This is a genomic window from Granulicatella elegans ATCC 700633, from assembly GCF_000162475.2.
GTDB lineage: Bacteria > Bacillota > Bacilli > Lactobacillales > Aerococcaceae > Granulicatella > Granulicatella elegans.
This window is the reverse complement of sequence record NZ_KI391971.1, coordinates 954,029-1,011,699: the sequence shown is the minus strand read 5'-3', so window position 1 is coordinate 1,011,699 and position 57,671 is coordinate 954,029. Positions and strand designations below refer to the sequence as shown.

Below are 57,671 nucleotides of genomic sequence, written 5' to 3'. Positions count from 1 at the left end.
TCATAATTTATACTTCTTATTAAACTTAATGAAACAAGTACGTCAAGCTATTATGGATGATAATTTACTAGAATTTAGAGAAGCATTTTTCGAAGAATATGGATTTAATAAAGAAAATGCTCGTAATTTCTAGTATTCTTAGGAAAAATTTGATACAGTAGTAATACATTAAATGAAGGAGTGTTGTAAATGAGTCAATTAGCATTAATGTTACTTTATATTGTTGCACTAGGAGGAGCTTGGTGGTTCTTTGGTCGTAAAAATCGTGAGCGTACTAAAAAATTACAAGAGCAAATGAATGCTTTGAAAGCTGGGGATCATGTTGTTACCATTGGGGGCTTACATGGAGTAGTCCATTATATTGATACAGTAGATCAAACAGTTGAAATTGACTGTGATGGTGTTTATTTAACATTTGAACGTCGTGCGATTCATCATGTTGTTCCAACAGCTGGAGAAAATAATGTTCCTGTTGTTGATGGAGAATAGTAAAAACTCTTAGTCATGATGGATAAACAAGAAGAATTTTTAGAACAATTTCGTCCTTGGTTAGGATATAAAACGATTGAGTTTATTACACAAGGATATGAATCAATTTCCAGTTATGATATTGCAAGTTATTTTGTGACGTATCGATGGAAGAAGAGTAAACCTGATAATTTATTTGAACAAATTTATCAGTTGAACCAATTAACGATTAATGATTATTTTGATTATGAATCGATTATGGCTCAAACTTCAACGGAAATGACATTAGATTCCATTGATTTGAGTGCTTTGTTAGATTAATATTTTATGAAAATTTCTTGAAATTGACTTTTTTAAGTAGTAAAGGACGTCAGCAGCTTCGCTATGCGAATCTCATGGCTAAACTACTACTAGAAAAAGTCAATTTTTTTTTGTTGAAATATGAAGGTTCATGTATAATAGATTCAGTAAGAAAGGTTGTGGAGTATGAAACATCGATTTAAAGTTTTAGAAGAATTTATGGAAGTTTTTAAACTAAAATGGAATCAATTATTGAATCAAAGAACAAATGAAGAAATACATCATCATGAAGAACATTCTCATGAACACAGTGGACATCATAGTCACGATCATGAATCACATCATCATTCTCATGAACATAGTGGACATCATAGTTACAATCATGATTCACATCATCATTCTCATGAACACAGTAGACATCATAGTCACGATCATGAATCACATCATCATTCTCATGAACACAGTGAACATCATAGTCACGATCATGAATCACATCATCATTCTCATGAACACAGTGGATATCATAGTCACAATCATGATTCTCACCATCATTCTCATGATCATTGTGGTCATTGTTCTGGTCACCATCATCATGAAATTTCTTGGCAGCGTTGGGTTCTTGCGATTGGTATGTTTGTATTAGCATTGTTTTTAGAAAGTAGTGTAGCTTGGATAGCAAATGCCTTATTCCTTTTAACAATTGCTTGTATTGGGAAAGAAGTCATTACTGAAGGAATTATGGATACTATTGAGGAAACAAAGCATTTTAAAAAGTTCCGTCCAAATGTTCATTTACTCATGACACTTGCTGCACTTGGTGCGATTTTTATTGGGAAATTTGAAGAAGCAGCAATGCTAATTGTTATTTTTACGATTGCTCATTCACTTGAAGAATATGTCGAAAAGAAAAGTCGTAAAGATATGACTCAATTATTACAATTACAACCAAAATTAGCGTTGAAAAAAATGAATCATGGACACTTTGAAGAAGTAGATGCTTCTTCTTTAGAAATTGGAGATATTATCCAAGTATTGAATGGAAGTCAAATTTCAGCAGATGGAATAATTATTGAAGGAATGTCCTCTATTAATCAAGCTTCTGTAACTGGAGAATCAATTCCAGTTGAAAAAGAAGTAGGAAGTGAAGTGTTTGCTGGAACTTTAAATTTAACCCAAACATTGCTCGTTAAGGTTACTAAAAAACAACAAGACAGTGTACTTGGAAAGATTATTACTTTAGTACAAGAAGCTGGTCAATCATTAACTCGTACAGGTAGTTTCTTAAAGAAATGGGAACCAGTCTATGTCACAATTGTATTGGCTTCATTCCCAGTTGTGTTAGTAATCGGAATTCTATTTTTAAACTGGGATTTCTTAACAGCTTTTTATCGTGGAATGGTTTATTTAATTGCTGTTTCTCCATGTGCACTAGCCGCTAGTGCTACACCCGTAACAGTAGCTGCTATTTCAACTTTATCTAGAAAAGGAATCTTTATTAAATCTGGAGCTTCTTTAGAAAAAATGTCTGAAGTTGAAGCGATTGCTTTTGATAAAACTGGTACACTAACAAATGGTACACCTAAAGTTGTGGCAAAAGTGATGGATAAAGATCGTGAATTTGAATTATATTCCATTCTTGTATCGATGGAGAAAAAAGTAAATCATCCATTAGCCTTTGCAATCGTAGAATCTGGATTAGCTTATCGTACTTACTCATTATCTGTTACACCAAAAGTAGGAATTGGATTAGAAGCAACTTACAGAAATCACACATATCGTATTGGAAAACCTTCTAGTTTTGCTACATTAGGAAAATATACAGCAATTGTTGAGCAGTGGATGAATGAAGGAAAAACAGTTGTAGTTTTAAGTGAGGATCATTTAGTAGTTGGAGCAGTAGCCCTTTTAGATACTCCGAAAGAAGAGGCTAAACAAGTGATTGATTATTTCAAAGAAGAAAATATTCAAACGATGCTTTTAACGGGAGATTCTATTCAAACAGCTGAGGCAATTGCTAACGAATTAGAAGTGGATGAAGTAAGAGCTAATGTATTACCAGAAGAAAAAGCAAATACCTTAAAAGAGTGGTCTATGAAATATCCGACAATTGCAATGGTTGGAGACGGTATTAATGATGCACCAGCGTTAGTGAATGCAGAAGTTGGGATTGCGATGGGAAAAGGAACTGATGTTGCAATGGAATCAAGTGATATTGTATTAATGAATAGTCAATTAGATTCTTTAAAAACATTACATAAAGTTTCAAAATTAATGATGACTGTTACAAAGCAAAATTTAATTTTTTCTTTATTCATTGTGATTGTATTAGTGCTATTAAATTTCCTTGGGTGGAGTGATTTAACACTTGGAGTCGTTCTTCATGAAGGAAGTACAGTAGTAGTGCTATTACATGCATTAAGATTAATAGTTACACCAATTGAATAATGATGAAAATTTCTCTTTTGAATTCATAGAATTGAAAGAGAAATTTTTTTTGCAAAAAATGTTTGACATTCAAAATATTATTTAGTATAGTTTGAATATCAAATGATTTGATATTCAAACTAATTAGGAGAAAGTAATGGAAACAACTCTAGAGAAAATTAATGAGTATTTGGTAGACGTCTTTAACCAAATGCTTGATATTGAAGAATCTTCATTGGCACAAAGTCAATTCAAAGATTTATCGATTAAAGAAATGCATGCAATTGAAGCAATCGGCATGTACCGTGAACTCACGACAACAGAAGTTGCCAATACATTAAATGTAACGGTTGGGACGCTAACAGTGGCAGTTAATGCATTAGTGAAAAAAGGATATGTTGAACGCTTAAAAGATACAAAAGATCGACGAATTGTTAGATTAGGTTTAACAAGTAAAGGACGTCTCTTGTATCGATTACATCGTAAGTTTCATGAAAAATTAGTGAAACGTACGATTGAAGGAATGAACGAGGAAGAAATGGCTATTTTAGTAAAAGGTCTTCATAATTTATATAACTTTTTACATGAAGCCAAAGCTGAAGTTCAAAAAGGAGAGATTTGATGTCCACTGTAAAAGTGATTCATACAAGTTCTTACCTACCAATTCATGAAATAAAAAATGCTGATTGGGAGCTTCAATTAGATACTACAGATGAATGGATTCGAAAAAGAACTGGAATTCAATCAAGACGTTATGCTAGAGAGTTAACAACAAGTGATTTAGCGATAAAAGCTGCTCAAAAGCTTTTAGAAGAGTCTGCAATACATCCAGAAGAAATTGAATTTGTCATCGTAGCAACAATGACTCCTGATTCTATGAGTCCTTCTTGTGCAGCAAAAGTTCAAGGAGCAATTGGCGCCACTAATGCATTTGCATTTGATATAAGTGCAGCTTGTGCAGGATTTGTATTTGCTTTATCCACAGCTATAAAGATGCTTTCAGCCGGAAATCAAAAATATGGTATTGTGATTGGTGCTGAAACTATGTTATCTGTTTTAGATTGGAAAGATCGTTCTACCGCTATTTTATTCGGCGATGGAGCAGGCGCAGTTTTATTAGAAAAAACAGATGATACAACATTATTTGTTGAAACTTTGCGTTCTGATGGCCAAAAAGGAGAAGCATTAGTTTGTGGAGAAAGATTGGAGCAACATACAATTTCCACGATGAGAATGGATGGTAGAGGAGTTTTTGAACTCGTTTCGAGGAAAGTTCCAAAAAATATTTCAGAAACTCTAGAAAAAGCTCAAATGAGTGCTGATGATGTAGATTTATATGTACTTCATCAAGCAAATGTTCGATTAATCGAACAAGTTGCAAAAAAATTAAAACAACCAATTGAAAAATTCCCAACAAATCTAGCTAGTGTAGGAAATACTTCAGCAGCAAGTATTCCAATTCTTCTAGATGAATTAGTTCGAAATCAATTGATTACGATTGGTAGTGGTCAAAAATTACTACTAAGTGGCTTTGGTGGCGGATTATCTTGGGGAAGTATGATAATAACAATTTAACTATTTGGAGGAAACAAACATGACATTCGAAAAAATTCAAGAAATTATTACAGAACAATTAGGAAAAGAAAAAGAAGAAGTACAATTATCAACTAGCTTAAAAGATGAATTAGAAGCAGATAGCTTAGATTTATTCCAAATCATCAATGATATTGAAGATGAATTTGATGTAAAAATCGATACAGAAGATGGATTAGAAACTGTAGAAGATTTAGTAAAATACGTTGATAACCAATTAGCAGAAAAATAATAAAGGATGAGTTTTATGGAATCAAAAATTAGTCAATTACTTGGTATCCAGTATCCTATTATTCAAGGTGGAATGGCATGGGTTGCGAATCCATCTTTAGCAAGTGCGGTATCCAATGCAGGTGGGCTAGGAATTATTGCTTGTGGTCATGCTCCTGGTCCAGTTGTACAAGGATTTATTGATGAAATGAAGCAATTAACGGATAAACCTTTCGGAGTTAATATCATGCTATTAAGCCCTTTCGTAGATGAAGTAGTAGATGTGGTTTGCCAAGCGGGTGTAAAAGTTGTTTGTACTGGTGCTGGAAATCCAGGAAAATATATGGATAAATTTAAAGCTGCTGGTATTATTGTCATCCCAGTAGTAGCTTCTGTAGCTTTAGCAAAACGTATGGAAAAAGCTGGGGCTGACGCTGTTGTCATTGAAGGTATGGAAGCAGGAGGACATATTGGTAAAACAACTACCATTGCTTTATTGCCTCAAGTAGTCGATGCTGTAAATATCCCTGTTATCGCAGCTGGTGGTATTGGTGATGGTCGTGGAATGGCAGCTGCATTGATGTTAGGTGCTGAAGCTGTTCAATTAGGAACTAGATTTTTAGTTGCAAAAGAATCTACTGCCCATGATAACTTTAAGCAAGCAGTGATTAAAGCAAAAGATATTGATACAGTAATTACTGGACAAATTACAGGACATCCAGTACGTGTATTAAGAAACAAATTAACAAAAATTTATTTACAAGCAGAAAAAGAAGAAACAAGTAAAGAAAATCCTGATTTTGAACGATTAGAAGCTATTGGAAAAGGAGCTCTTAGACGAATTGTTGTTGAAGGGGATACTCAAATGGGATCGATGATGGCAGGACAAATTGCTGGTTTAATTCAAAAAGAAGAAACTTGTAAAGAAATTATTGAAGAATTAATGAGAGATTCAATTAAAACGATTCAAGAACAAATGAAACGTTTTGAAGATTAATTTTTTTTACGCAAAATTTATTTTGAAATTCAAAGTATAAGGAGTGCTTATGAAAACGGCTTTTATTTTCCCAGGACAAGGAAGTCAAAAACCTCAAATGGGGTTAGAGTTTCTAAATAATCCTATGGGTCAAAATTTATTAGAACAAACACAAAAAGTATTAGATTTTTCAGTATTAGAACTATTAGAAGATGAACATTCTACGAAGCTTCATGAAACAAAATATACACAGCCTTTATTATTATTTGTTTCAAAACTTATTTTACAGTTTCTTGAGGAAGAAGGATTTCATCCAGATTTCGTTGCCGGTCTATCTCTGGGGGAATATAGTGCATTAATGGCAAGTGGTGCATTAAGTTATGAATCAGCATTGACGCTTGTTTCAAAACGAGGAGAATGGATGCAAGAGGCAGCTAATCAAAATGCTGGTACAATGGCTGCTATTTTGGGATTAGAAGATGAAGTCATTGAAAAGGTATGTAAAGAATTACAAGAACAAGGATTATTAGTATCTCCTGCCAACTATAATACACCAGGACAATTAGTAATCGGTGGGAAAAAGGATGCTGTTGAAATAGCAGTAGAAAAATTAAAAGAACAAGGAGCAAAACGTGCGATTGTTCTTCCCGTAAGTGGAGCTTTTCATACAGAATTAATGACTCCAGCAGCAGAAAAATTTAATGACTTTATAGAAACAATTTCGTTTCAAACACCAAGTATTCCAGTATTAAGTAATGTGACTGGAGTACAACATTCTATTCCGATTAAAGCAGAAATATTGACACAACAAATCACTCATTCTGTTAAATGGAAACAAAATGTTGAATGGATGTTAGAACAAGGTGTACGAGTGTTTGTAGAAATTGGACCTGGAAAAAGTTTATCTCAAATGATTAAACAAATTGCCAAAAGTCATTCAATCGAAGTAACTGTCCTTCAAACAGAATCAATGAAGTTGTTGGATCAAACAGTACAAGAATTACGAAGAATGAAAGAGGGAAATAGATGAAATTTATTGATAAGACAGTCGTTGTAACGGGAAGTAGAAGAGGAATTGGATTAGGCATTGCATTAGCCTTTGCAAAAGAAGGAGCTAATATTGTTCTAAATGCAACTTCAGAAATTGACCAAGAAGTATTAGAATTATTTACTCCATATCAAGGAGAAGTTCTAAGTGTTGTTGGTGATATTTCAAAATTTGATGTTGCTGAAAGTTTAGTGGAACAAACGATTGAGAAGTTTTCAAAAATAGATGTTTTAATTAATAATGCTGGAATTACTCGTGATGGATTAGTGTTAAAAATGAAAGAAAAAGATTTTGATGATGTCATTGATATTAATTTAAAAGGTTGTTTCAACTTAATTCGTTTTGCTAGTCCATACATGGTACGTCAAAAATCGGGAAGTATTATTAATATGACAAGTATTGTTGGTGTATCTGGTAATGCTGGTCAAGTCAATTATGCTGCAAGTAAAGCAGGAATTATTGGTTTAACAAAATCAGTAGCAAAAGAAATTGGTTCAAGAGGAATTACCGTTAATGCTATCGCACCTGGATATATTGATACTGAAATGACACAGGCCCTTCCAGAAAAAATTCGCAAAGAATGGGAAAAACAAATTCCAATGCGTAAATTTGGAACAGTTGAAGATATTGCTGAAGCTTGTTTATATTTAGCCGAACAAAAATATATGACAGGACAAGTATTACAAATTAACGGTGGTTTATATATGTAAAGGAGGAAAAACATGAATCGAGTAGTTATTACAGGAATGGGTGCTATTACACCATTAGGAAATGATCTTGCCAGTTTTTGGGATGGATTGAAAAATGGTAAAAATGGTATAGATTTCATTACAAAATTTGATACGAAAGATATTGATGTTCATGTAGCTGCAGAAGTAAAAGGATTTGATCCTACTTTATATATGGACCGAAAAGAAGCAAAGCGAATGGATTTATTTTGCCAATATGGAATTGCAGCAGCGTTACAAGCAGTTGAACATAGTGGAATTACTCATGAAAATACGGATTTTGACCGTTTTGGTGTCATTGTAAGTTCTGGTATCGGTGGGTTACCAACGATGGAACAACAAATCATCAAAATGCATGACAAAGGTCCAACAAGAGTTGCTCCATTATTTGTTCCGATGACAATTGGGAATATGATTGCTGGAAATATTTCAATGAAAACAGGAGCTAGAGGAATTTGTACTTCGATTGTAACAGCTTGTGCAAGTGGAACTCATGCGATTGGTGAAGCTTTCAGAAATATTAAGCACGGTTATTCTGATGTCATTTTAGCTGGTGGTTCAGAAGCAACGATTTGTGAAATTGGGATTGCAGGATTTGCTGCTTTAACAGCATTAAGTAATAGTAAAGACCCAAATGCAGCTTCTATCCCATTTGATAAAAACCGTAATGGTTTTGTGATGGGGGAAGGAGCAGGAGTTGTTGTTTTAGAAAGTTTAGAACATGCTCAAAAAAGAGGAGCAACGATTTATGCTGAAATCGTTGGTTATGGAGCAACAGCTGATGCTTATCATATGACGGCTCCTACACCAGATGGTAGTGGTGCAGGAAAAGCAATTTTACAGGCTTTAAATGAAGCGCAATTATCTCCAAATGATGTAGATTATATTAATGCTCATGGAACAAGTACTCCTGCAAATGATTCTTCTGAAGTAACAGCAATTCGCTACGCTTTAAAAGAAGCTGCAGATAACGTACATGTTTCAAGTACAAAATCAATGACAGGACATTTATTAGGTGCTGCAGGAGCTATTGAAGCAATTGCCTGTATTAAAGCAGTTGGAGAGGATTTTATTCCACCGACGATTAATGTAAAAGAACAAGATGAAGCATGTTCTGTAAATGTAACAGCACTAACAGGTGTTGCAAAAGAAGTAAATGTTGCCATTAGTAATTCATTAGGATTTGGTGGACATAATGCAGTTTTATGCTTCAAGAAGTGGAAAGGATAATGTATGAATATAGAGGATTTAAAAGCTATTGTTTCGTTATTCGATCATTCAAGTTTAATGGAATTACATTTACAACAAGAGGGAGTAGATCTTCAACTTTCTAAACGAGAAAATTATCCAGTAAGTGGTTCTAAACAAGTTGTTGAAACGATTGAAGAAAAGCCAGTGGCACTTGTACCTACAAAAGAAATCATTGCTGAAACGGTAGCTACTAAAGCTCCTGAAGTTCAAGAAATAGTTGTAAAAGAAGATTTACAATATATTAAAAGTCCAATTGTAGGGATTGTGTATTTAGCACCATCTCCAGATGATCCTACTTTTGTTCAAGTTCAGGATAAAGTTCAAGTTGGACAACCAGTATGTATTATTGAAGCAATGAAAATTATGAATGAAATCAATACAGAAATTTCTGGTGAAGTAGTTGAAATACTTGTTGAAAATGGACAAATGGTAGATTACGGGCAAGAATTATTTGCTATTAAGAAAAATTAGGAGGCTTATCATGAGTGTAATGACAGTAACAGATGTAATGAAATTAATTCCAAATCGTTTTCCAATTTTATATATTGACCGAGTAGAAGAATTAATTCCAGGTGAGCACGTAGTGGCTACTAAAAATGTAACATATAATGAACATGTTTTCCAAGGACATTTTCCTGGAGAACCAGTATTGCCAGGAGTTTTAATTGTAGAAGCTTTAGCACAAGCTGGCTCAATTCCATTATTATCATTAGAAAGTTTTAAAGGAAAAACTGCTTATTTAGGTGGTTTAAATCATGTGAAATTTAGAAAAAAAGTAACACCAGGTGACGTTTTAACACTTCAAGTGGATATTCTTAAATTAAAAGAATATGCAGGAATTGGTAAAGCAAAGGCCTTTGTAGATGGTAAAGTTGTTTGTGAAGCGGAGTTAACCTTTATTATTGGTAGGTAGGATATGTTTAAAAGAATTTTAATTGCGAATCGAGGAGAAATTGCTTGTCGATTGATTCGTGCATGTAGAGAGCTTCAAATTGAAACCGTAGCAGTTTATTCTCAGGCTGATTCTGAAGCATTACATGTACAATTAGCAGATTATGCCGTTTGCATAGGTAAAAATATTAGTAAAGAATCTTATTTGAATGTTGAAAATATTTTAAGTGCAGCTGTATTAACTGGATCACAGGCGATTCATCCAGGTTTTGGTTTTTTATCAGAAAATCCTAAATTTGCAAAAATGTGTGAAGAATGTCAGGTGAAATTCATTGGACCTAGCGCACATGTCATTCAAATGATGGGAGATAAAGCACAAGCTCGTAAACAAATGATGAAAGCAGGAGTTCCCGTTATACCAGGTAGTGACGGGGTTGTTCCGACCGTTGAAGAAGGATTAAAAATTGCAGAAAAGATTGGATTTCCTCTTTTAATTAAAGCTGTAGCAGGTGGCGGTGGAAAAGGAATTCGTAAAGTTCAAAGTTTAGATGAGTTTGAAAAACAATTTTTAGCAGCTCAACAAGAAGCGCTTCAAGCATTTGGGAATGAAGAAGTGTATATTGAGCGAATTATTTATCCAGCTAAACATATTGAGTTTCAAATTTTAGCAGATTCGTATGGAAATGTTGTTCATTTAGGGGAACGTGATTGTTCTTTACAAAGAAAAAATCAAAAAATTATTGAAGAAGCTCCAAGTCCTTATTTAGATGACAATTTACGTAAGGACATGGGGCAAGCAGCTGTATTAGCTGCAACATCAGTAGGCTATGAAAATGCTGGAACGATTGAATTTTTAGTGGATCAGGATAAAAATTTCTATTTTATGGAGATGAATACTCGTATTCAAGTAGAACATCCAATTACAGAAATGATAACAGGCATTGATTTAGTAGAATGGCAATTAAAAGTAGCATTTGGCGAAAGATTAAACTTTACTCAAGATGACATTCAAATTAAAGGGCACTCGATCGAATGTCGTTTAAATGCAGAATGTCCAAGAGAAAACTTTAGACCAGCGCCTGGAACGATTGAAGTCTTACATCAACCAAATGGAGGTTTGGGAGTAAGAATTGAATCAGCTTTATATTCTGGATATAAAATTCCACCATTTTATGATTCTATGTTATCAAAATTAATTGTCCATGCACAAAGTAGAAGTCAAGCCATTTCAAAAATGGAACGAGTTCTGCAAGAATTAGTAGTTGAAGGCGTTGAGACGAATAAGGAATTTTTACAAGATTTATTGCAATCAACTTTTTTTGAAAGAGGAGATTATACGACAAATGTTGTAGAAGAAAAATTTTTACCAGAATGGTTTAATGAGTCTCGTCCATAAAGGAGTGATTAAATGGGTTTATTTAAAAAACGTCCTTATATTTCATTAAAACAGAATCCTGTTGATGTAGAAGAATCTGAAAAAACTCCAATGATACCAGATGGGAAATGGATTCAATGCCCACATTGTCAAAAAACGGTTTATTTAGAGGATATTGGAGAGTTTCAAATTTGTCCAAACTGTGATTATCATTTTAGATTAACTCCAAAACAAAGAATTTCCATTATGACAGATGAATTTGAAGAGTGGTTTAATGATGAACAAATGAAAGTAGCAGTCGATTTCCCAGGGTATGACTTAAAACAAAAAAAAGCACGACAAACAACAGGGGAAGAAGAAGCTGTAACGGTTGGGCTTGCAAAAATTAGTCACTTACCATTTGTTTTAGCGATTATGAATCCCTATTTTATGATGGGTTCAATGGGACAAGTAGTTGGTGAGAAACTGACTTTAGCCTTTGAAGAAGCAACCAAGAGAAAGCTTCCAATTATAGTTTGCACAGCTTCTGGTGGAGCTAGAATGCAAGAAGGAATTTTTTCATTAATGCAAATGGCAAAAATTAGTGGAGCAGTACAAGCGCATCACTTAGAAGGATTATTATACATCACAGTATTAACAGATCCTACAACAGGTGGTGTGACTGCAAGTTTTGCGATGCAAGGGGATATTATTATTAGTGAAGCAAGAGCAATTGTTGGATTTGCGGGTAAACGTGTCATTGAGCAAACGATGAAAGAAAAGTTACCAGATGATTTCCAACAAGCCGAAACTGTACAGGCAAATGGATTTATTGATGCCATTATTCATCGTACTCAGCTAAAGGAAACATTAAAAACTATTCTAAGTCTACATTCTTTAGAGGAGGAATTCAGATGAAACCAATGAAAATCGTCCAAAAAGCACGTGATATTAATCGTGCAACTACTAAAGAATGGATTGACGAAATTTTCGATGACTTTATCGAATTAAAAGGAGATCGTTTTTTTGCAGATGATGCTGCCATTATTGGAGGAATTGCTCGTTTAAAAGAGATTCCAGTTACAGTCATTGGAATGCAAAAAGGCCATACTTTAAAAGAAAATATTGAGCGTAACTTTGGACAAGTTCATCCAGAAGGCTATCGAAAAAGTTTAAGACTGATGAAACAGGCTGAAAAATTCAATCGACCAATTATTACGATGATTAATACTGCTGGAGCTTTTTGTGGTAAAAGCGCTGAAGATAGAGGGATTGGCGAAGCTATTGCTAAAAATCTTCAAGAGATGAGTCATTTAACCGTTCCGGTTATTGCTATTTTAATGGGTGAAGGGGGAAGTGGCGGAGCCATTGCATTAGCCGTTGCTAATGAAGTTTGGATGATGGAATATGCCATTTATTCAATCTTATCTCCAGAAGGTTTTGCTTCGATTTTGTGGAAGGATAGTACCAAAGCAGAACAAGCAAGTGAATTAATGAAGTTTACAAGTAAGGAATTACTTGAAGAAGGAATTGTCGATAAAATTATTTTAGAGAAAAATCGTTCGTTTAAAAAAATTGCGAAAGATCTTCAATCTTCTTTATTGGAATCTTTAAAAGAATGGCGTACCAAATCAAAGGAAGAACTAGTAAGCCAACGCTTAGAAAAATTTAGAAAATTTTAAGTGAATGCAGGACAACTATGACATTTTGTTGTAGTTGTTTTTGTGTATTTAAAGAATATCTAAACAATTGATTTACACGTGTAACACGTGTTATAATATTTGTGTCAGGAGGTAGAGCGCTATGCCGATGACACAAAATGAGATGGTCAAACTTCTTATCACTCATGGTTGGTTAAAAACAAAGGGTGGTAAAGGTTCCCATGTAAAAATGGAGAAACAAGGAGAAAGACCTATCATAATTCCCCATGGTGAGTTAAATAAATTCACTGAAAAAGGGATAAGAAAGCAAGCTGGGTTATAATACTCAGCCTCTGCTTTTCTAATTGGAGGTATGAAAATGTTAGTGACTTATCCAGCGTTATTTTATTATGATGATTCAGATGATACAGGTGCACCTTACTTTGTACATTTTCCAGATTTTTCAGATATGTCTGGTACTCAAGGAAAAGATATTAGTGATGCATTGGAAATGGCAAGTGAATGGTTAGGTATGAATGCTGCGGATTGTATTGAAAATGATATAGATTTACCTAAACCATCAGATATAAATTCTTTATCTTTAGTTGAGCAAAATCCTTTCAAAGATGATAAAGATATTGAAATTAAATTTAATTCAAAAAAATCTTTTGTTTCTATGGTTTGTGTGGATGTAAACAAATATTTAGGAAATCAAGAACCAGTAAAAAAAACATTAACAATACCAAGATGGGCTGATAAGTTAGGAAGAAAATTAGGATTAAATTTTTCTCAAACATTAACTGAAGCAATAGTAGAAAGAAAAATAAACTTTTAGGTTACCCTAAAAGTTTATTTTTTTCTTAAAAATCATATATATTATTGAGTTTTTTTGTTATACTAGGTTACACAAAAGATTTTGGAAGGTGATTATATGATTAGAGTTGAAAAAGTAAGAAATGCAATGAAGGATTTAGAAATTGATGGATTAATTGTTTATAGTCCATATAATTTACGTTACTTAGCGAATTTTACAGGTACAACAGGTTTTTCATTAATTACATTAAATGAAGCATATTTTGTAACAGATGCTCGATATACTCAACAAGCTCAAAAACAAGCACAAGGATTTACAGTGATTGAACATAAAACAGGTTGGTTAGGTGTATTCCGTGAATTAATTAAAAAACATGGATTAAAACATGTTGGGTTTGAAGCAGACCACTTATCTGTTTCAATGTTAGAAGTTTTTGAAGATGAATTTGATACAGATTTAGTTCCAACTCAAGGATTAGTAGAAAAAATTCGTGAAATTAAAGATGAAGCTGAAATTCAAACGATTCGTAAAGCTTGTTCGATTTCTGATGCAGCATTTTTACATATTTTAAATGTACTAAAAGCAGGTATGAGTGAAATTGAAGTAGCTAATGAATTAGATTTCTTCATGAGAAAACAAGGAGCATCAGGCGTTTCATTTGATACAATTATTGCAAGTGGTGTTCGTTCTTCAATGCCACATGGTGTTGCTAGTGAAAAATTAATTGAAACTGGTGATTTAGTAACATTAGACTTTGGATGTTACTATCAAGGTTATGTTTCTGATATGACTCGTACAATTGCTGTAGGAGAACCAACAGATCAATTAAAAGAAATTCATGATGTAGTATTACAAGCTCAATTATTAGTAAGTGCAGCAGCAGGACCAGGTAAAACTGGAGTAGAATTAGATAAAATTGCTCGTGACTATATTGCAAGTAAAGGATATGGCGAATACTTCACTCATTCAACTGGTCATGGAATTGGTTTAGAAATTCATGAAGCTCCAAATGTAAGTCGTTTAGCAACTCAAGCATTCGTTCCAGGAAATGTGATTACAAATGAACCAGGAATTTATATTCCAGGTGTTGGTGGCGTTCGTATTGAAGATGATATTATTATTACACCAACTGGTGGAGAAGTGATTCAACAAGTTCCACGTGAATTGATTATTTTATAAGATACTACCTTGTGAGTTGTGATAGAACAAAAATCATGGTAAACTGTAGAAGAGAGTGAAGATCATGATTCGTGATGCTCATTGAGTTAGATAGCGATTCAGAATCTTTGTAAAAGGAGGTTCATTATGGAAAAATATTCAAATCAAACAGCCGTTTTAGGTGCTATTGAAATTGCCCCTGAAGTGATTGAGAGCATTGCAGGAATTGTTGCTTCTAAAGTGGAAGGATTCCATCCTTTATCAGGAATTATTAAAACAAGTGTGAATACACTTTTTGGCCGTGAAGAACTAGCTAAAGGTGCTTATTTAACCCAAGAACAAGGTGAATTTATTCTTGATGTGTACGGTAATGTTGATTATGGAGTATCTATTCCAAAATTAGCATTATTATTACAAAATAAAATTAAAGAACAATTATTATTTAGTTGTGAACTAGAAATTTCTCAAGTAAATATTCATGTTCAAACAATTATTCCAGCAAAAAATGTTGATTCAGAATTATTTGAATTGGGGGATGAAGAGTGAGTCGTAACCCATTAAAAAGACGTGCACTACGTATTATTGCTATTCAAGCTTTGTATCAAATGGATATTTGTAAAGATTTATCAGAATTTGATGCTGTTCGCTTAGCGTTAGATGTATTGCATGATGAACAATCATTTGATGAAGAAGTATATTCTAATGAAGCGTTATTAGATGAGTTTCCAGAAATTCATTATTCATTAGATTTAATCCAAGGGGTTCAAAACCAGTTAGAAGAGATTGATGCTTTAATTTCCTCACATTTAAAAGGATGGGAATTAAATCGAATCGTTCGCTTAGATTTAATGATTATGCGTGTAGCAGTTTGCGAAATGCGTTCACCTGAATTGGAAGTTCCTCAAACTGTTGCATTGAATGAAGCAATTGAAATTGCAAAATTATATAGTGATGAAAAATCAGCGAAATTTATTAATGGTGTCTTATCAAACTTTGTTGAAGGGTAAGTCAGTATAGGAGGTTGAGCAAGAAGGCGCTCCGAAGCAATGATTTGCTTCCAGGAACACTTTTTGCTCAATTTTTTATTTAAAGGAGTGAGTAAATGACGATTGTATTAGATGGTAAAAGTTTAGCCTTAAAAATTCGTCAAGAATTGAAACAAAAAGTAGAAGAACAGGCAGTAAAACCCGGCTTAGTCGTATTATTAGTAGGAGAAGATCCTGCTAGTCAAATTTATGTACGAAATAAAGAACGTGCTGCAAATGAAGTGGGCTTTCATTCGGTTGTTGAAAGATTACCTGAGACTACTACTCAAGAAGAGTTATTAGAAAAAATTAAAACACTAAATGAAGATGACGCTATTCATGGAATTTTAGTTCAATTACCATTACCAAAACAGATTGATAGCCAGACCGTATTAGAAGCCATTATTCCCGAAAAAGATGTAGACGGCTTCCATCCTGTAAATTTAGGAAAATTACTTCAAAAAGATGAAAGTATTGTTCCATGTACGCCAAAAGGAATCATTCGATTATTAGAAGAGTATAAAATTGACCTTACTGGAAAAGAAATGGTTGTAATTGGTCAAAGTACGATTGTTGGTCGTCCAATGGCTTTATTAGGTTTAAATCGTGGGGCAACGGTAACTGTTTGTCATAGTCGAACAAAAGATTTAGAGAAACAAATTGCTCGTGCAGATATTATTATTAGTGCGGTTGGAAAACCAAATTTAGTTTTGAGAGAACATGTAAAAAAAGGTGCTGTCATCGTTGATGTAGGTATTAATCGATTAGAATCTGGAAAAATCGTTGGAGATGTGGATTTTGATGGCGTTAAAGATCAAGTAAGTGCCATTACTCCAGTACCAGGTGGAGTTGGTCCAATGACCATTGCAATGTTATTAGAGCAGACGTATCTTAATGCATGTAAGAGGGAAAACATTTATGAGTGAAGAATATGTAACAGTCTCAGCATTAACAAAATATATAAAATATAAGTTTGATAAAGATCCTCATCTTGGAAGAGTATATCTAACTGGGGAAATTTCAAATTTCCGTTTACGTCCGACTCACCAGTATTTTAGTTTAAAAGATGAAAATGCCATTATTTCTGCAACAATGTTCCAATCTGCCTTTAAAAAAATTCAATTCCGTCCTGAAGAAGGGATGAAAGTATTAGTGATTGGTAAAGTTTCTGTTTTTGAAAAATCAGGACAGTATCAAATTAATATTGAACATATGGAACCGGATGGAGTTGGGGCTCTTTATTTAGCTTATGAACAATTGAAAAAGAAATTAGAAGCTGAAGGTTTATTTTCTCTTCCTAAAAAGCCAATCCCTCAATTCCCTAAAAAAATTGCGATTTTAACGAGTGAATCAGGTGCGGTTATTCAAGATATTCAAACAACAGTGGCTCGAAGATTTCCTATTGTTCAATTAGTCTTATATCCAACCGTTGTACAAGGAGTTCATGCAGTTAATAGTATTTTGAAAAATTTAGACTTAGTAGAAAAAGAAGATTATGATGTTGTCATTATTGGACGTGGTGGTGGATCGATTGAGGACTTGTGGGCGTTTAATGAGGAGCCTGTTGTAAGAAGAGTCGCTGAGTTGTCGATTCCAGTTATTTCAAGTGTAGGGCATGAAACAGATACGACTTTAATTGACTTTGTATCGGATATGAGAGCTGCCACTCCAACGGCTGCTGCAGAAATTGCAACGCCTGTTTTAATGGAAATTCATCAACAATTGAGAAATTTGCAAACACGTCTGGAACAAGCATTATCTCGACAATTACAAATCAAACGAGAAAGAATGCAAGCATTAGCGAATGCAAGTATTTTCCAAAATCCAGAAAGGATTTATCAAGTCTATCAACAGCGAGTGGATCAATTAGAAATGCGATTGCAGCAAATGATGCAACAAAGTGTTCAGCACAAACGTCAGCAATTAGTAAAAAATCAACATCGTTTAGAATTAGGTTCACCAAGTAGAAGAGTGCAAACGGAAAAACAGGCACTCCAATATTTAGCAAAACGATTAGAACAAGCACAAGGTCAATTGATGAAAGATAAAAAACAACAGTTCCAAAGAGCAATTCAGCAATTAGACTTATTAAGTCCATTAAAAATTATGAATCGAGGATATGGGATTTTGCAACAAGAGGAAACAATTATTAAAAGTGTTGACCAGTTAGAAGTAAATCAAGAATTAACGATTCAATTAGTCGATGGAACAGTTCGTTCTAAAGTGACTTCTGTAGAGAAAGGAAATCAATTATGGTAAAGAAAGAGAAAAAATTTGAAGAAGCAATGAGTGAATTAGAACAAATTGTACAGCAATTGGAAAGAGGAGATGTTCCTTTAGATGAAGCCATTGCTAAATTTCAAGAAGGAATGGCTTTAAGTCAATATTGTAATGAAACATTAACAAAAGCAGAAGAAACAGTCAGCAAAATGATTGTTGTAAAAGAAGATTAGTGGAGTAACTCATGAGTGAAATGATTTCATATTGGCAACAAGAAATAGAAAACTATTTATTAACTCGAATAGATGAAATTCCAAATATTTCAACAAGATTGAAAGAAGCGATGCTATATGCTTGTAGTAGTGGAGGAAAGAGAATTCGTCCATTATTAGTACTGTTAATCAGTCATTTAGAAGAAGTAGAACTTCAAAAAGTGTTACCTGTAGCAGCTTCTTTAGAAATGATTCATACGTATTCATTAATTCATGATGACTTACCAGGAATGGATAATGACGATTATCGTCGTGGTAAGTTAACGGTTCATAAGCAATTTGATGAAGCAACTGCCATTTTAGCAGGAGATGCTTTACTAACACTTACATTTGAAGAATTAGCTCAATGTCAATTATCGGATGCAAAAAAAGTTCGTGCCATTCAAGTATTAGGCTCAGCTTCTGGAGCTAGTGGTATGATTACAGGTCAAATGAGAGATATTGCAAGTGAACATCAAGAAATTACATTAGAGCAACTCAAACAAATTCATGCAGATAAAACAGGACAATTATTATTAGCTGCGATTCGTTTAGGCTTACTCGTATTAGAGGATGCAACACCTTATGAAGAAGCTCTTTTAAAATTTGGCGTGCATTTTGGCTTAGCTTTTCAAATTCAAAATGACTTACAAGATGTTTGCTGGGATTCAGAAAAAACAGGTAAAGTCACTGGACAAGATGCAGCATTAGAAAAAAATACGTATCCTAGCATTTTAGGAATTGATGGAGCAAAACTTGCCTTAGAACAAGAAATTAACCAGGCAAAACAAGCGATTCTATCTATTCCAAATGAAACAACGGTTCAAAGACAAGTACAAGAAATATTTATAAAAATTCTCTCATATGTAGAGATTTAAAGGAGAAAGAATGGAAAAAGAACGAGTAGACCTTCTAGTCGTACAACAAGGATTGACGGATTCTAGGGAAAAAGCGAAAAGACTTGTCATGGCAGGACAAATTGTCGATGCTGTGAAACATATTCGCTATGATAAACCTGGCGAAAAAATTCCGATTACAACTGAACTTTATATAAAAGGAGAAACACTTCGCTACGTTTCAAGAGGTGGATTGAAATTAGAAAAAGCACTCGCAACTTTTGATGTAAGTGTAGAAGGTAAAATCTTATTAGATATTGGCGCTTCAACAGGAGGCTTCACAGATGCAGCTCTACAACATGGTGCAGTATTAAGCTATGCATTAGATGTTGGATATAATCAATTAGATTATAAATTAAGACAAGATGAACGAGTAGAAGTCATGGAAAGAGTGAATTTCCGCTTTAGTAAGCCAGAAGATTTTACAAAAGGAAAACCTCAAGTGGCATCGATTGATGTTTCATTTATTTCATTAAAATTAATTTTACCACCATTAAAAGATATTTTAGTGATGGATGGGGACGTTCTTGTACTGATTAAACCACAGTTTGAAGCTGGAAGAGAACGTATTGGAAAAAAAGGGATTGTTAGTGATCCAAAAGTTCATCAAGATGTATTAGAAGAAATTCTAGAATATTGCGAACAAATTGGTTTTTCTGTTCAACAACTTACTTTCTCTCCAATTACGGGAGGAAGTGGCAATATCGAGTTTTTAGCACATTTACAATTACATGAATCCGTTACTTCTTCATATGATTGGAAGACTGGTATTCAAGCAGTTGTGAAAGAAGCACATCAACAATTAAAAAATCTAAAATAGAGGTGGAACGATGATTCAAGAATTGTTTATTAAAAATTTTGCAATTATTGAAGAAGTTCGCTGCCAATTTGAAAAAGGCATGACGGTATTAACTGGGGAAACAGGTGCAGGTAAATCAATTATTATTGATGCAGTCGGATTACTCGCTGGAGAACGTGCTAGTTTAGAAATGATTCGATATGGCAGTGAAAAAGCGACAATTCAAGCAGTTTTTACCATTGATTCAGAAGAGACAAAAAGAAACATCGAAGAATTAGGCATTGAAATTGAAAATGATGAAATCATGATTCAACGTGAATTATATCAAACAGGTAAATCTACTTGTCGCATTAATGGACAAATGGTTACAGTTTCATTATTAAAACAAGTTGGTCCTTATTTGATTGATATTCATGGGCAAAATGAACATTTCTTATTATTAAACGAAGAGCATCATTTAAGTCTTTTAGATGCCTATGCAGGACAAAAGTTGCAACCGTTAAAAGATGACTATCGTCAGTATTATGACCATTTTTGTAGTATTCAAGAGCAATTAAGAAAGTTACAAACTGCTGAAAAAGAAGATGCACAAAAAATTGATTTATTAAAATTCCAAGTAGAAGAAATTGAATTATCAAATATTTATATTGGAGAAGAGGAAGAATTAGTTCAAGAAAAAGAATATTTCACTCATTTCCAAAAAATTCAAGAACATTTAATGTCTGCTTTATCGGTTTTACAAACGGAAGAATATTCTGCAGTAGATGCCATTAGTCAAGCTTCTCAAGAAATAGGATTTTTACAAGGAATTGGAGAAAATTACCAACAATTGTATCAACAATTACAAGAATCTTATTATCAATTACAAGATGCTGTTTCTCATATGAGTCATGAATTAGATCATGCAGAATATGATGAAGAACGATTAGCCTATATAGAAGAACGTTTAGATGTTTATTATCAGTTAAAACGGAAGTATGGAGATAATGCAGAAGAAATATTAGAGTTCCAAGCACAAGCACAAGCTCAATTAAATCAAATTGAAAATAAAGAAAGTATTATCGAAACTTTAATTCAAGAAAAAGCACAAATTGAACAAAAAGCAAAACAAGTGGCACTGGAATTGACAAAACAAAGAAAAGAAATCGCACTTGAATTAGCAGAAAAAATAGAAACACAGTTACATGAATTGTATATGGAACAATCTATTTTTGAAATTCGTGTCCTACCAAGTGAACATCTACTTGAAACAGGGATGGATGAAGTATACTTCTATATTTCAACAAACAAAGGTGAACCAGTTAAACCATTACAAAAAATTGTATCTGGTGGGGAATTATCTAGAATTACCCTTGCCATGAAAACAATCTTTGTGCGTAAGCATGGAGTAGGAACGATTGTATTTGATGAGGTAGATACAGGAGTTAGTGGACGAGTAGCACAAGCAATTGCGAATAAAATGCATTATATTTCAGAATTTGCTCAAGTATTATGTATTACTCATTTACCACAAGTGGCAAGTATTGCGGGAGTTCATATTTTTATTGAAAAAATGGAAAAAGATGAGCGTACACGCACGACTCTAACAAGATTAGAAGAAGACAAACGTATCGAAGAAATTGGTCGTATGTTGTCAGGAGAAGAAATGACAGCATTAACCAAACAACATGCAGCAGAACTAATTGCATTATCTCAAAAAATTCGTCAACAAAATAAAGTACAAAAGAAACAGGTGATTGCAAATGACTAAAATTTTTGCACATAGAGGAAGTAGAGGAACTCATCCAGAAAATACATTAGCTGCTTTTCAAGAGGCAGTACGTGTTCATAGTGATGGGATTGAATTAGATGTTCATGTTTCAAAAGATGGAGAATTAGTCGTGATTCATGATGAAACAGTGGATCGTACGACGAATGGTAGTGGTTTAATTCAAGATTTAACAGTAGAAGAAATTCAAGCATTAGATGCAGGAAGTTGGTTTCATGAATCATTTACTGGAGAAAAAATTCCGACATTAGAAGAAGTTTTTCAATTGTTGAAGGAATTGAATTTCAAAGGTGAATTAAATATTGAATTAAAAACGGATCAAATTGAATATGCAGGAATTGTTGAAAAATGTGTGGCATTACAAGAAAAAATGCAACCAAATTTTGCGATTATTTATTCTAGTTTTAATCCGAGAAGCATTATTCAAATGAAACAATTACGACTAAATCAAGAAATTGCCTTTTTATATGAATCGGTAGAAATGGCAAATTTTGTATTTGAAGAAGTGAAGTTTGAAGCTGTTCATCCTGACTATCGCTTGTTAAAAGAAGCTTTTGAGATTCATTCACAGTATCCAAAACGTGTATGGACAGTCAATCAAGAAAAAGAGATGAACCATTGTTTTGAGCTTCATGTAGAAGCAATTTTTACAGATTATCCACAAAAAGCACTAGAGCTTCGAGGTGAAATAAAGGAGTAATATGGTAGACAAACAAAAAATCATTGTTATTGTTGGCCCAACTGGTGTTGGGAAAACAGCTCTTAGTATCGAATTAGCACAACAATTAAATGGAGAAATCATTAATGGGGACTCGATGCAAGTTTATAAAACATTGGATATTGGAACAGCTAAAGTGACTTCGGAAGAAGCACGAGGAATTCCTCACTACTTATTAGACATCTGTGATGTGAAAGAAGAGTATACTGCTAGTGATTTCAAACAAATGGCAAGAGAAGCGATTCAAGACATTGCAAGTCGTGGGAAAATTCCAATTATTGTTGGAGGAACTGGACTTTATATTGAAGGTTTATTATTTGATTTTCATTTTAGTGGGGAAGATTCTAACGATCCAGTTTATCGACTAGAAAAGGAAAAAGAGTTAGAAGAAATTGGATGTCAGGCTATGTGGGAGCAATTAAAAGCAGTCGATCCGGTCAGTGCTGAAACTATTCACCCAAATAATACAAGAAGGGTCATTCGAGCATTAGAGGTGACACACGCAAGCGGGAAACCATTTTCAGCTAATGACCAACAACAAAAAGAAGCTATTTTTGATGCCTATATAATCGGATTATCAACGGATAGAGCAGTCCTTTATGAAAGAATTGATACAAGAGTAGAAATGATGATGCAAAATGGTTTAGAAGAAGAAGCTAGACAATTATATGATGCTGTAAAAGGATTAGATGTTCAATCGATTCGAGGAATTGGGTATAAAGAATGGGTGGATTATTTTGTGGGTCAATTATCAAAAGAAGCTACCATTCAAAAAATTCAACAAAACTCTAGACGATATGCCAAACGACAATTAACATGGTTTAGAAACCGATTCGAAGCTGTACATTGGTATGATTTAGTAGAAAATCCTAATACAATTGCTCAAGTTGTTTTAGATTGTCAGCAGTTTTTACTGGGAAGTGAATAAATGGAAAACACAAAAGAAAGAGTTATGATTGTTGCTGTTCAAACAACACAATCAGACGAGCAATTTCAATATGCTTTAGAAGAAATGAAGCAATTAGTGGATACTGCTCAAGGAGAAGTTGTCGTAACAGTTACTCAAAAAAGAGAAACTTATAGTGGTCGTACAATGATTGGAAAAGGGAAAGTAGAAGAAATTAGTCATTTAGTCGATGAATTAGAAATTGATTTAATAGTTTTCTACCAATCTCTAACAGGTTCTCAAACGAAAAATCTAAATGAAACGATTAATGCACGAATTATTGACCGTGTTCAATTAATTTTAGATATTTTTGCGATGCGTGCTCGTTCAAAAGAAGGAAAACTTCAAGTACAACTGGCTCAATTAAATTATTTATTACCACGTTTGTCAGGACAAGGTACAGCCTTATCGAGACAAGGTGGGGGAATTGGAACAAGAGGACCAGGGGAAACGCAATTAGAAACGGATAAACGACATATCCGTAAACAAATTTCAGATATTGAAGCACAATTAGAACAGACAAAACTACATCGTCAACGTTCAAGAATGAAGAGAAATCGTTCGAATGGTTTTAGAATGGGATTAATTGGCTATACAAATGCTGGAAAATCAACCGTTTTAAACCAATTAACAGATGCAGGAACGTACCAGATGGATCAATTATTCGCAACTTTAGATCCATTAACAAGAAAAGTTGATTTAGCCGATCAATATGATGTGACATTAACGGATACAGTTGGATTTATTCAAGATTTACCAACGACTTTAATTCACGCATTTGAGTCAACGTTAGAAGAGAGTGCGGATGTTGATTTATTAGTGCATGTAGTAGATGCATCATCTCCGAATTTTTTAATGCATGAAAAAACGGTTCATGATTTAGTTGAGGATTTAGAGATGGAAACTATTCCAATGGTGACGATTTATAATAAATCTGATTTAATTGTTGGAGAATTTCAACCGAATGCTTATCCTTCGTTAGTAATCTCTGCTGAAAATTCTACAGATATTGAACGTTTGAGAGAATTTCTTGGAGTTCAAATGAAAGCAGAAATGGACTATTATGAGGAATGGGTAGAAGTTTACGAAGCGCAAAAACTTTCACAACTCCAACAAAATATACTAGTAGAAATTTTGGAGTTTAATGAAGAGAAAAACCAATACTATGTAAAAGGTTATCGTAAAAAAGGGATGTAAAATTATTTAAACTGCTCTTAAGGCATTTAAAGTAAAACGAACTTTTCTAAAAGTAGCCAGGACGGCAGCAGCCCTGCGGTCTCATGCCTAAATTTTGAGCCGTGGTCTCAAAATTTCCTGTAAAATTATCTTGAGAAGCTAATTTTACTTCGGCTACGGAGAAAAGTTCTTTTTACTTTAAATTTGTTACGTAAGAAATGAAAGTTAAACAATTTTAGTTGTTTTAGTTTTTAAAGGAGGATAGAAATGATTAAATATTTAAAAAGAGAGATGTTAGGATTTCTGTTAAATATAGCAGGTTTATTTACCGTATCTGGCTTACAAGTTTATGCTGCCTTACGAATGACAAAGGTAGCCGAATATCTCATCCAACAAAATCTAAAGGTATTCATGATTGAAGTATTCATTATTTTGGGATTATGGATTATTAGTTTAATCATTTCTTACTATCAAACAATTTATCAAGAAATTGTTATTCAAAACATATGTAATAAGATGCGTAGTGATATGTCAGATGCTTCTTGGAATATTAAAGCTAATTATATTGACGGTCAAGAACAAAAGGAAATTGAGTCATTTCTTCAAAATGATGTAAATATGATTGAAAATAAAGTACTAAGAAGTATTTTTGGTATGATAAAATTTATGTTGCGTGCTATTTTATCTTTAATTGCTTTATTTTACGTTCATTATTTATTATTCATTGTCAGTCTTGCATTATCAATTGTATTATATTTTATCCCGATAATGACCAAAAGAATGGTGTCTAATGCAGGAAATCATGTTGCTGAGGCAAATAAAAGTTACTTGAATAAAATTAATAATATGATAACAGGAATTGATGTTCTAAAAGAATTTGGTGCATTAAATTTTTATCAGGATTCCTTTAGTCAAGAGTTATTTAAAATTAAGAATAGTAGAGTATTACTTGCTAAAGAAACGAGTAAAGTTACATTTATTATTTTTCTATTAAATGTAATCAGTCAATTATCGGTCATATTTGTAACAGGGCTGTTGATAATAAATCAGTTAATCTTAGTTGGTGCAATTCTTACTACAACTGATTTAGCAATGAAATTATTTGATTCAATTTCTGCGATTAATCAATATATGACTATTATTCATTCTTCAGTTCAACTGTTAGATAAAATTGATAAGTTTGAAGCAAGTGATGATAAAACTATTGAAAAACCACTTATATTATCGTGGGATAATATTACTATTTCAGAGTTAGAATTTTGTTATTCAACAGATCATGTATTATTTAGCAATGTTAATTTACAATTAGATAAAGGAAAATGGTATGTATTGAATGGGGCTTCTGGTAAAGGAAAGTCCACACTATTTAAGTTATTATTACAGCAATTAGAACCAAAAAAAGGTACTATTTTAATTGATGGGGATAATATTAAACAATACAATACAGATAACTTATTTAGTTATTTAAGACAACAAGGTTATATGTTTGATACAAGTATCAAGGAGAATATTTTATTAGGAAAAGAAGAGTCAGATAGTTTTAAGGAGATTATTGAGCAATTAAATATTGATTTAACGAAAAATATAAATGATTTGTCAGGTGGAGAAAAGCAAAAAATTGCGATTGCAAGGTTATTAGTTAATCCAAATCCTATTATTTTATTAGATGAAAGTTTTTCAAGTATCGATATTGCCAGTTCGAAAATGATTTTAAATAGTTTATCTAAATTAGAAAATACAATGGTTATTATGATAACACATCGTAAGCAAGAATTAGAAGATATTGAGTATGATTCGATAGATATTCTTAAATGAATTAAATCATAATTACTTCTGGTGGATAATACATTTGTGTGTTTGTTTAGACACGATAGCATTATTCTTAGAAGATAAAAAAGTAAAGTAATAGAAATGACTTTAATGTAGAATTCTTTAGATATCATTAAAGGTATTTAAAGTAAAAAGAAACTTTTCTAAAAGTAGCCAGGACGGCAGCAGACTCGCTTTGCGAGTCTCATTCCTAAATTTTGAGCCTTGGTCTCAAAATTTCCTGTAAAATTAGCTTGAGAAGCTAATTTTACTTTGGCTATGGAGAAAAGTTCTTTTTACTTTAAATTTGTTACGTAAGAAATCAGAGTTAAACATTTTTAGTTGTTAGGAAAAATTCTATGGGGAATCTAATTTGTCGCTATTAGCATTTTTCCATTGTAAATTAGAATTACAATGGAATTGTACATTAGCAAGGAATTATGCGGAAGTACAATTGTGTGTTTGTTAAGGTACGATTTTTTAATTACAAGAAGACAAAAAGTAAAGCAATAGAAAAGACTTGTTATTGTGGCAATAGTAATATTAGCCATTCTTGGTTAATATTACAGGGAAACTTTGAGACCATGGCTCAAAGTTTAGACATGAGACTCGCAAAGCGAGGCTGCTGTCGACCTTGCTACAGTACTCAAAAGTCTTTTCTATTGCTTTACGTGTTAGAATACGTTCCTATTATAAAATCGTTTGTAATGTTTTATCAAACCTTTTATAATAGGGAGATAGAGAAATGATAAGGAGCCGAAGGGCATGTATTCAATCGAACAATTTAAAGAAAAAATAGCAAAAGAATTTCAAATACAATTTAAAAATGAAAACTATTTAAAAGAAGCCTTAACTCATTCATCCTATGCAAATGAACATAAAGATTGCAAAGGAATTTATAATGAGCGTATTGAGTTTTTAGGTGATGCCGTTTTAGAATTATTTATTTCTAATTGGTTATACCGTCAAATGCCAACGAAAAAAGAAGGCGAGTTAACAAAATTAAGAGCGCAAATCGTTTGCGAAGAAAGTTTGTCGACACTTGCAAAAGAGTGTGAGTTAGATAAGTATCTTTTATTAGGAAAGGGAGAACGTGCTTCAAAAGGACATGAAAATCCAGCAGTTCTCTGCGACGTATTTGAAGCTTTTGTGGGTGCTATTTATTTAGACCAAGGTTTTGAAGGTGCTAGTCAATTTCTAACACAAGTTATTATCTCGAAAATAAAAGATGGAAGATTTACTTTAGTTGGTGATTTTAAAACAGAATTACAAGAATATTTCCAAAGAAATGGGAATGTGAACATTCGTTATGAATTACTAAAAGAAGAAGGCCCTTCTCATGCACGTTATTATACCGTACAAGTTCATGTTAATGATAAAGGCTATGAAATTGGTGAAGGCAAAACGAAAAAAGCAGCAGAACAATTATCTGCTAGAAGAACATTAGAAAAATTAAACGTTATTTCTTAAAGTAAGGAGTCAAGGATGCAGTTAGAAAAAATTGAAATGTCTGGATTTAAGTCATTTGCGGATAAAACCGTTATCGAATTTGATAAAGGTGTTACAGCTGTTGTCGGTCCAAACGGAAGTGGAAAATCTAATTTGTCAGAAGCAATTAAATGGGTTTTAGGAGAACAATCTGCAAAAAGTTTACGTGGTAAAAAAATGGATGATGTTATTTTTGCAGGTTCTCAAACTCGTAAACCCGTTAATATTGCTGAAGTAAATTTGCATATTAACAATGAAGATGGAAAATTGGCAATTGAGCATTCTCAAGTTGTATTAACTCGTCGATTGAACCGTAATGGGGATAGTGACTTCTTTATTAATAAGAAAGCTTGTCGACTAAAAGATATTACAAGTTTAATGATGGATTCTGGTTTAGGAAAGGATTCCTTTGCTTTAATTTCTCAAGGGAAAGTTGAACAAATTTTCAATGATAAACCTGAAGATCGTCGTATGATTATTGAAGAAGCTGCAGGGGTATTAAAATATAAAGACCGTAAAACTCAAGCGCAAAGAAAATTAGATCAAACACAAGAACATTTAAATCGTGTAGAAGATATTTTACATGAAATTAAAAGTCAATTAACGCCTTTATTAGAACAAAAGGAAAAAGCGATTGTTTATTTATCTAAAAAAGAAGAATTACAAGGTATCGAAACAGCCTTATTAGCCGTTGAAATTGAAACTTTAAATACTCAGTGGACAGTTGCTAAACGAGAAGTAGCTCAGTTACAAGAAACTGTGACGAAAACAGAACAAAGATTAGTAGAGCTAGAGCAAAAAGTATTCGAACAACAAGAATTACTTGCTGTAAAAAATACTGAGTTAGATGAAAAACAAGCGTTATATGTTGATGCGATTCAAAAAATGGAACAATTAGATGGTGAACGTAAAGTTTATCAACAAAGACAAGAGTTTGCGAATCGTACCAATGAAGAAAATCAATTAGCTTTAGTGGAAGTGATTCGTCAATTAGAATCAACAGAACAAACTGTGGCTGAATTAGAGCGAGCAGTTGCCATTAAAGAAGTGGAACTGAATGGAATCGAGGCTCAATGGTCTAAATTAGTAGAAGAGTTAGAACAATTAAGTCAAGGTAATGAAGAGAGACAAAAGCAATTACAAAGTGACTATATCGAGCAATTACAAGAAATTTCAAAATTAACGAACCAAGAAAAACACTTGGAACGTTCGATGGAACAAAATCAAAATCAACATGATAAATTACTTGAAAAACAAGAATTATTTGAAGAACAATCAAAACAATTAGATCAAAAGATTGCACAGTTAGTAGAAAAAGAAGAAAATCTAGCTCAACAAGCAAATTCTAAACAAGAAGACTTAAATAGTTATCGTCAACAAGCAGACAGTTTACGTCAAGAACGTCAAACGATGCAAGAACAAAAACAAAAGATTGAACGACAATTGCAACAAACACAAGCCAATTATCATAGTTTGAAACAAGTTTCGGAAGATTATGCCGGTTATTATCAAGGGGTTCGTGAAATCTTAAAACAAAAGAAACAAATCGCAGGTGTAATTGGTTCTGTAGCTGAATTAATTCGAGTAGATGATGAGGTTACATTAGCCATCGATATTGCTTTAGGTGCAAGTAGTCAACACGTTGTGGTAGAACATGAACAAGCTGCAGCAAAAGCGATTGACTATTTAAAAATGAACCGTTTAGGACGAGCAACTTTCTTACCATTAACGATTATTAAAGAGAAAAGAATGCCAGATGCGGTTCAACAACAATTATTCTCTTTACAAGGCTATGTTGGAATTGCTAGTGACTTAGTACATGTGGAAAAAACGTATCAATCTATTGTTCGAAATATTTTAGGAACAACTGTCGTTGCCAAAACACTGGATGATGCTATGAAAATTGCTAAAGTCTTGCAATACCGTTATCGTATTGTTTCTTTAGAGGGAGATGTTGTCAATGCTGGCGGTTCGATGACAGGTGGAGCTTCTAAAAACCATCAACAACAATCTCTTGTAAAACGAAATAGTCAATTAGAAACGTTAGAACAACAATTGAAACAGTTGAAAGAATATGAGAAGCAAGTTTCAGAAAAATGGAATCAGTTGGAAACGAAATGGAACGAAATTGTTCAAAAAGGAACAGCGATTCAAGAAGAAGAAACAATCTTAAAACAACAATTACAAGAAGTAAGATTAGAATTACAATATTCAAAAGATGAATTTAATAAAATTAGTCGTCAAACATTAAGTCAACAATATGAATTAGATGAATCTATTGAACAGTACGAACAATTAGAACAGCAATATGTGGATACTCATGAAGCATTAAGAAGGATTACAAAAGAGAATCAAGCGGTTAAAAAAGAATTGGATTATTTACAATTATCTCAAGAAGACCGTACGCAACAGCTTCAAGAAAAACAACAAGAATTACAAGAAGTGGGGACACAAAAAGCTCGTATTCAAGAGCAAGTCCAACATCAAAAGAAAGAATTCAAACAAGAAAAACTGTCATTAAAACGTTTAGAAGAACAAGTTCATTTACTGGAATCGAAAAAAGATGAACAGAAGGACTTAAAAGAGAAAAATGAAGCAGATTACAACCAAACTGTAAAAGATTACGAAGCGATTAAAGAAACTGTTACAGCATTAGAAATAGATTTAGATAGACTAAAAGAAGAAAGAATTCAATTAGAAGTATTGAATAAACAAACAGAAGTTAGTCGAAATCAAGCGCAACATCAATTACAAGAGTATTTGAAACAACAATCAAAAGTTGAAACAAAAGCCAATCGATTTGAATTAGCAATTGATCAAAAACTGCAATATTTAAGTGAAGAATATGAATTAACATTTGAAGCAGCAATCGAAAAAACAGAATTAACAATGTCCATCGAAGATGCTTCTAAAACAGTTCGCATGTTAAAACAACAAATCGAACAAATGGGTGCAGTAAACTTAATGGCGATTGAAGAATATGATAAAGTTCAAGAAAGATTTGAATTTTTAACAATCCAACAACAAGATTTATTAGATGCGAAGAAAAATTTAGAAGACACGATTACAGAAATGGACACGGAAGTGACGAGTCGATTTAAACAAACTTTCGATGCTATTTCAAATCAATTCCAACAAACATTCCCACGATTGTTTGGAGGAGGACGTGCTTCTTTAGAATTAACAGATCCTACTAATTTATTAGAAACAGGAATTGAGATTATTGCTCAACCACCTGGTAAGAAACTACAATCCTTAAGTCTATTATCTGGGGGAGAACGTGCCTTTACAGCCATTGCTTTATTATTTGCAATTTTAGAAGTGAAGCCAGTGCCATTCTGCTTACTAGATGAAGTAGAAGCAGCCCTAGATGAGGCAAATGTTGCAAGATATGGTCGTTACTTGAAAGAATTTACTAAAAATACTCAGTTCATTGTTATTACTCATAGAAGAGGAACAATGGAAGAAGCAGATGTATTATATGGGGTAACAATGCAAGAATCTGGAGTTTCAAAACTAGCGTCAGTAAAATTCGAAGACTTTGATGGCTTGGAGTAGAACGTTTTTAAGAAATATTGGAAAAGCCTTTTGATGAAGGCTTTTTCTTTTTGTTAAATAGTTAGTAAATTAGTTAATAAGGATATTGCACTAAATGTATTGCATAACGCAATACAAATGCTATAATAATTGTGATTATATAAGAGGAGAATTGTGTATGAAAACAGCTAGTGTAAATGTTAGAATTCAAGAAAATATTAAAGAAGAAGCAGAAAAAATTTTATCGCAGATTGGTCTTTCTCGAGCAGTAGCCATTGATTTATTTTACCGACAAATTATTATGAATAATGGAATTCCATTTTCTTTAACCGTTCCTAATCAGCAAGTTCCTATTCGTGATACAATGAGTGAAGAAGAATTTTACAAAATGATGAATAAAGGAATGCAATAAGTTAAAAATAATGAGTCACAAGATATGGGAATTGTATTTGATTAGCCTACCATGGAAAGGAGAAGTCACTTGTTAGGAGAACGTCTTAAACATAGAAGATTAGAATTAAATTTAACACAAAAGGAATTATCAGAAGGAATTTGTAAACAAAGCCAAATTAGTAGAATAGAAAATCAAAATTATGATCCTAGTGCTTTAATTTTAAAAAAATTATCCGTTCGATTAAATGTAAGTATGGATTATTTTTTTAATACGAAGCTAGAGGAAACAGATTCAGTATTAAAATCATTTAAAAAAATAGCTGATGATGCTTTAAGTCAAAGAGATTTTAGTAAATTAGAATATTGTTTATCATTAGAGTTGAATAAGAAGCAAAAAATTACGTTAGAAGAGGATCTTATTTACATAGAATGGATAAAGGCAATTGTTGCGTTTAATGTACATAAAGATATTGTCAAAGCAATAGAAATGATGGAACACTTATGTAAAAAACTAAAAACTAATGATGAATACTATTTAGATTTTTTGAATACTTTAGCACTATTTTATTTTGAATGTGATGAAATTGAAAAATATAAACAGTTTTATAAAATTCTAATGGAAGAGATTTATAAAGTAGATATGTCAAAGCAGGATAATTTACATAAGGTAATCAAAATAAGATATAACTATGCTCGAATTTTAGTAAGAAATAAAGTTACAAAAGAAGCTTTGGAAGAGATTTTAGAAACAATTGATATCTGTAAAGAAAATAGTAGTATCTATTTATTAGCCGATTTATATTGTTTATTAGCGAACATTGGAGATAATTTTCTTTCAGACGAAGATATTCTTATGTATTATGAACAAGCTAAGTTTTTGTATAAACTATTAGGAAATGAAAAAATGTATTTAAGAATACAGGAATATTTAAGTAGTCGTTTTTAATCCCTTATTAAAAATAAAAGTAAAACATTATGGGAATCAGTAATCAGATTTCCATAATGTTTTTTTATGATATGCCAAAATTAATATTCATTTAAGTATATTTTTATAAAAATATACAAAATTGAATAAAATGGTGTTGAAAATAACAAAAGGGTGTGATAAGCTTTCACTAATTAGGAGTGTGTATAATTATTGGAGGTTAATAGGAATTGGAAAATGATGTTAGTTTGTATTTTAGGGAGATTATGGAAAAAGTAGGAATGGATTATATCCCTGATTCTGGGGTTATGTATCATAAAACACTTAAATTTTCTTCTGTTTTAAATATTGAAGATAGATTTGAAGAGTTTTTTAAGATTGATGGTTATTTATACACGAATCAAAGATGTTTTAGAGTTACAGATAAAATTCTTGAAATAACAGGGGTTGAAGGAGTAGCATCTCCGTATAATCATATGTTAAGTTTCTTTTTGTTAAAGCAAGAAAATCTTGAAAATGCATTGAAAATCACAACTGATTTTTTTAGGAAATTAAATTTTTTAGATGGAAAAACTACAATGGTTTTATCTCAAAAGATGTTATCGTTAATAAATGTAAAAACAAAGGGATTATTTGATATTTGCTTGATTAATAGTGATAAATTATCGACTACGTTAGGTGAGGATAGATTTAAGGGAGAGTATATTAAATTCTATCGTAGAAATAAAAATGGATTAGTACCGGTGGGCAGTCTTAATGTTATTTTTAATGGAGAAAGCTATGTTATTGATAGTTCTTTTTTGAAGGAAGTCATCGAAGTTGAGTATTTTGGAAAAAATAGTATTTATGAATTGAACTATTTCAAAAATTCCTTTATACAAATTAGAGATAAGATTCCTGAATCTATTCTATCAGTAGGGTTAAAATGTATTAATTTAATGAGAGTCATTTTAGTACTTTTGAATGAGGGAATCGTATTTGGAAATAAAAATCAAGAGTATATTGTTAGGAAATTGCATAGAATACTTGTTTTGGAGCTTTTTTTATTATTTTTGGATAAAGAAATTACTCGTTCAGAAATTGTTGAATTGATGAGTGATATTACTTTGTCAGGTTTATCGGATTTACAAAATGTAAATACTATTAATTATTCAAATCAGTTTTTTCTAGAAACAATTATTAAAGAAACCGAAGGTTATATAGAATTATTAGAAAAAGGGATGTTGAAAATTTCTATACAATCATTCAACTTGGAAGACGAAATAATTTTAAAAGATCGATATGGTATTCCATCAAAATTAATTAAAAGAATTCGAAATGGAAAACTAGAAAATAAGGATGACAATATCCCGATGAATCCGTTAAATAAAGTTATTGATATGCCAACGAAAAATTGGATAAAAGCATTACATGGAGAGTGAATTATGAAGAAAAAAGTGTTAATTACAGGTGTTTGTGGAACAATTGGTGAAGCATTAGTAAATTACTTTATAGAAAATGATGCAATAGTGTACGGTGTAGATTATCAAGATACACAGTTAGCTATTATGAATAGAAGGTTAGATTCGTCAGTATTTTATCCAGTTCCAATGGATTTTACTTCACCAGATTGTTTGAAATATATTGAAGCAATTCAACCAGATATTTTCATTCATGCAGCATCATTAAAAATGACAAATTTCTGTGAAGACTTTGCTGAGTATTATTATTCAAAAAATGTTTCACAAACAAAATTGTTTCTAGAGTCCGTATTACCTTTTGTAAAGGAAAGAGTTATATTTATTTCAAGTGATGAAGCTTATAAACCCCATAATCAGTTCGGAAGGCAAAAACTAGAAGTAGAACAATATTTGAAGAATTTAAATGATAAGCATCAAGATTGTGTCGTTCTATCGTTAAGATTTCCATTTGTGATTGAAAGTAATGGCTCAGTCTATCATGTGTTTGATAAACTCTCGAAAGAAAATAAACCTCTTCCTTTAACTGATGAACGAATTACAAAGCTAGCAACGAGAAAAGAAGAATTTATTCGTGGGTGGGATGATTTTTATAATCAAGTTCTAAAATCAGGAGTTTATACATTATCAATTGGAAAAGAATTGAGTATTAAAAGGTTAGCAGAAGAATTAATTGAGAAAAATCATTCGAAGAGTAAAATAGAAATTATTGGATTAACTGGAGACGATACTTTAGGAGATCCAATGATGGACTTTAATCATTTTAAACCTATTACAGATTTTGTTAGTGAAGTGTTTGAATAAGGATATTTAAATAGTAAATCTTATATCCGAAGTACATTTTGATGTTGATAATATTCAGCTAGTACTTCCTCAGAAATACACCAAACAACAATTGGAGGAATTGTTAAATGACTGATAAAGAAAAAGTAAAACAAATTGCTGAAAAATACAATAAAAGTATAGCAGAACTCTCTGAAAAAGCTACGGCTAAAGAATTCAAGTATGTAATGAGTTACATCGCACAAGAAGCGAATCGTAGACAGCGAGAGCTTGTTGGAATTAAAGACTAGTAGAAAGCATGGAACTAGAAATTCTAGTTTCGTGCTTTTTTGAATGTACAAAAAATGTACACTCATGTGAAGTTTTTCTTTAGAAGTAGTTACAATTCTAAAAAAATGGTATAATATAAAAAAACTTCAAATTATGGGAAAATAACAGAGATTAAATAGTCCAAAAAATAATTTGAACAAAAATAATTGAGAGTTTTTTTGATTACTATTTTAAGGAGATGTAGAAGATGGTGTTTGAAGTGAAGGGTATCGAAAAACGATACAATAATAAGACAATTTTACATAATATATCCTTTGAAATTCCAGAAAGTAACATTACAGTAATTCTTGGTAAAAATGGTGCTGGGAAAACGACATTAATTAAACTGATGTTGGGAATGATCAGTGCAGATAAGGGAGATATTTTGTTTAAGGGAGAAAAGCTATTAGACATTGGACATTCTTACTACCAAAATGTAAGTGCCGTGTTAGAATCTGTCGATAATGTTTACCCATTTTTAACAGGTAAACAAAATATTGAATACTTTCTTGGATTATCAAAACAATCCATACACTATATGAATGATAGTATTCAAGCGTTAATTGATGAGTTCGACCTCAGAGATGCTATTGATGAACCAGTTGGAGGATACTCAAGAGGAATGTTACAGAAGCTCTCATTAATTATTTCATTAATGACAAATGTAGAAGTTCTATTTTTAGATGAGCCAACTTTGGGTTTAGATTTTCAAAGTTCAAAGCAACTTTGTCAAAAAATTAAACAACTATCTACCGAACAGCATAAAACGATTATTCTTACCTCACACCAAGCAGAGATTATAGAATTACTAGCAGACTATGTGATTGTGATTGATGAAGGAAAGGTTATCTATAAAGGAGATTATCAGAACTTCTTGCAACAAGTCCCACATTCACAAGAATTTGAAGCTGTTATTGAGGGAGAAGTAATTCATCAAGAGCTTCAATGCCGCATTGAAAAAGGAAAATCATACGTAAAACGAAACTCTATTGACGAGTTAACGGAACTTTTAGTAAAGCATAACTTAATGTCTCATTTAATAAAGATTGAGAAACTAAGTCCTACGGTTGAAGAAACACTGGACTACTTCTATAGTCAAAGAGGAGGAGCTCATGATGAAGTTATTTAAGGCAGAATTATGGAAATATTTACATGAAGTGCGCACTTATTATCCGGATCATATTGTGAGTATTGTGGTTACTACGATTGTGTTCTATATGTTTTTATTAGTTCAACATCAACAAATAAGTCAAAGTTATGTAGGATTTGTTTATTGGTATTTGTTGAGTTCGGTTATTAGTGAAGCAGCAGTCTCCGTGTCTTCAGAAAAACAAATGGGAATCTTAGATCAACTGATTATCAAACCATTTCCTTTTGAACTGTTGATTATAGTAAGGACACTAGTGTGGTTAATTGTCAATCTCATCAAAGTGGCTGTTGTATCACTTATTTTGAGTGCTATTCTTTCAATTCAAATTTCTTTTAGTGGGTGGTTTATTGTCATCTTCTTATTAACCACAGTTGGAGTTTTTGGATTTACATTAGTATTAGTAGCGTTAACGTTAAAATATACCAAGACAGCATCATTTGATTCGATTATTTCTTATGCACTATTATTTTTCACTGGAGCTATTTTACCTCATGAGATGATGCCTGAATGGGCAATTTTGATTGGACGATTTCTTCCAATTTCTTTAGGGATTGAAATGACTCAAAATTTAATTCAAGGTGAAAGCGTTGCTTGGATGGACTACTTATTATTAGCGGGGCAGTCAGCTTTCTTTTTGGTAATAGGCTATGTCTTATTTAAGAAAATTTACCAATCTAGTAAGAAAGCAGGAATCGATAGAAGTTATTAATGTTACGAGTGAGTATCCCTGCGTGGTTTTAAACTTATTATAAATTTTCCTAAACTCAATAGTATTTGTTTATATCAATGGGAAATATGCTATAGGTAACTTGCAAGGACTGTTCATATTAAAGTTGGTATGGAAAAAAGAGAAACTTTTATCCATGGATAATGTGTTTTTAATTTCACAAGAATGCAGTAAGATAGAAGTAATTGGGAAAGGAAATGTTGTTGTTAGATGTTGTTGACAACAAAGATTTTTTATCTGCCTTATTCAATTCAATGTATGATGAATTACCTGCACCAAAATCAATGAATAAGAAATAATCACAGGAGGAAAGAATGAGAATCGGAGTTATTCAAGCAAGTTCGCAAGCGACTAAAAATCAAATAATCTATGATACTGTATTAAAGTATGCTCCAAAGAAATCTGAGGTTATAAATTTTGGTTGTACGATGGAAGAAAATGATAAATACTCGTATATAGAAATTTCTATTCTTGTAGGTATCTTGTTGGCAAGTAGGACAGTTGATTTCGTTGTTACGGGCTGTTCTTCCGGACAGGGAATGATGCTTGCTTGTAATAGTATGCCAGACGTCATCTGTGGGTATGCACCTACACCGAAGGATGCCTATTTATTTGTTCAGATAAATAATGGAAATGCGATATCATTACCATTAGGTGAAGATTATACATGGTTAGGTATTGAAAATCTTGAAAAAACAATAGAAGTTCTTTTCTCAGAGCCATTTGGGCAAGGATACCCTGAAAGTGAGGCAGAGAGAAAGATAAGAGATGCCGAGCAACTTAAAGAGATAAGAAGCATCGGACAGGTTCAGTTTAAAGAATTCGTAAATATACTAGATATATCACTACTTGAATCAATCAAGAGGAAACAGGATGTAATTCAGTATGTAAGGGCGTATGGAGAGAAAGAAATAGCCGATTTACTGAAATGAGCAAATTACAGTGGGAATAGTAATGATGTTTATTGTATCCCAATTGCTATCTAGAGTTGACTTAGAAACGGTTAAAAAGATTTAATGGGTGGGTGACTTTATGGCTAAAGAAGTTATTAAATTAATTGGTATTGAGATGTCTTTTGCAGATAAAACCTTGTTTCATACTGATAAATTAATCGGTCATATTGGAGAAGTTATTGGGATTGTAGGTAATAATGGTGTAGGTAAAACAACATTACTAAATATTATTTGCGGTAATACAAAATCTACTAAGGGTAGAATAATCTGTGATGTATTATGTAAAAAGTTTGATCAAAATTGGTTTTCAAATAATAATTATACAAATTTAAATCATAGTGCTGGTGAACAGCAAAGAGATTTCCTATATAAAATGCTTTGTACAAAACAAGGTTGTTTATTATTAGATGAACCAACTAATTTTATGGATATTCAGACGAGAGAGAACTTAATTAAAACTATTAAATCGTATAAAAATGGTATCATTATTATAGCTAGTCATGATCGCTATTTTTTAAAAAATGTTGTGACTAAAATATGGGATATTGAGAATAAAGAAATCAGAGAGTATATTGGTACCTATGAAGATTATGAAAAGCAAAAAGAACTTCATCTGTTAAAACAACAATATGAAAAAGAAGAATATATTAGAGAGAAAAAACATTTAGAAACGATTATTCTAAATAATAAAGAGCAAAGATTGCGCCTAGAAAAAAATAAAAATAAAAAGTCATTTGAAAAACCTAGTCGATTAGCTGCAACTAAAGATAAAAGTACAGCTGTTAAGCGAATTGATCGGACAATAAAAAATGTTGAAAAGCGATTAGATAGTTTGGGTGAAATCAATGATATACCTATTGTACAAACTATCCATTTTCCTGAAGGAAATTTTAGAGAATTACATAATAAATATCCTATAAGAGCTGAATTGCTAAATCTCTATTATGAAGATAAGCAATTATTGAAAGATGTTAGTTTTCAATTTGCAAATAAATTAAAAATTGCAATTACTGGGAAAAATGGTTCTGGTAAGTCTACATTAATAAAGAATATACTAGATAACCATCCAAATATTATACTTTCTAAAATGGTCAAATTTTCAGTTTTTAAACAATTTTATTTTGAAGTTTCAAGTACAAAAAATCTTATAAATTATTTACAAGAAGATTCTAATTTTTCAAGGCAAGATATTATAAATTTATTGAGGGATATTGGGATAGACGCATCATTATTGAATGTACCAATCAATAAATTAAGTGGTGGGCAGAGAACTAGAATAGAATTATTAAAAGTATTCATTAAAGATGCCAATGTTGTAATATTAGATGAACCTACAAATTCACTAGATATGATTAGTATAAGAGCGCTAGAGGTATTGATAAAAAATTATCCAGGGCTAGTGATTTTTGTTTCTCATGATATGGAATTTGTAAAAAATTGTGCGGACGAAATTTATACTATTGAAAATAAAACATTGAAAAGATATAAATAATAAATTTATTCGGAAATTACTAATGATTGTAGACTAATTGTGTATTTTAATTATCCCATTTTGTTAAAATTTATTTTGACAAAATGATTGGAGTGGATTAGAATTAAATTAAAATTTGATTAGTTTTATTGTGAATAATGTAACTTGTATTGTTGAATTTAAATTTTCTAAATTAAAGAGGAGGGAATCAGAATGTTTCGATTCTTAAGATTTATACTAGTAGGTAATAAACGAATATTTATATGTGCTGTGTTATTTTTAGCTTTAATGTCTCTTGATGGAATTGGTGCACCGTATTTTTTAGGGAAATTTACAGATTATATGAACAATAGTGATTTTGATAGCAGTATGTATACAGTATTTTTATGGCTGATTTTTTTACTGTTAATTGTTTTATCAAAATTTCTATTTAGTTTCTTTAAAGGAAAGTTTATTCAAAATGTAAATTATCAGTTAAAAAATATACATGCAGTAAATTCTGTTAGCAAAGAGAATTTACAGCAATCACCAAGTTCTTACATCACTAGTATTACTAGTGAAGTTCAGCAAATTGAAAATAAATTTATCAATAATGTATTTACTATGATGTTGTGTACACTTCAAGGTGTTGTTACATTTATATTTTTGATGAATATCAATGTGTTAGTAGGCTTACTTTTTGTTGGTTTGGGAGCTATACCTGCTCTAATTCCTAAGTTAACTAAAAAATGGTTAAAGAAAGGAACATCACGTTGGCAAGAATCCAATGATCAATATATAGGATTTTTAACAGATTTTTTAGAGGCACGCCCGTTGATGAAAAGATTTGGTGTGGTAAATAATGTACTAAAAAAGTTGACTGAGAAGTTAGGAGTATCTGAAAAAAATTATTTTAAGATGGATTTTAATCAAAATACCGCCAATACCATTATTAGTTTACTATATGTGTGCTCATTATTGATAGCATTAATTCTGGGAATAAGTTCTGTTCAAAATGGATATATGACAGTAGGAAGTTTACTTACTATTTATATGGCAGCTGATAGGGTTGTAACTCCATTAATTACTGCTGCTTCTACATATAATGTGATTCAATCAATTGATCCAATATTGAATAAAGTGCTAACTCTTAATAGTAAAGCCGAAGAATATGAGCAACTGCTAGAGTTACCAACAAGTAGAGAAGTTATCTTAGAATTTAAACAAACTACAGTAGGATATCAAGATAATGAATTGATTAAAAATATTGATTTTTCACTTGGAAGTCATGATAAGATATTATTCAAAGCACCTTCAGGTTCTGGAAAGAGTACTTTTTTAAAAACTATTTTAGGGGAAACGCAGGTATTATCTGGTACTATCAATTATGGGCAAGAACAAGGAATTGAACTTTTTTCTGTTGTTTCTCAAAACCCATTTATCTTTAACGAAACATTGCTGTTTAATCTGACGTTTGATAGTCCAATAGATGAAAGTAGAGTCCTTGAAATTTTAAGAAGAGTAGGAATGAAACACTTAGCAACAAAAGAGATGCTATATACTAAAATGGATAAACAATTACATTCTCTATCTGGTGGAGAATTAAAACGGTTAGAGTTAGCAAGAGCATTATTATTTGAAAAACCATGCTTACTTGTTGACGAAGCTTTATCAGGGCTGGATAATGAGAGTTCAAAAATTTTGAATGATTTGATCAAAACTTATTCTGGAGCAGTTATTGATATAGAACATCACATTTCAGAGGAAATGATGGTTGGATATGATAAGATCATTACTATCAAGGACAATCATTTAGTTATAAATAAGATGTGAGTAGAGTAATTAATAAGTAAAATAGTGCAATTAGATAATTTTTGTGATTGGAAGAACTGAGTCTTTTTTGCTTTTTCGATAAATCCTCAATATAAACAAGAAGCTATATCCCAGTGATATGGCTTTTTCTTTAGGAATAGTTACAAACGTAAAAATTTGGTATAATACAAGAATGAACTCAAAGGAAAGATGAGCTCTAGGAAATGCACCCCCTTAGAGAAGAAAGACTAACTATGAAAAGTCAATAACGAATAAAAAAATTCTTCAAAAAATCAAAAACCACTAAGAAAAATTTCCAGAGGCATCACTCTTTCGAGTGCGAGTTTTAGAACTTAAGGAGAGAACGATGTCCTCTATCTAATAACTATATTATGCAATTATTTAGGCATATAGGTAGCCTTTAATAATCTAACTACATTATATAAGGAGAAAGTTAATTTGCTTAAAAAATTAAGAGAATCAGACTTACCAATACTTCATACACTAATATATTCATCTGAAAAACCTCGATGGACACTTTATAATGCCCCTTATTTTGATGAATATAAACAATTAAATTTAGAAACATTTTTAAAGTCAGATATTCATCTTTTTTTTCTGAGTGAAAATGTTTTAGCAATTGTTCATGAAGAAAGAATCATTGGAGTTGTTACACGCTATTGGGAAGACATTAGAACTCGTTGGTTAGAAATAGGAATTGTTATTTATGATGATTCATTATGGTCTCACGGTATTGGAACATCTGCCTTACAAGAATGGATTGGGATTTGTTTTAAAGATTTCCCAGAAATTGAACGAGTGGGACTAACAACTTGGAGTGGTAATCCTGGCATGATGAGACTATCAGAAAAATTAGGGATGACTCAAGAAGCTAGAATTAGAAAAGTTCGTTATTATAAAGGAATTTACTACGATTCAATAAAATATGGAATTCTACGAGATGAATTTTTTGCATTGAAGTAGAAGATAAGCTTATTATTGAATTTTACATAGGGTATTTGACAAAGCCTATTTGTAAATCTAATTGACTACAATTAGGATTTATCGAACAACAAAAAAACGGAGAAGCTATATCAATGTGATATGGCTTTTTCTTTAGGAATAGTCACAAACCTAAAAATTTGGTATAATACAAGAATGGAATCAAAGGAATGACGAGCTCTAGTAAATGCACTCCACTAGAGTAAAAAAGGAGAGGTTGTATGATAAAAGTCATTGCACTAGACTTAGATGGAACATTACTAACAGATGATAAAAAAGTAACACCTGAAAATAAAAAAGCTATTCAACTTGCGAAAGAACAAGGTGTAAAAATTGTTCTTTGTACAGGTCGTCCTTTAATGAGTATTTATCATTTATTAGAAGAATTAGAATTATTAGGTGATGATGATTTTTCTATCAATTACAATGGTGGAATTATTCAAAAAACAAAATCACAAGAAATTTTATTTAAACAAGGTCATTCAAGAGATGATATGCAATACTGCTATGAAGAAGCGTATAAAGTAGGCTTACCGCTTGTTATGATTGATTTAGAAAGAGCTTATGAAACAACTTATCCGGAAGGAAGACCTTCTATTTATCCAGGATTACCTCATCCAATTGAGTTCATTACAAAAAATCCATCGGAATTTGAAGAAAGCCACGTGTTTTATAAGGCAGTGCTATGTATTGAAGAATCACTATTAGATAAAGGAATTCGTCAATTACCAGAAGCTTTCTTTGAAAAATTCAATTGTATGAAGTCTCGTACTTTCTTATTAGAAGTAGTTCCAAAAGAAGTTTCTAAAGGAACAGGTCTAACGCATTTAGCTGAAATTTTAGGAATTACAGTAGAGGAAATTGCAGCTTGTGGAGACGAAGAAAATGATTTATCAATGCTTACAACAGTTGGATTCCCAGTAGCAATGGGAAATGGTTCTCCAGAAGTAAAAGAAGTAGCAAAATTCATTACAAAGACAAATGAAGAATCTGGGGTAGCTCATGCTATTTATCATATTTTAGAACAAAATAAATGTGAAAGAGAAGGAGTGAAATAATGGGATTATTTGATCGTATTAAACGTGCCTTTACCGGTGAAGATGCTGTCATTAAACAGCAAGAACAAGAAACTTCAATTATTATTGATAAATATGACCAAGGAATGCAAAAAACTCGTAAAAGTTTTTCGGATCATTTAAATGAATTTTTAGCAGATTTTAGAACAATTGATGAAGATTTCTTTGATGATTTAGAAGAAACATTTATTTCTTCAGATGTTGGCTTTGAAATGACTTTAGCGATTACGGATGCTTTAAGAGATGAAGTTCGTTTGAAAAATGCTAAAAATGCTCATGATGTCAAACAAGTTATTATTGAAAAAATGGTAGACATTTATGAAAAAGGTGAAGACAATTTAGCAACTTTAGCAAAAGCTGAAGGTAGACCAACTGTATTACTATTCGTCGGAGTAAATGGTGTTGGTAAAACAACTACGATTGGTAAAATTGCTTGGAGATTAAAACAAGAAGGGCATTCTGTATTATTAGCTGCAGGAGATACATTCCGTGCAGGAGCTATCCAACAATTAGAAATTTGGGGCGAACGTGTAGGGGTTCCAGTTGTTAGTGGTAAAGAAGGTGGAGATCCTTCTTCTGTTGTGTATGATGCCATTAAAAAAGCGAAAGCAGAAAATATCGATTATTTATTAATTGATACAGCCGGTCGCTTGCAAAATAAAGTGAATCTAATGAAAGAATTAGAAAAAATGAATCGTATCATTTCTAGAGAAATTGAAACAGGAGCAGATGAAACTTTATTAGTATTAGATGCAACTACAGGACAAAATGCTTTAGTTCAAGCAAAACAATTTAAAGAAACGATTGATGTAACAGGTTTAATTTTAACAAAATTAGATGGCACTGCAAAAGGTGGCGTAATTTTATCAATTCGTCATGAAATGAACATTCCAGTTAAATTTATTGGATTAGGAGAAAAAATGGATGATTTACAACCATTTGACTCAACTCAGTTTATCTTCGGATTAGTGAAAGATTCGTTGAAATAGTATAATTTTTTTTATAAGACTTTTCTTATGTAGCAAGGACGGCAGCAGCTTCGCTAGCACATCTCATGCCTAAAATTGCTACTTTGGAAAGTCTTTGTTGTTTTTGTCATAAAATTTAAAACGGTTAAAATGATTTAGGTATAAGACTTTTCTTATATAGCAAGGACGCTAGTAGGTTCTCAATTGAATCCCATGGCTAAAATTTCTACTTTAGAAAGTCATTTTTTACTTTTTCAATCTTTTTTGTTCGTGTTTTACTATATAATGCAAATGTTGTAGGTTTTAATGTTCATAAAACACAGTTTTTTTGTTTACATTTTAGTCAAAATAAGTTAAAATATTTCGTGGTAACAGATATGAAACAAATGCTTATTTAAGGAGGTTACCTCATGTTTGAAATGAAAGTTTTTGATTATGAAGATATTCAATTAGTGCCGAATAAATGTATTGTAAATAGTCGTTCAGAATGCAATACAACTGTTCAATTAGGGAAACACACTTTTAAAATCCCTGTAGTACCTGCTAATATGCAAACGATTATTGATGAATCAGTTGCAGAATTTTTAGCAGAAAATGGATATTTTTATATTATGCACCGTTTTGATGAAGAAGGAAGAATTCCATTTATTAAAAAAATGCATGAAAAAAATCTTATTGCTTCAATCAGTGTGGGTGTAAAACCTCATGAATATGAATTTATTGAAGAATTAAAAGAGAAAAATTTAATTCCGGATTATATTACCATTGATATTGCGCATGGACATGCGAATTCAGTTATTGATATGATTGGACATATTAAAGAGCATTTACCAGAAACATTCGTGATTGCTGGAAATGTTGGTACTCCAGAAGCCGTTCGTGAATTAGAAAATGCTGGAGCTGATGCCACAAAAGTTGGTATTGGACCTGGTAAAGTATGTATTACAAAAATTAAAACAGGATTCGGTACAGGTGGTTGGCAATTAGCAGCCCTTCGTTGGTGTTCAAAAGCTGCCCGTAAACCAATTATTGCGGATGGCGGAATTCGTACTCACGGTGATATTGCAAAATCAATTCGCTTTGGTGCTACAATGGTAATGATTGGATCATTATTTGCTGGTCATGAAGAATCACCAGGTAAAACAGTTGAAATTAATGGAGAACGCTTCAAAGAATATTTTGGTAGTGCATCAGAATTCCAAAAAGGCGAACGCAAAAATGTTGAAGGTAAAAAAATTATTGTTCCTTACAAAGGATCATTAAAAGATACTTTAGTAGAAATGCAACAAGACTTACAATCATCTATTTCGTATGCGGGTGGTTCAGATTTAGAATCGATTCGTAAAGTGGATTACGTTATTGTTAAAAATTCAATTTTTAATGGTGATTCTATTTAAACTTTTATTTAATTATCTGAATTCTAAAAACGATTCAATGGATTAAGTTGAATCGTTTTTTTTCTTTATTTTTAGTAAGATTTTTTGCTAATTCTTACAAAAAAGAGTAGAATAAAAAAGTTGATAGAGGAGGATAATTCGTGAAAATAAAAAATATTTTGGGATTAAGTTTCCTTATGGCTTCACTATTATGTACAAGTGCTATTTTAGCAGAAGAAAATGATTCCAGTACAAAAGAGGCTGTGCAAGAAACAACAGTAGAAACAGAATCAACCCAACAAGAAGAAAAAACTGAACAAACAACTGTGGCTATTCCATTTAGAGAAGATGTAATGGAAGCAATTGCGGAATATGGATATGGTGTTGAAGAAAATTATCGACCAGAAAGTACCATTATGGTTGATGCAGATACGGGAGAAATTGTATTTGGAAGTAATATTGATCAACCTTGGGATCCGGCAAGTATTTCTAAAATGATGACTGCTTATATGGCTTTTGAAGCAATGAAAGAAGGGAAGTTATCTTTAGATACAGTTGTAACAGCAACAGAAGAAGATCGTGCGATTTCAACGATTGGAGAAATTAGTAATAATATTATTGTTGCAGGTGTGGATTATCCAATTGAAGAATTATTATATATGATGTTTTATCCGTCTTCAAATGTTGCTACATTGATGGTAGCAAGAGCTACAGGATTATCAGATACAGAATTTTTAAATAAAATGAATGCTAAATTTAAAGAATGGGGTATGGAAAATACAAAATTCAATAATGCTAGTGGAGCAGTAGCTTCTGCATTCAGAGGATATTATACACCAGAAGGTTATAATAATAATCGATATAACCAAACAACTGCTAGAGATTTAGCGATTTTAGCGTATCATTTCTTAAAAGATTTTCCAGAAATCACTAACTTTACTAAAAATCCATTAATTACGGTTATGGTGGGAACACCTTATGAAGAATCCTTTTATACCTATAATAGTTCTATCCCAGGAATGTACCAAGGATTTCCAGGAGTAGATGGATTCAAGACAGGTTCAAGTCCTAGTGCGGCGTTTAACCATTTATTAACTGCTAAGCAAGAAGATACTCGTTTTATTCAAGTTATCCTAGGAGTTGGAGCTTGGGAAGATAAGGACAATAGTTCTTTCTTTAAGAGCCAGATTGGAAATGGATTGTTGAGAAAAGCTTTTTCTGAATATGAAACGCAAACCGTGTTAAAAGCAGGAGAACATACAATTGATGGAGTTAAAGTTCAACTAGATAAAGATATTAAAACTTTAGTGCGAATTGGTGAAACACCTAAATATCATTTAAAAGAGGATAAAATTGTCATTGAAACAGACCTTCCTCGTATTACATCAAAAATTGAACCATTAACTTATCCTGTAACAATTATTCCAGAAGAAGTAAAAGAGAATAAAGACAATAAACAAAATACAACTCCCGAAGCTAAATCGGAACTAAGTTCTAATTTTGAAGAATTTTTATTAAGTCTTTCTGATCAGCCAATTTTATTAGGTGCTATTATTATTGGGTTAGCTTGTGTAATTAGTGCAATTATTGTTTGTATTGTATTTATTTTAAAGAAATAAAAAAGAAGCTTAAAATCATCGACAAAGAATGATTTTAAGCTTTTTTAGCAATTAAAGACATATTTATGTTATGTAAAAAAACAAGCCTTTTCATAGTAGCATGAGTACTAGAAACCGATTGGTTTCTAGTACAGGAAAAGTCGAGAATACAGGCTCGACTTTTAGGCGATAGCCTCGCTATAGTGAGGCTATTATTATACGTAGAATACATAAAAGAGTTTATGGTAATTAACCAAAATATATTATTGCAGTAGCAGAAATATCAGAAGCCAATATGGCTTCTGATATAGGAAAAATTGAGACCTAGGCTCAATTTTTAGCCATAAAACCCGAAGGGGTTGCTGGCGTCCTTGCTACAGCAATAAAGTATTTTAAAAATATATTTTATTGTAAGGAGTCGATAAACCTTCCAAACGCTTCTTGTCCTTCAGTTGTTTGTTTAAAGACGCCGGCATCTTCTAATCCACGTTCAAAAATTTCACCAACTTTTTGATGAATCAAAGCTTCAACATTGTCTGGAGTAATGTTTTCATTCTCTTTAATTTCATTAGCCCATTCTTTATGCATTTCAGGCATTTGATGAGCTTGTCCAAGTAAGTATTTTTCAACTTCTTTCAGTTCATTTTTTAAACGAGGAGGAAGAATTGCTAACCCCATAACTTCAATTAATCCAATATTTTCTTTCTTAATTGGATGCACATCCACATGAGGATGGAAAATACCATCAGGATATTCTTCAGTCGTACGATTATTTCTAAGCACTAAATCTAATTCATAGACACCATTACGTACACGAGCAATTGGTGTAATCGTATTATGAGGTATTTCATCAGTAAATGCTAAAATATCAGCACTTTCATCTGAATAATTTCTCCACTTATCTAAAATATGAGTAGCTAGTTGAACAATTTGTTTTGTATCTTTACTCGCTAAACGAATCACTGATAAAGGCCAATGTAAACGAGAAACAGTTCCATCAAATCCTTTAAACGTGTAATTTTCTAAAATTGGAGCAACATCCATAGGAAATACATGTCGACCAGATTGATAGTGATCGTGGACTAAAATAGAGCCACCGACAATTGGTAAATCAGCATTTGATCCAACAAAATAGTGAGGGAACTGACGTAAAATATCCATTAAATTCTCAAATGAACGTTCTGTAATTTGCATCGGACGAGGTACTTGAGTTAAGAAGATAGAATGTTCGTTAAAATAAGAATATGGAGAATATTGGAATCCCCAATCTTCATGATTAATTTCTAAACGAATAATTCTATGATTACTACGAGCAGGGTGGTTAAAACGTCCATAGTATCCTTCGTTTGTCATCGTTAATTGAGAGGCAGGGTAACTAGATTGTTTTACCAATTTTGCTTGCGCAATTGCTTTTGGATCTTTTTCAGGTTTTGATAAATTAATTGTAATTTCTAAAGTGCCATATTTTCCAGAATATGGAAATTGAATATTTTTAGCAATTGCTCTTGTTTGGATGTAATGATTTTTTTGGCTTAATTCAAAAAAATAATCTGTTGCTTTTTCAGGATTTTCTTTGTAATGATTCCAGAAGTTTGCATTTACAACAGATGGAAGAGGCGTTAATAAATTCATAACAGCTGCTTCAAATGCTTCTTTTTCAGGTAAAATATCTTCAATGACCCCTAATTCAATCGCTAATTGAATAATTTCATCTACTGAATCTTCTAATAATGGTAATTGATTTTGTGAAGTATCAACTGGTTTATAATCATCTAATTTTAATAGATGAAGTAATTGATTCGTTACATAAATCTCGTCAACTGGATCTAATAATTTTTCCAGTTTAGCTTTTTCAATAAAATTTGTAATACTATGATACATATTCCTTTTTCTCCTAACCCATTTAAATAATTTATATAAAAAATGCAATCGTTAACCATTCTTTTCCCATCAAAATGTAACGACTTTTATATAAGCCTATTATAAAATGAAAGTATAAAAAAACAAACCATTTTTAGTATAAAAACTAAAAATAGTTTGAGAAATTAAAAAACTCAATAATTATTTGAAAAAAGCCCAAATATAATCGATAATCGCAGTTAATCCATAAGTATATGCCGCTAAAGTAATAGGTTTACAAATTAGAATAATGAGGATGAACTTTTTATAACTCATTTTTGTTAAACCAGCAAGCATACATAGGAAATCATCAGGTGAAACAGGAAAAGCCATCATAAAAGTAAAGAAGTAATCAAATTTATTTCCACGATTTAGCCATCCGATATAACGATGATAGGTGCTATCATTCACCATTGATTTTACAAATAGTTGTCCATAAATTCGTGCTAAATGGAAAGCAATAATGGAACCGATAATAATACCGATATAGTTGTAGACATTTCCAATAAACATTCCATAAATATATACACCAGCAATACTAGTTAAAGCACCTGGAATAATTGGAATAACTGTTTGTAAAATTTGTAATAAGATAAAAACAGGTGGTCCCCAAATGCCTGCACGTTGCATATATTCACTAAGTGCCTCTTGGGAAGTAAATAAACCTTTTTGATAAGCCCAAATACAAAAGATAACTGTAGCAATTGCTCCTGCAACAGAAGCAGCATGCATCATTCTTTGTGCAAAGGGAGATAAAGGCTTACCTTGTTTAATTTGTGTTTCAGTCATAGCTACTCCTTTATTTTAAATGGTTTTCTACAGCTACTTTATCATAAAAGGCTTGCCATTGTTGGAGTACGTTTTCTTTAGAATAGAATTGTTCTCCTTTTTTAGATTTTTCGCAAGCATCTTGATAGAAAGCCTCATCTTGTTGTAATTGACGTAAAATTTCTTGGAATTGTACTTGAGAATTTCCTTTTAAGTAATAATCAAATAAAATAGGTCGATATTCTCTTAAATCTCTTAATAATAATGGAATATTTGCATTCATAGATTCCAAAATCGTCATAGGGAACAGCTCTTCAAACGAAAGTTGTAACATCACATCGCCCATATTAAAGAACTCATTCATTCGTTCTCTTTCTACAAGCCCTAAGAAATGAACATTACTTGGTAATTCATCCATATGTTCCATAATTTCTTTACGACCTTCAGAAATCCCTTTAAAAGCAAAATCACCTGCCCATACAAATTGGATATCAGGCATTTTTTTAGCTAAATCAATAAATTCTAAAACACCTTTTCTCATTTGTAATTGACCTGCAGATACAACGGTAAATTTATTTGGATCTAATCCAAAAGATTCCCGAAGAGTTGCTTTTGAACGATCCGTAATTTTATAAAAAGTATCACGTGATACAAAGTTTGGAATGTACGTGATTCTTTCTTTTGGAATTCCATAATGTTCTAGATCTTCAATAAAACGTGGATTAACGGTTACTAGGTAATCTGCTTGTTTATAAAATTGAAGAACGTATTTATAAAATAATTCTTTAATCGGACGAGGTAGGGAAATACTTTTTTCTAAAGTTTCCGGTAAAAAGTGAACAGAAGCTATCATTGGACGGTTTTGTCTTGTGATAACAGATTTAATTAAAAAATCTGGATTAATCGTATGAATATGAGTAATATTGTATGTTTTTAATTGATTCACAACGACTTGATAGTCTTTTAAACCTTCTGTTACGAGATTAATTTGTTCTTCTGTAGCAGATAGAACACCTTGTCCTTTTACACTATCTGCTCGTGTAAGCATATTGATCGTTAACATATTGACTCCTTTAAGAAACAATTTCGTTTACTATTCTACCATGAAATGAAGCATTTGGAAAATAGCTAGTAAAATCTTAAGAAAAGATTTGAAAATTAAAAGATAACTTTTTGCCTTATGGGTAATTTTTTTGTATACTAGATACAGAGAAATCAAGAGAGGTTATTCATGAAGCGTCAAAAAAATAAACCTAAAGGTAAAGCATCTAAAAATTCAAAAGAAGCAATGACATTAGTGGATTGTTATTATATCCCAACAGCAATTGCAGAACATTTTTGCCTATTAAGAGAGCATTGTGCGACAGAAGTAGAACAAACTTTATTACAGCACTTTGCGAAAGTTCAAAGAGAACAACGGGAAGACATTGGCGAAGTAATTGTTGCTTATGATGAAGCTGGTACATGTCATGGTGAGATTAGTTTAAGTCCAACTGAAATATCAAAATTAGAAAAAGAAATTTCAGCCGAGAGATTAGATAAATATTTAGAAATTTATTTCAAATAAGATATTTTAAATAATGGATGAAGTATAATCTTTAACAACTCCTGTTGGAAATTCCTTCAGGAGTTTTTTTCTTAAGTCGTGTAATTTGCCTCAACACTTGGAGCTTGATATCATCAAATAGAAAGGTAGGAGATACTATGGAATTTGGAATTCGTAATTTTACGTTTAGAAATCCAACGAAAATTTTATTTGGAAAAGATCGTATTAAGGATATTGATGGAGAAATTCCAAAAAATGCAAAAGTATTAATTTTATATGGAGGAGGTTCTGTTAAACGAAATGGAGCCTTTGATCGTGCTGTACAAGCATTAGGAAATCGTGAATGGGATGAGTTTGGAGGAATCGAAGCAAACCCAACATACGAAACATTAATCAAAGCTGTTGCACGTGTAAAAGAAGAAGGTTTTACTTATTTACTAGCAATTGGTGGTGGTTCTGTCATTGATGGAACAAAGTTTGTAGCAGCAGCAAGTGTTTTTGATAGCAATCCATTAGATATGTTTAGAGGAGGATTTGGAAAAGGGCTTCCTGTTACAAAAGCTGTTCCATTTGGAACGATTTTAACATTACCTGCAACTGCATCTGAAATGAATAGTGGTGCTGTGATTACCTTTGTAGCATTAAAAGCAAAAGTAAGTTTTAGACCAGATGTTACATTTCCTCAGTTTTCAGTACTAGAACCTGAATTAACGTATACATTACCAAAACGTCAATTAGTCAATGGGGTTTTAGATACCTTTATTCATACGATGGAAAATTATTTAACATATCCTGTAGATGCAAAATTACAAGATCGTTATGCAGAAGGCATTTTACAAACATTAATTGAAATTGCACCAACAGTCATTGATGAGGATAATCACGACTTTGCTGCAAGAGCGAACTTTATGTGGTGTGCAACAAATGCATTAAATGGAACAATTTCTGCAGGTGTGCCAACAGACTGGGCAACTCATGCATTAGGTCATGAAATTACATTAAATCATGGAATCGATCATGGACGTACATTATCGATTGTGTTGCCAGCAATGATGAAAGTACGGAAAGAACAAAAATGGGATAAACTCATTCAATATGGGAAACGAGTTTGGTATTTATCTGGAACACCAGAAGAAATCGTCAATGGAGCAATAGAAAAAACGGAAGAATTCTTTGCATCATTAGGTGCACCAATTCGATTTAAAGATATTTCATTAGATGAATCAGTCATTGAAGCATTAGTGGAAGGATTAGGACGTCACGAGAAAATTCATTTATCTGAGCATCATAATTTAGAATTAGAAGATGCAAGAATTATTTATCAAACTGCATTATAGTAGGGGGAAGGAGCGAAAAAATGGCAAGTGAATTAATTGAAGAAAAGTTAAAACAATTGCCTGATTTACCAGGATGTTACTTGATGAAAAATCAAGAAGATGACATTATTTATATTGGTAAAGCAAAAAACTTAAAAAATCGAGTTCGCTCCTATTTCCGTGGAGCACATAATACTAAAACTGAAAAATTAGTGAGTGAAATTCATCATTTCGAATTTATTGTTACAAAAACGAATAAAGAATCATTATTATTAGAGATTAATTTAATTAAGAAATACCAACCTTATTACAATATTAAATTAAAACAAGGAACCATGTATCCTTATTTAAAAATTACAAATGAGAAAGACCCTCAACTGATTATTACAAGTAATGTTGAAAAAGATGGAGGCATGTATTTTGGACCCTATCCGAATGTTTATGCGGCAACAGAAACGCAACAGCTCATTCAAAAAATTTATCCATTAAGAAAATGTGGAAAAAATGAAACACGCGCTTGTTTTTATTATCATTTAGGGCAATGTATTGGCTGTTGTGATCATGAAGTTTCACCAGAAATATATCAACAACAAAAGAAAAAAATCCAACGATTTCTTGAAGGCGATGTAAAAGAAATTAAGCAAGATTTACAAAAGAAAATGGATGAAGCTTCAGAACAATTAGAATTTGAACGAGCCATTGACTATCGAAATCAAATTCAATACATCGAAACAACAGTAGAAAAGCAGCATATTATGTCTCAAGACTTTACAAATCGGGATGTATTCTCATTCTATATGGATAGAGGTTGGATTTCTATTCAAGTCTTTTTACTCAGACAATCCACAATTATCAAGAGAGAAGCAGCATTATTCCCGATTTATAATTCAGCAGAAGAGGAATTGATATCATTTATTGTACAATTTTATCAAGAACAAAATCATATTTTACCAAAAGAAATATTAGTTCCAGCAGAAATTGATAAGGAATTATTGGCTGAAGTATTAGAAGTTAAAGTATTAACTCCTCAAAGAGGACCGAAGAAGCGAATGCTTGATTTAGCGACACAAAATAGTGAAGTAGCTTTACTTGAAAAATTCAAGATTGATGAAAATAGTCAGCAAAAAACATTAGGTGCGGTGGAACAATTACGACAAGCACTTGATTTAAGCCGTTTAAGTGTCATTGAGTCATTTGACCACTCGAATATTCAAGGGACAAATCCTGTATCAGCAATGGTTGTATATCGAGATGGAAAACCGGAGAAGAAAAGTTATCGAAAATTCAATATTAAAACGGTACAAGGGAGTCATGAATTTTTAACGACTCAAGAAGTTGTTAGAAGACGATATTCAAGATTATTAAAAGAACAAAAACCTTTACCGGATTTAATTTTGATGGATGGTGGAAAAGTTCAGATGAGAGCTGCCATGGAAGTTTTAGAAGATGAACTCGGATTATCGATTCCAATTGCTGGAATGGTAAAGGATGAGAAACATAAGACTGCTCATTTACTGTATGGGGAAGAGTATGAACAAATTGAATTAGATCCAACGAGCCAAGCTTTCCATTTATTACAACGAATTCAAGAGGAAGTTCATCGATATGCGATTACATTCCATCGTCAGGTACGAAGTAAAAATGCTTTTTCATCCATTCTTGATGAGATTGAAGGAGTTGGACCAAAGACTCGTACGAAACTATTACAGCATTTTAAAACGATGAAGGGAATTCAAGAAGCAACAGTTGAGGAAATTCAAAAGCTTGGAATTTCTGAGAAAGTGGCAAGAAGGATTAAACATTCTGTAAAATAATATCATTGGGATTTCTCTTGGGGTTTGAGGCCGCCAGTAGCCTCCTTAGGAGTCACATGATATTTTACAACTGCGATAAATCCCATGTGTTCCAAACTGTACCTTTAATTGTTATAAAAAGTTTCAATATTGTTTAAGTGTTTATATAACAGGTTTTTTAATCTGTTATATTTTCTTGTAAAAATAGTAAAAAAAGATTGATTTCTTCCTCATGATGTGCTATCTTATGTTAGTCAAAAATTTATGAAAAAAGGCAGGTAAAATCATGAACAAATGGTTTAAACTAGGTGCAGTTGCTGCAACATTATTTTTAGGAGCTTGTTCAACTTCAACAAGTACTACTACAAGCAAGGATACTGTATCACAAGCGCAAAAAAATTGGGATGCAATCGAAAAAGCAGGAAAGATTAAAGTTGCAACAGCAGGTACTTTATATCCACAATCATTCCATACAGATAAAGACAATTCTTTAACTGGTTATGATGTTGAGATTGTAAAAGAAGTTGCTAAACGCTTAAACTTAGAAGTTGATTTCACTGAAATGGGTGTTGATGGTATGTTAACAGCATTAGATAGTGGTCAAGTGGATATTGCGAACTATTCAATCGAAGAAGGATCAAAATATGTTGATAAATATTTACGTACTGAACCTCATAAATATTCATTTACATCAATGGTAGTTCGTGAAAGCGACAATTCAGGTATTTATTCTTGGGCTGATGTAAAAGGTAAAAAAGCTGCAGGTGCTGCAAGTACAAACTACATGAAAATTGCTAAAAAATTAGGGGCAGAATTAGTTATCTATGACAATGTTACAAATGATGTTTATATGTCTGATTTAGTAAATGGTCGTACAGATGTTATTATTAATGACTACTATTTACAAAAAATTGCTGTAGCATTCGGTAAAGATACTTTCCCAATTAAAATTAACGAAGGTATTTACGCAAACCCATATAGCGCAAGCTTCTCTATTAAATTAGGAAATGACGTTATCCAACAAAAATTCAATGAAGCATTAAAATCAATGAAAGAAGATGGAACTTTAACTGAAATTTCTAAAACATTCTTTGCTGGTGAAGATGTAACTCAACCAAAAGACTTGAAATTAGAAAAAATTGATTTTTCTGATGTAGAATAAGAGGCGATGACGTTTGTTTAATCTTAAGTTAGCGATTCATAGTCTTTCCTTTGTATTAAGTGGTTTACAATATACATTAGGAATTGCTGGAGTAAGTTTTATTTTCGGAACGATTTTAGGGTTCATGTTTGTTTTAATGAAACGTTCGAACATCAGAGTTCTAAGAATGATTGCTAATTTCCATGTTTCTTTTATGAGAGGAACTCCTACATTAGTATTTTTATTCTTATTATATTTCGGATTACCTTATTTAAAAATTCAACTTCCAGCTCTAGTCTGTGCAATCTTATGTTTTAGTATTGCCAGTAGTGCATACATCTGTGAAGTACTACGATCTTCGATTGATGCAGTGGACTATGGACAATGGGAAGCTTCTACTTCCTTAGGATTGAATTATTTTCAAACATTAAGAAGAGTGATTGTTCCTCAAGCATTTAGAATTTCAGTACCGCCTTTAAGTAATGTGTTATTAGATATGATAAAAGGAACTTCGTTAGCAGCAATGATTACGGTACCTGATATTTTTCAAAATGCTAAAATTGTTGGAGGTCGAGAATTCGATTATATGACGATGTATATTTTAGTAGCATTAATTTACTGGAGTATCTGTTTAGTGTTTGAACAAGGTCAGAAAATTTTAGAAAAAAGATTATCATTATATTAAGGTTGTTCGACAAATCCTGTTGGTGAGAAATCACCAACAGGATTTTTTATATGCAAAAAAGAGAAATCCGAGTTATGATTAAGTCGACCAAAACCAATCAAAGGAGGATTTCTCTCATGGACTATTGTATACGAAAATTACTAGGATTAACAGAAAAAAATTTTATTGCGGATGAAAATTGGTTAGAAATCGTAACAGAAAATAATGAAATCGTTCATAAAATTAAAGGAACTTGGACAAATACTTGTACTTCTTGTCCTCATTGTTCAAGTAAAACTATCATTAAGCATTCTCCTATGGAACATAAAATAAGAATCCCACATCTATACGGAAATAAAACTCTTTTAGACTTAAAAGTACAACGATTTATCTGTAAAAATTGTCATAAAACATGGGTTGTAGATTGCCCTCTTGTTCCTAAAAACAGTAATATTTCTTATGATTTAGCGTGTCAAATTATGTTGTACTTAAAAGAAAACTTCTCTAGAAAAACAATCGCCAAACTTCTTTCAATTTCTGATAAGACTGTTGAAAGAGTGATGAAGAAGTTCAAAATAAAAACAATGCAACGATATAACTATTTACCTAAAATACTTTGTTTAGATGAATTTAGAGGCGTTAAAACGCAACAAGGGAAAATGAATTTCATTTGTTTAGATGGAGAAAATCGCCAATTAATTGATATTTTACCTGGTAGAACACTTCATGAATTGATTTCTTTCTTTATGAAGTTCTCCCGTAAACAACGTTTAAAAGTAAAATATTTAGTGATGGATATGAATGCTTCTTATCAAAACCTTATTAAAACAGTATTTCCAAACGCTGTTATCGTAGTAGATCGATTCCATATCGTTCAACATATGAATCGCAATTTTAATCAACTTCGAGTTGTGATTATGAAGCAATTCTCTGCTAAATCAACACAACAGAAGACATTAAAACGCTACTGGAAACTACTGTTAAAACCAAGTGAAGAATTGGATGAAGAAAAACTGCACTATAACTATCACTTTAAGACGCATCTCACCCAAGCACAATTAGTGGAAAAATTATTGA

General features: G+C 32.0%; 57 protein-coding genes and 1 pseudogene (1 of these 58 cut by a window edge). 55 read left to right on the top strand and 3 right to left on the bottom strand.

Annotated features, from left to right (window positions below; genetic code table 11):
• From tgt to HMPREF0446_RS04585, 49 genes and pseudogenes are all read left to right on the top strand, one after another.
• On the top strand, window positions 1-133 hold the 3' end of the coding sequence (gene tgt / locus HMPREF0446_RS04815; RefSeq protein WP_006702524.1) for a tRNA guanosine(34) transglycosylase Tgt. 1,013 nt of this gene lie to the left of the window's left edge; the window shows 133 of its 1,146 coding nt (coding positions 1,014-1,146); the start codon falls outside the window, past its left edge; its stop codon occupies window positions 131-133.
• A gap of 56 nt (window positions 134-189) precedes the next feature.
• The gene (yajC, locus tag HMPREF0446_RS04810) at window positions 190-489 is read left to right on the top strand and encodes a preprotein translocase subunit YajC (protein WP_006702525.1); all 300 of its coding nucleotides are present in this window, start codon (window positions 190-192) and stop codon (window positions 487-489) included.
• A gap of 15 nt (window positions 490-504) precedes the next feature.
• Window positions 505-789 carry a post-transcriptional regulator gene (locus tag HMPREF0446_RS04805; protein ID WP_006702526.1) on the top strand — a complete coding sequence of 95 codons (285 nt, stop codon included), beginning with the start codon at window positions 505-507 and terminating at the stop codon, window positions 787-789.
• Window positions 790-954: 165 nt separating this feature from the next.
• Window positions 955-3,213: a heavy metal translocating P-type ATPase gene (locus tag HMPREF0446_RS04800; protein ID WP_020991372.1), complete on the top strand. Its 2,259-nt coding sequence runs from the start codon at window positions 955-957 to the stop codon at window positions 3,211-3,213.
• A 136-nt stretch (window positions 3,214-3,349) separates the two neighbouring features.
• Window positions 3,350-3,814: a fatty acid biosynthesis transcriptional regulator FabT gene (gene fabT / locus HMPREF0446_RS04795; RefSeq protein WP_006702530.1), complete on the top strand. Its 465-nt coding sequence runs from the start codon at window positions 3,350-3,352 to the stop codon at window positions 3,812-3,814.
• Window positions 3,814-4,767: a beta-ketoacyl-ACP synthase III gene (locus HMPREF0446_RS04790; RefSeq protein ID WP_006702531.1), complete on the top strand. Its 954-nt coding sequence runs from the start codon at window positions 3,814-3,816 to the stop codon at window positions 4,765-4,767. The genes fabT and HMPREF0446_RS04790 overlap by 1 nt, the downstream gene beginning before the upstream one ends.
• Window positions 4,768-4,786: 19 nt before the next feature.
• Window positions 4,787-5,017 carry an acyl carrier protein gene (locus HMPREF0446_RS04785; protein WP_006702532.1) on the top strand — a complete coding sequence of 77 codons (231 nt, stop codon included), beginning with the start codon at window positions 4,787-4,789 and terminating at the stop codon, window positions 5,015-5,017.
• Between the two features lie 15 nt (window positions 5,018-5,032).
• Window positions 5,033-5,992, top strand: coding sequence for an enoyl-[acyl-carrier-protein] reductase FabK (fabK, locus tag HMPREF0446_RS04780; protein WP_006702533.1), 960 nt, complete (start codon window positions 5,033-5,035; stop codon window positions 5,990-5,992).
• 49 nt (window positions 5,993-6,041) lie between these two features.
• A complete protein-coding gene (gene fabD, locus HMPREF0446_RS04775; protein ID WP_006702534.1) occupies window positions 6,042-7,001 on the top strand; it encodes an ACP S-malonyltransferase in 960 nt (319 codons plus the stop codon).
• Complete coding sequence (gene fabG, locus HMPREF0446_RS04770; protein ID WP_006702535.1) at window positions 6,998-7,729, top strand: 3-oxoacyl-[acyl-carrier-protein] reductase; 732 nt, start codon at window positions 6,998-7,000, stop codon at window positions 7,727-7,729. Before fabD ends, fabG begins: the two co-directional genes overlap by 4 nt.
• 12 nt (window positions 7,730-7,741) lie before the next feature.
• Complete coding sequence (fabF, locus tag HMPREF0446_RS04765) at window positions 7,742-8,977, top strand: beta-ketoacyl-ACP synthase II (RefSeq protein ID WP_006702536.1); 1,236 nt, start codon at window positions 7,742-7,744, stop codon at window positions 8,975-8,977.
• A gap of 3 nt (window positions 8,978-8,980) precedes the next feature.
• Window positions 8,981-9,469, top strand: coding sequence for an acetyl-CoA carboxylase biotin carboxyl carrier protein (gene accB, locus HMPREF0446_RS04760; RefSeq protein ID WP_006702537.1), 489 nt, complete (start codon window positions 8,981-8,983; stop codon window positions 9,467-9,469).
• A gap of 10 nt (window positions 9,470-9,479) precedes the next feature.
• Window positions 9,480-9,911, top strand: a complete 432-nt coding sequence (gene fabZ / locus HMPREF0446_RS04755) for a 3-hydroxyacyl-ACP dehydratase FabZ (RefSeq protein WP_006702538.1) — start codon at window positions 9,480-9,482, stop codon at window positions 9,909-9,911.
• Window positions 9,912-9,914: 3 nt separating this feature from the next.
• Window positions 9,915-11,285, top strand: coding sequence for an acetyl-CoA carboxylase biotin carboxylase subunit (gene accC / locus HMPREF0446_RS04750; protein ID WP_006702539.1), 1,371 nt, complete (start codon window positions 9,915-9,917; stop codon window positions 11,283-11,285).
• Between the two features lie 12 nt (window positions 11,286-11,297).
• Window positions 11,298-12,161, top strand: coding sequence for an acetyl-CoA carboxylase, carboxyltransferase subunit beta (gene accD, locus HMPREF0446_RS04745; RefSeq protein WP_006702540.1), 864 nt, complete (start codon window positions 11,298-11,300; stop codon window positions 12,159-12,161).
• Window positions 12,158-12,925, top strand: a complete 768-nt coding sequence (gene accA / locus HMPREF0446_RS04740) for an acetyl-CoA carboxylase carboxyl transferase subunit alpha (protein WP_006702541.1) — start codon at window positions 12,158-12,160, stop codon at window positions 12,923-12,925. Before accD ends, accA begins: the two co-directional genes overlap by 4 nt.
• Window positions 12,926-13,046: 121 nt before the next feature.
• Complete coding sequence (locus tag HMPREF0446_RS04735; protein ID WP_006702542.1) at window positions 13,047-13,226, top strand: type II toxin-antitoxin system HicA family toxin; 180 nt, start codon at window positions 13,047-13,049, stop codon at window positions 13,224-13,226.
• A gap of 36 nt (window positions 13,227-13,262) precedes the next feature.
• On the top strand, window positions 13,263-13,718 hold the full coding sequence (locus tag HMPREF0446_RS04730) for a type II toxin-antitoxin system HicB family antitoxin (protein ID WP_006702543.1): 456 nt from the start codon (window positions 13,263-13,265) through the stop codon (window positions 13,716-13,718).
• Window positions 13,719-13,814: 96 nt separating this feature from the next.
• A complete protein-coding gene (locus HMPREF0446_RS04725) occupies window positions 13,815-14,876 on the top strand; it encodes a M24 family metallopeptidase (RefSeq protein WP_006702544.1) in 1,062 nt (353 codons plus the stop codon).
• 126 nt (window positions 14,877-15,002) lie between these two features.
• On the top strand, window positions 15,003-15,401 hold the full coding sequence (locus HMPREF0446_RS04720; protein ID WP_006702545.1) for an Asp23/Gls24 family envelope stress response protein: 399 nt from the start codon (window positions 15,003-15,005) through the stop codon (window positions 15,399-15,401).
• Window positions 15,398-15,862, top strand: coding sequence for a transcription antitermination factor NusB (nusB, locus tag HMPREF0446_RS04715; RefSeq protein WP_006702546.1), 465 nt, complete (start codon window positions 15,398-15,400; stop codon window positions 15,860-15,862). Before HMPREF0446_RS04720 ends, nusB begins: the two co-directional genes overlap by 4 nt.
• Before the next feature lie 95 nt (window positions 15,863-15,957).
• A complete protein-coding gene (gene folD / locus HMPREF0446_RS04710) occupies window positions 15,958-16,806 on the top strand; it encodes a bifunctional methylenetetrahydrofolate dehydrogenase/methenyltetrahydrofolate cyclohydrolase FolD (RefSeq protein WP_006702547.1) in 849 nt (282 codons plus the stop codon).
• On the top strand, window positions 16,799-18,139 hold the full coding sequence (gene xseA / locus HMPREF0446_RS04705; protein WP_006702548.1) for an exodeoxyribonuclease VII large subunit: 1,341 nt from the start codon (window positions 16,799-16,801) through the stop codon (window positions 18,137-18,139). The genes folD and xseA overlap by 8 nt, the downstream gene beginning before the upstream one ends.
• Window positions 18,133-18,333 (top strand): exodeoxyribonuclease VII small subunit, encoded by a 201-nt coding sequence (locus HMPREF0446_RS04700; protein WP_006702549.1) that lies wholly within the window; start codon window positions 18,133-18,135, stop codon window positions 18,331-18,333. The genes xseA and HMPREF0446_RS04700 overlap by 7 nt, the downstream gene beginning before the upstream one ends.
• Before the next feature lie 11 nt (window positions 18,334-18,344).
• Window positions 18,345-19,229: a polyprenyl synthetase family protein gene (locus HMPREF0446_RS04695; protein WP_006702550.1), complete on the top strand. Its 885-nt coding sequence runs from the start codon at window positions 18,345-18,347 to the stop codon at window positions 19,227-19,229.
• Between the two features lie 10 nt (window positions 19,230-19,239).
• Complete coding sequence (locus tag HMPREF0446_RS04690) at window positions 19,240-20,067, top strand: TlyA family RNA methyltransferase (protein ID WP_006702551.1); 828 nt, start codon at window positions 19,240-19,242, stop codon at window positions 20,065-20,067.
• Window positions 20,068-20,077: 10 nt separating this feature from the next.
• On the top strand, window positions 20,078-21,796 hold the full coding sequence (gene recN / locus HMPREF0446_RS04685; RefSeq protein ID WP_020991371.1) for a DNA repair protein RecN: 1,719 nt from the start codon (window positions 20,078-20,080) through the stop codon (window positions 21,794-21,796).
• Window positions 21,789-22,514, top strand: coding sequence for a glycerophosphodiester phosphodiesterase (locus tag HMPREF0446_RS04680; protein ID WP_006702553.1), 726 nt, complete (start codon window positions 21,789-21,791; stop codon window positions 22,512-22,514). Before recN ends, HMPREF0446_RS04680 begins: the two co-directional genes overlap by 8 nt.
• Before the next feature lies 1 nt (window position 22,515).
• Window positions 22,516-23,460 (top strand): tRNA (adenosine(37)-N6)-dimethylallyltransferase MiaA, encoded by a 945-nt coding sequence (gene miaA, locus HMPREF0446_RS08480; RefSeq protein ID WP_006702554.1) that lies wholly within the window; start codon window positions 22,516-22,518, stop codon window positions 23,458-23,460.
• Window positions 23,461-24,675 carry a GTPase HflX gene (gene hflX, locus HMPREF0446_RS08475; RefSeq protein WP_006702555.1) on the top strand — a complete coding sequence of 405 codons (1,215 nt, stop codon included), beginning with the start codon at window positions 23,461-23,463 and terminating at the stop codon, window positions 24,673-24,675.
• 246 nt (window positions 24,676-24,921) lie between these two features.
• Window positions 24,922-26,469 (top strand): ATP-binding cassette domain-containing protein, encoded by a 1,548-nt coding sequence (locus HMPREF0446_RS04665; RefSeq protein ID WP_006702556.1) that lies wholly within the window; start codon window positions 24,922-24,924, stop codon window positions 26,467-26,469.
• 759 nt (window positions 26,470-27,228) lie between these two features.
• Window positions 27,229-27,933, top strand: coding sequence for a ribonuclease III (rnc, locus tag HMPREF0446_RS04660; protein WP_006702557.1), 705 nt, complete (start codon window positions 27,229-27,231; stop codon window positions 27,931-27,933).
• Between the two features lie 15 nt (window positions 27,934-27,948).
• Complete coding sequence (smc, locus tag HMPREF0446_RS04655) at window positions 27,949-31,509, top strand: chromosome segregation protein SMC (RefSeq protein WP_006702558.1); 3,561 nt, start codon at window positions 27,949-27,951, stop codon at window positions 31,507-31,509.
• 157 nt (window positions 31,510-31,666) lie between these two features.
• Window positions 31,667-31,900 carry a type II toxin-antitoxin system RelB/DinJ family antitoxin gene (locus HMPREF0446_RS04650; RefSeq protein WP_006702559.1) on the top strand — a complete coding sequence of 78 codons (234 nt, stop codon included), beginning with the start codon at window positions 31,667-31,669 and terminating at the stop codon, window positions 31,898-31,900.
• A 69-nt stretch (window positions 31,901-31,969) separates the two neighbouring features.
• Window positions 31,970-32,827: a helix-turn-helix domain-containing protein gene (locus tag HMPREF0446_RS04645; RefSeq protein WP_006702560.1), complete on the top strand. Its 858-nt coding sequence runs from the start codon at window positions 31,970-31,972 to the stop codon at window positions 32,825-32,827.
• A gap of 209 nt (window positions 32,828-33,036) precedes the next feature.
• Window positions 33,037-34,227 carry a hypothetical protein gene (locus HMPREF0446_RS04640; RefSeq protein ID WP_006702561.1) on the top strand — a complete coding sequence of 397 codons (1,191 nt, stop codon included), beginning with the start codon at window positions 33,037-33,039 and terminating at the stop codon, window positions 34,225-34,227.
• A gap of 3 nt (window positions 34,228-34,230) precedes the next feature.
• Window positions 34,231-35,067 carry a polysaccharide biosynthesis protein gene (locus HMPREF0446_RS04635; RefSeq protein ID WP_006702562.1) on the top strand — a complete coding sequence of 279 codons (837 nt, stop codon included), beginning with the start codon at window positions 34,231-34,233 and terminating at the stop codon, window positions 35,065-35,067.
• Window positions 35,068-35,174: 107 nt separating this feature from the next.
• Window positions 35,175-35,336: a hypothetical protein gene (locus HMPREF0446_RS08560; protein ID WP_006702563.1), complete on the top strand. Its 162-nt coding sequence runs from the start codon at window positions 35,175-35,177 to the stop codon at window positions 35,334-35,336.
• A gap of 227 nt (window positions 35,337-35,563) precedes the next feature.
• Window positions 35,564-36,484: an ABC transporter ATP-binding protein gene (locus HMPREF0446_RS04630; RefSeq protein WP_006702564.1), complete on the top strand. Its 921-nt coding sequence runs from the start codon at window positions 35,564-35,566 to the stop codon at window positions 36,482-36,484.
• Entirely contained in the window at window positions 36,471-37,214 is a 744-nt protein-coding gene (locus HMPREF0446_RS04625; RefSeq protein ID WP_006702565.1) for an ABC transporter permease, read from the top strand. Before HMPREF0446_RS04630 ends, HMPREF0446_RS04625 begins: the two co-directional genes overlap by 14 nt.
• Window positions 37,215-37,423: 209 nt before the next feature.
• Window positions 37,424-37,531, top strand: a pseudogene (locus tag HMPREF0446_RS08470) (TfoX/Sxy family protein); the annotation flags it as partial.
• Between the two features lie 15 nt (window positions 37,532-37,546).
• Window positions 37,547-38,164: an RpiB/LacA/LacB family sugar-phosphate isomerase gene (locus tag HMPREF0446_RS04620; protein WP_006702566.1), complete on the top strand. Its 618-nt coding sequence runs from the start codon at window positions 37,547-37,549 to the stop codon at window positions 38,162-38,164.
• A gap of 100 nt (window positions 38,165-38,264) precedes the next feature.
• A complete protein-coding gene (locus HMPREF0446_RS04615) occupies window positions 38,265-39,677 on the top strand; it encodes an ATP-binding cassette domain-containing protein (RefSeq protein WP_006702567.1) in 1,413 nt (470 codons plus the stop codon).
• A gap of 192 nt (window positions 39,678-39,869) precedes the next feature.
• Complete coding sequence (locus tag HMPREF0446_RS04610; protein WP_006702568.1) at window positions 39,870-41,468, top strand: ABC transporter ATP-binding protein; 1,599 nt, start codon at window positions 39,870-39,872, stop codon at window positions 41,466-41,468.
• Between the two features lie 438 nt (window positions 41,469-41,906).
• The gene (locus HMPREF0446_RS04605) at window positions 41,907-42,431 is read left to right on the top strand and encodes a GNAT family N-acetyltransferase (RefSeq protein WP_006702569.1); all 525 of its coding nucleotides are present in this window, start codon (window positions 41,907-41,909) and stop codon (window positions 42,429-42,431) included.
• Between the two features lie 239 nt (window positions 42,432-42,670).
• Window positions 42,671-43,507, top strand: coding sequence for a Cof-type HAD-IIB family hydrolase (locus HMPREF0446_RS04600; protein WP_006702570.1), 837 nt, complete (start codon window positions 42,671-42,673; stop codon window positions 43,505-43,507).
• The gene (gene ftsY, locus HMPREF0446_RS04595; protein ID WP_006702571.1) at window positions 43,507-44,514 is read left to right on the top strand and encodes a signal recognition particle-docking protein FtsY; all 1,008 of its coding nucleotides are present in this window, start codon (window positions 43,507-43,509) and stop codon (window positions 44,512-44,514) included. Before HMPREF0446_RS04600 ends, ftsY begins: the two co-directional genes overlap by 1 nt.
• Window positions 44,515-44,912: 398 nt before the next feature.
• On the top strand, window positions 44,913-45,890 hold the full coding sequence (gene guaC, locus HMPREF0446_RS04590; protein WP_006702572.1) for a GMP reductase: 978 nt from the start codon (window positions 44,913-44,915) through the stop codon (window positions 45,888-45,890).
• 140 nt (window positions 45,891-46,030) lie between these two features.
• Window positions 46,031-47,488: a serine hydrolase gene (locus HMPREF0446_RS04585; protein WP_020991368.1), complete on the top strand. Its 1,458-nt coding sequence runs from the start codon at window positions 46,031-46,033 to the stop codon at window positions 47,486-47,488.
• Window positions 47,489-47,872: 384 nt separating this feature from the next.
• Here the strand turns inward: HMPREF0446_RS04585 and galT are convergent, their stop codons facing one another.
• From galT to HMPREF0446_RS04570, 3 genes are all read right to left on the bottom strand, one after another.
• Window positions 47,873-49,348: a UDP-glucose--hexose-1-phosphate uridylyltransferase gene (galT, locus tag HMPREF0446_RS04580; RefSeq protein WP_006702574.1), complete on the bottom strand. Its 1,476-nt coding sequence runs from the start codon at window positions 49,346-49,348 to the stop codon at window positions 47,873-47,875.
• Between the two features lie 180 nt (window positions 49,349-49,528).
• The gene (locus HMPREF0446_RS04575) at window positions 49,529-50,155 is read right to left on the bottom strand and encodes a TVP38/TMEM64 family protein (protein ID WP_006702575.1); all 627 of its coding nucleotides are present in this window, start codon (window positions 50,153-50,155) and stop codon (window positions 49,529-49,531) included.
• Between the two features lie 10 nt (window positions 50,156-50,165).
• On the bottom strand, window positions 50,166-51,197 hold the full coding sequence (locus tag HMPREF0446_RS04570) for a glycosyltransferase family 4 protein (RefSeq protein ID WP_020991367.1): 1,032 nt from the start codon (window positions 51,195-51,197) through the stop codon (window positions 50,166-50,168).
• Between the two features lie 168 nt (window positions 51,198-51,365).
• On the opposite strand from HMPREF0446_RS04570, the gene HMPREF0446_RS04565 reads away from it, so the two are divergent.
• From HMPREF0446_RS04565 to HMPREF0446_RS04540, 6 genes are all read left to right on the top strand, one after another.
• Entirely contained in the window at window positions 51,366-51,701 is a 336-nt protein-coding gene (locus HMPREF0446_RS04565; RefSeq protein ID WP_006702577.1) for a hypothetical protein, read from the top strand.
• Between the two features lie 137 nt (window positions 51,702-51,838).
• Complete coding sequence (locus HMPREF0446_RS04560) at window positions 51,839-53,017, top strand: iron-containing alcohol dehydrogenase (protein ID WP_006702578.1); 1,179 nt, start codon at window positions 51,839-51,841, stop codon at window positions 53,015-53,017.
• Window positions 53,018-53,037: 20 nt separating this feature from the next.
• On the top strand, window positions 53,038-54,810 hold the full coding sequence (gene uvrC / locus HMPREF0446_RS04555; RefSeq protein ID WP_006702579.1) for an excinuclease ABC subunit UvrC: 1,773 nt from the start codon (window positions 53,038-53,040) through the stop codon (window positions 54,808-54,810).
• 265 nt (window positions 54,811-55,075) lie between these two features.
• Complete coding sequence (locus tag HMPREF0446_RS04550; RefSeq protein WP_006702580.1) at window positions 55,076-55,951, top strand: transporter substrate-binding domain-containing protein; 876 nt, start codon at window positions 55,076-55,078, stop codon at window positions 55,949-55,951.
• A 13-nt stretch (window positions 55,952-55,964) separates the two neighbouring features.
• Window positions 55,965-56,615, top strand: coding sequence for an amino acid ABC transporter permease (locus HMPREF0446_RS04545; protein ID WP_006702581.1), 651 nt, complete (start codon window positions 55,965-55,967; stop codon window positions 56,613-56,615).
• A gap of 116 nt (window positions 56,616-56,731) precedes the next feature.
• The coding region (locus tag HMPREF0446_RS04540; protein ID WP_020991366.1) for an ISL3 family transposase at window positions 56,732-57,671 on the top strand (940 nt) is incomplete at its 3' end.

Bases quoted from the DNA above. Each gene is read 5' to 3' on its own strand.
- yajC (WP_006702525.1), top strand. From the start codon at position 190: ATGAGTCAATTAGCATTAATGTTACTTTATATTGTTGCACTAGGAGGA.
- recN (WP_020991371.1), top strand. From the start codon at position 20,078: ATGATTCAAGAATTGTTTATTAAAAATTTTGCAATTATTGAAGAAGTT.
- HMPREF0446_RS04615 (WP_006702567.1), top strand. From the start codon at position 38,265: ATGGCTAAAGAAGTTATTAAATTAATTGGTATTGAGATGTCTTTTGCA.
- accB (WP_006702537.1), top strand. From the start codon at position 8,981: ATGAATATAGAGGATTTAAAAGCTATTGTTTCGTTATTCGATCATTCA.
- accD (WP_006702540.1), top strand. From the start codon at position 11,298: ATGGGTTTATTTAAAAAACGTCCTTATATTTCATTAAAACAGAATCCT.
- folD (WP_006702547.1), top strand. From the start codon at position 15,958: ATGACGATTGTATTAGATGGTAAAAGTTTAGCCTTAAAAATTCGTCAA.
- HMPREF0446_RS04550 (WP_006702580.1), top strand. From the start codon at position 55,076: ATGAACAAATGGTTTAAACTAGGTGCAGTTGCTGCAACATTATTTTTA.
- HMPREF0446_RS04610 (WP_006702568.1), top strand. From the start codon at position 39,870: ATGTTTCGATTCTTAAGATTTATACTAGTAGGTAATAAACGAATATTT.
- miaA (WP_006702554.1), top strand. From the start codon at position 22,516: ATGGTAGACAAACAAAAAATCATTGTTATTGTTGGCCCAACTGGTGTT.
- smc (WP_006702558.1), top strand. From the start codon at position 27,949: ATGCAGTTAGAAAAAATTGAAATGTCTGGATTTAAGTCATTTGCGGAT.
- hflX (WP_006702555.1), top strand. From the start codon at position 23,461: ATGGAAAACACAAAAGAAAGAGTTATGATTGTTGCTGTTCAAACAACA.
- HMPREF0446_RS04695 (WP_006702550.1), top strand. From the start codon at position 18,345: ATGAGTGAAATGATTTCATATTGGCAACAAGAAATAGAAAACTATTTA.
- HMPREF0446_RS04620 (WP_006702566.1), top strand. From the start codon at position 37,547: ATGAGAATCGGAGTTATTCAAGCAAGTTCGCAAGCGACTAAAAATCAA.
- HMPREF0446_RS04790 (WP_006702531.1), top strand. From the start codon at position 3,814: ATGTCCACTGTAAAAGTGATTCATACAAGTTCTTACCTACCAATTCAT.
- rnc (WP_006702557.1), top strand. From the start codon at position 27,229: ATGTATTCAATCGAACAATTTAAAGAAAAAATAGCAAAAGAATTTCAA.
- fabK (WP_006702533.1), top strand. From the start codon at position 5,033: ATGGAATCAAAAATTAGTCAATTACTTGGTATCCAGTATCCTATTATT.
- xseA (WP_006702548.1), top strand. From the start codon at position 16,799: ATGAGTGAAGAATATGTAACAGTCTCAGCATTAACAAAATATATAAAA.
- HMPREF0446_RS04600 (WP_006702570.1), top strand. From the start codon at position 42,671: ATGATAAAAGTCATTGCACTAGACTTAGATGGAACATTACTAACAGAT.
- fabD (WP_006702534.1), top strand. From the start codon at position 6,042: ATGAAAACGGCTTTTATTTTCCCAGGACAAGGAAGTCAAAAACCTCAA.
- fabF (WP_006702536.1), top strand. From the start codon at position 7,742: ATGAATCGAGTAGTTATTACAGGAATGGGTGCTATTACACCATTAGGA.
- HMPREF0446_RS04575 (WP_006702575.1), bottom strand. From the start codon at position 50,155: ATGACTGAAACACAAATTAAACAAGGTAAGCCTTTATCTCCCTTTGCA.
- HMPREF0446_RS04680 (WP_006702553.1), top strand. From the start codon at position 21,789: ATGACTAAAATTTTTGCACATAGAGGAAGTAGAGGAACTCATCCAGAA.
- ftsY (WP_006702571.1), top strand. From the start codon at position 43,507: ATGGGATTATTTGATCGTATTAAACGTGCCTTTACCGGTGAAGATGCT.
- HMPREF0446_RS04700 (WP_006702549.1), top strand. From the start codon at position 18,133: ATGGTAAAGAAAGAGAAAAAATTTGAAGAAGCAATGAGTGAATTAGAA.
- galT (WP_006702574.1), bottom strand. From the start codon at position 49,348: ATGTATCATAGTATTACAAATTTTATTGAAAAAGCTAAACTGGAAAAA.
- HMPREF0446_RS04625 (WP_006702565.1), top strand. From the start codon at position 36,471: ATGAAGTTATTTAAGGCAGAATTATGGAAATATTTACATGAAGTGCGC.
- fabZ (WP_006702538.1), top strand. From the start codon at position 9,480: ATGAGTGTAATGACAGTAACAGATGTAATGAAATTAATTCCAAATCGT.
- HMPREF0446_RS08560 (WP_006702563.1), top strand. From the start codon at position 35,175: ATGACTGATAAAGAAAAAGTAAAACAAATTGCTGAAAAATACAATAAA.
- HMPREF0446_RS04665 (WP_006702556.1), top strand. From the start codon at position 24,922: ATGATTAAATATTTAAAAAGAGAGATGTTAGGATTTCTGTTAAATATA.
- accC (WP_006702539.1), top strand. From the start codon at position 9,915: ATGTTTAAAAGAATTTTAATTGCGAATCGAGGAGAAATTGCTTGTCGA.
- HMPREF0446_RS04570 (WP_020991367.1), bottom strand. From the start codon at position 51,197: ATGTTAACGATCAATATGCTTACACGAGCAGATAGTGTAAAAGGACAA.
- accA (WP_006702541.1), top strand. From the start codon at position 12,158: ATGAAACCAATGAAAATCGTCCAAAAAGCACGTGATATTAATCGTGCA.
- HMPREF0446_RS04560 (WP_006702578.1), top strand. From the start codon at position 51,839: ATGGAATTTGGAATTCGTAATTTTACGTTTAGAAATCCAACGAAAATT.
- HMPREF0446_RS04735 (WP_006702542.1), top strand. From the start codon at position 13,047: ATGCCGATGACACAAAATGAGATGGTCAAACTTCTTATCACTCATGGT.
- guaC (WP_006702572.1), top strand. From the start codon at position 44,913: ATGAAAGTTTTTGATTATGAAGATATTCAATTAGTGCCGAATAAATGT.
- HMPREF0446_RS04725 (WP_006702544.1), top strand. From the start codon at position 13,815: ATGATTAGAGTTGAAAAAGTAAGAAATGCAATGAAGGATTTAGAAATT.
- HMPREF0446_RS04785 (WP_006702532.1), top strand. From the start codon at position 4,787: ATGACATTCGAAAAAATTCAAGAAATTATTACAGAACAATTAGGAAAA.
- HMPREF0446_RS04805 (WP_006702526.1), top strand. From the start codon at position 505: ATGATGGATAAACAAGAAGAATTTTTAGAACAATTTCGTCCTTGGTTA.
- HMPREF0446_RS04650 (WP_006702559.1), top strand. From the start codon at position 31,667: ATGAAAACAGCTAGTGTAAATGTTAGAATTCAAGAAAATATTAAAGAA.
- HMPREF0446_RS04690 (WP_006702551.1), top strand. From the start codon at position 19,240: ATGGAAAAAGAACGAGTAGACCTTCTAGTCGTACAACAAGGATTGACG.
- HMPREF0446_RS04800 (WP_020991372.1), top strand. From the start codon at position 955: ATGAAACATCGATTTAAAGTTTTAGAAGAATTTATGGAAGTTTTTAAA.
- HMPREF0446_RS04630 (WP_006702564.1), top strand. From the start codon at position 35,564: ATGGTGTTTGAAGTGAAGGGTATCGAAAAACGATACAATAATAAGACA.
- HMPREF0446_RS04565 (WP_006702577.1), top strand. From the start codon at position 51,366: ATGAAGCGTCAAAAAAATAAACCTAAAGGTAAAGCATCTAAAAATTCA.
- uvrC (WP_006702579.1), top strand. From the start codon at position 53,038: ATGGCAAGTGAATTAATTGAAGAAAAGTTAAAACAATTGCCTGATTTA.
- HMPREF0446_RS04720 (WP_006702545.1), top strand. From the start codon at position 15,003: ATGGAAAAATATTCAAATCAAACAGCCGTTTTAGGTGCTATTGAAATT.
- fabT (WP_006702530.1), top strand. From the start codon at position 3,350: ATGGAAACAACTCTAGAGAAAATTAATGAGTATTTGGTAGACGTCTTT.
- HMPREF0446_RS04635 (WP_006702562.1), top strand. From the start codon at position 34,231: ATGAAGAAAAAAGTGTTAATTACAGGTGTTTGTGGAACAATTGGTGAA.
- fabG (WP_006702535.1), top strand. From the start codon at position 6,998: ATGAAATTTATTGATAAGACAGTCGTTGTAACGGGAAGTAGAAGAGGA.
- HMPREF0446_RS04730 (WP_006702543.1), top strand. From the start codon at position 13,263: ATGTTAGTGACTTATCCAGCGTTATTTTATTATGATGATTCAGATGAT.